This is a genomic window from Lewinella cohaerens DSM 23179, assembly GCF_000379805.1.
GTDB classification, from domain to species: domain Bacteria; phylum Bacteroidota; class Bacteroidia; order Chitinophagales; family Saprospiraceae; genus Lewinella; species Lewinella cohaerens.
Window position 1 is genome coordinate 173,015 of the sequence record NZ_KB903565.1, and the last position, 57,671, is coordinate 230,685.

Consider the following 57,671-nt stretch of genomic DNA (forward strand, 5'->3'; position numbering starts at 1 on the left):
ATTATCCTGGACGAAGGGTTGTACAATCGTCCGTTTTTGGAAAACTGGACCAATTGGCGGGCTTATCTGCAAGCACGTCATCCAGAGGCACCGCTGACCTTTGAGACTTACATCGAGAAGATGCGGGAAGAATACGCCGAGTACACGCCCGCTTTCGCGGAGCAGGAGAGTGGTGTGCCGGCCGAGAGGGTAGAAGAAGTAGCGCGGGCCATTGGTGCCGCCGGAGAGCAGTTTGCCTCTCATAATTGGCGGAGTGCTGCCAGTGGGAATTTGGGTGGCTGGTGCGTGTCGCGTGCGCTGCACTTTCTGACCGTACTGACCGGAAGCGTAGGGACTAAAGGAGGTACTTCGCCGAACAGCTGGAACAAGTTTTCGCCGCAGTTTGTCACGACGCCTCCGGGACAGAAGTTCTGGAATGAGTTGCATTTTCCCAATGAGTATCCGCTCTCTTTCTTTGAGATGAGCTTTTTACTGCCCCACTTCTTGAAGGAAGGCAGAGGAAAGATGGATGTGTATTTCACCAGGGTGTTCAACCCCGTGTGGACCTATCCCGACGGCTTCAGTTGGATGGAAGCCTTGATGGATAAGGATTTGGTGAACATGCACATCGCGTTGACGCCTACCTGGAACGAGACGGCTTTCTTTGCCGATTATGTATTGCCGATGGGGCACTCTGCTGAACGGCATGACCTGAATAGCTATGCGACTCACTCGGGTATGTGGATAGCCTTCAGGCAACCCGTACTGCGTGAAGCTGCACGGCGGGCCGGTAAAAACGTGGAATTCACCTACGAAGTGAATCCTGGCGAAGTATGGGAAGAAGACGAATTCTGGATTGAATTGAGCTGGCGGATCGACCCTGACGGAAGCTTGGGTGTGCGCGAGCACTTTTTGTCGCCTTACCGCAAAGGAGAGAAGATCACTATTGATGAATATTATCAGTACATTTTTGAACGTACCAAAGGGCTGTCTGAAACAGCGAAGAAGGAAGGCTTGACCGAGCTGGATTATATGCGTAAATACGGTGCCTTTGAGGTAGAGAAGCACAGCTACTCGAAGCATATCACTGAACTGACCCCAGAACAACTTGAAGGAAGTGTAACCGAAGAAGGGACGGACCTGATCAAGAAAAATGATAAAACGATAGGCGTATATGTGGATGGCAAAGCCGTAGTAGGCTTCCCGACACCTTCGCGAAAGAACGAGTTTTATTCACAGACCATGGTCGATTGGGGTTGGCCTGAATATGCTACGCCTACCTACATTAAGAGTCATATTCACCCGGACACCTTGGACAAAGAGAAGGGCGAGTACTGTCTGGTGCCGACCTTCCGTTTACCAACGTTGATTCACTCGCGGTCGGGTAATGCGAAGTGGTTGACAGAAATATCCAACCGCAATCCTATCTGGATGCACCCGGAGGATGCTAGCCGTTGGGGTTTTCGGACGGGTGATTTGGTGCGACTGAATACTGATATTGGCTATTTTGTGGATAAAGTATGGGTAACCCAAGGGATGAAGCCGGGTGTAATTGCCTGTTCGCATCACCTGGGGCGCTGGCGCCGTAGGCAGGATGCCGGTAACCGCTGGGCTACCAATACGGTAAACATCAACCACGATGGCAAAGGCGGCTGGAAAATGTCGACCCTTTCCGGTGTGAAGCCCTTTGATAGTAAAGATGCCGATAGCAAGCGTATTTTTTGGACAGACGGTGGGGTACACCAAAATATTACTCATGCTGTACACCCTGATCCGATCAGTGGCATGCACTGCTGGCACCAGCGGGTGCTTGTCGAACGCCCCCATGCTGATGACAACTACGGCGACATCTTTGTGGATACTGCCAAGGCGCACGAAAATTATAAGGAATGGTTGAAGATGACGCGTCCGGCACCGGGACCTGGAGGACTGCGCCGGCCGTTGTGGTTTAAGCGGCCGCTGCGACCACAGGAAGAGATGTACTACTTGGATGATCCAGGGGGAGAGTAGTTTTTTTATCACATAGACACATTAGGGAGTGCTTTTATCACATGGGCACATAGTTTCTATGTGGTAAAAAAAACTTAAGTGCCTTTGGTGGTTCAAAACTGAAGTAGTTAGCTGTTGAAATTTAATGACGCCTATGAGTGAGGATTGTAAGATCAAGCGCTGGGATCAGCTGAAGACCCAATTACATAACGTGAAGGCAAAAGAGGCTATTGAACTACTGGCGGCACACCCTGGTATGATGGTCATTGATTGCCGGCAACCGAAGGAGTATAGTATGGTGCGCTTACCGAAGGCAGTAAATGTTGATTATTTAGAAGCCTCTTTTTGGGAATATGTGCGAAAGCTGCCCAAAGATGAACCTTATTTGGTGTATTGCAATACTTGCCGCCGGAGTACCCGTGTCTGCACTTTGATGAAAAATGGTGGGTTTGAGAAGGTCTATAATTTGGATGGCGGATTGAAGGCTTGGATAGATGATTGTGGGGATGGGGCGTTGGTGAGGGGAGATTTGATCTAATAAGAAGTAGTAATGCATTAGGTGATAAGTAAGTAAAAAAATATAGTCTTGTTTTTATGAGGGAAAAAACCTATTATTGATAGAGTAACTCTAAATAAATAAAAATCAGATGAGTGTTATAAATAAGCCGTTGACAAACTTGCAGTTAGAGTTGATGAAGCTTTTTAGTTTAGATTTATCGGAAGAAGAGTTGAACGATGTGAGGCAGATATTATCAAATTATTTTGCAAAGAAAGCATCTAATGAAATGGATCGTCTATGGGACGAAAATAATTGGAGCGATGAGACAATGGATAATTGGTTGGAAGGAAATAACTAAAGAATGCGAGTTGTCTTAGATACGAATAGTTTATTGGTAAGTATTGGCAGTAAATCAAAATATCGACCAATTTTTGACGCGTTACTTAACGGAGTGATAACTCTTCTAATTACCAACGATATAATAAATGAATATGTGGAAATCATTGGGCAAAGAACCAATGCCATTGTTGCTGATAATGCCAGTGATTTATTAATGAGTTCACCCTCTGTAGAAAAAGTAAAGGTTTATTTTAAATGGTCAATTATATCACAGGATGCAGATGATAATAAGTTTGTAGACTGTGCTCTCAACGGTAGAGCTAGTTTTTTAGTAACAGATGATAAGCATTTTAATGTATTGAAAGACATTGGGTTTCCTCCTGTTCAAATTATTAGGACTAAGGATTTTCTGAAGGAAGTTGAAAAGCTACAAAAGTTGAAGGAGTGATATTTCTAAAAAAAAATCGCACATGTGATCCCCGTCACTGACTAGCTCCCCAAAAGGCCGTTGTTTTGTATTCGTAATCAGAAACTAGCAAATCTTAATAATTACGAATCATGCAAGTAGAACAAATATATACCGGTTGTCTGGCACAAGGAGCTTACTATATCGAGAGTCAAGGCGAAGCGGTTATCATTGACCCTTTACGGGAAACCCAACCTTACCTGGATAAGCTGGCGGAAGCTGGCGTTAAGTTGAAGTACATTTTTGAGACGCACTTTCACGCTGATTTTGTTTCAGGTCACCTGGACTTGGCGAAGAAAACGGGTGCTAAGATTGTTTATGGTCCTCAAGCGGCAACTACTTATGATATCTACAGTGCCAAAGACGGCGAAGAGCTGAAAGTAGGCGCATTGACCTTTAAGGTGTTGCATACCCCTGGACATACCTTGGAAAGTACCACTTATCTGCTTCGCAACGAAGCTGGAGAAGACTATGCTCTTTTCTCTGGAGACACGCTCTTTTTAGGAGATGTTGGTCGTCCTGATTTGGCCATCAAGCAAGGTGAAATCACTAAAGAAGATTTGGCGGAGATGCTTTTCGAGAGCCTGCGCACCAAAATTATGCCGTTAGATGACAAAGTGATTGTCTATCCTGGCCACGGTGCCGGTTCGGCTTGTGGAAAGAACCTGAGTACCGATACTTGGGGCTATTTGGGAGACCAAAAAGCGACGAACTACGCCTTGCGTGTAGATATGACCAAAGAAGAATTTGTAGAGGAGGTGACTTCAGGTTTGCTTCCTCCCCCGCAGTATTTCGCTAAGAATGCGATGATGAATAAAGCGGGGTATGATAGCTTCGACGATGTATTGAAAACAGGAGCTGTAGCCCTTACACCCGAAGCATTTGAAGCCTTGGCAGAAAGCGAAGAAGCTCTGATGTTGGATACTCGCCACCAAGATGAGTTTGCGAAAGCTCACGTACCTAATTCAATTTTTATTGGGATTGATGGCAGCTTTGCCCCTTGGGTGGGGGCCTTGATCACAGATATTAAGCAGCCCATTATTCTGATCACGCCAGAGGGGCGGGAAGAAGAAGTGGTGACCCGCCTAGCACGTGTTGGCTATGATAATACTCTTGGGTATCTGGCTGGAGGCCTCGAAGCTTGGACCAAAGCTGGCAAAGAAGTAGATGCTATCGAAAGCATTACCGCCGATGAATTAGCGGAGCAATTGGCAGAAGGCTTGAAGGGGGAACTACTCGATGTGCGCAAACCCACTGAATACCTGGCACAACATGCAGAAGAAGCAACAAATTTCCCACTGGATTACTTGAACAAGAATATGGAACGACTAGATCGTCAATCGACCTACTACCTACACTGTTTAGGAGGATATCGCTCGATGATTTTTGCTTCTATTCTTCAGGCTCGTGGATTCCGGAATTTGGTAGATGTGCAGAAAGGCTGGCGTGCTATTGAGGCGAGCCCAGTGCCTGTGACAAACTATGCTTGTCCGAGTACACTTACACAAGAAACGATTGATCAGGCGGTAGCAGCCGTTCTGTAAAGAAATATGGGTGATTTTATAGGTTTTCAGTACGGCATTGTTATAAAATACAATGCCGTACATTTTTAAAAAAGAACAATGAGTTATTTTTTTATCGCCATAATCGCCGTACTGGTGGTTATATTATTCCAGAAATTTATGCAACAGTTTAATAGCCGCGGCAAGTATGAAAATATTGATGCCAGCACATTTATTGGTTTGAGCAAGGAGCCGAATGCCGTTATTCTAGATGTCCGCCAGCCAGGTGAAATTGCAGAAGGCAAAATCAAAGGCGCCAAAGCCATCAACGTATTGGCAGGTAACTTTATGGAGGAAGTAAATAAACTTTCCAAGGATAAAGCTTACCTCGTTTATTGTCGTAGCGGTAACCGCAGTGGAATGGCCTGTGGTAAAATGGCAGAATTAGGTTTTACAAAACTTTATAACCTGCAGGGAGGCTATGGTGCTTGGCTTCGTGCAAAATAAGGGTTTAAAGCTTGGCTTTCGGCATTTTGTATAGCTGCCCTTTCCGGGTTAGTTAAAGCTGTAAAGGGATTATCTACGGTGATCGTCTCAAGGGTGAAAAGTAGCCTGTGTCCTTCTACGGTGTTTCGCCGAAAGTCCAGCTTGGAAACGGGAAGTTTATTGATTAATTATGTTGTTCTTTTGTAAGCTGGTTATTTTATGAATACCTGTTAGATAGGAAAAACAAATTGATAAATAACTGTACTTTTGTAGGATGTCTACTAAGGATTACAAACGATTATCTTCCTTATCTATCCTTACTTCTAGTTGGTTAGTAGTAGCCTTTCTGCAATTGGTGACGGTTTCTCTTTCTGCTCAGGCTTGGTCTACTTATCCCCGCCATTTTACCGTAGACGACGGCTTACCTACACTTGATGTTTACCATATTCAACAAGATAAAGATGGTTTTATCTGGATCGGTACGGATGTAGGCATGGCCAGGTACGATGGTTATGATTTTGAGGTGACGACAACAAGGGATGGCCTGCCCAATAATGATGTTATTCGCATTGTTGAGGATCAGCAAGGGAAGCTATGGGTTAGCTCTTTTGGCCCTTTATGTATTATCAATGATGGAGAAAAGGAAATTATTGACTTACCTGAACTTCAGGTTCGAAAGACGATTTTCGAGATAATCAATTCTGCTGAGGATGGCATGTGGATGAACTATGGGAGGGATATCTTTTATCTCGACGCCAGCTATCAGTTAAAGCCATTACCAGAATCAATCGCAAAGCCCAGGACTTATTCTCGCCAGGCGATGACCAAAGGCGAACAAGACACGGTTTTAATCTACTCTGGGGATTACATTTATCATACCTATAATGAATCGGTAGTTGATTCTATACTATTACCTTCCGTTTTTCGAGATGTGTTGGGTATCGTCTATGCCTACCATGATGGTGCTTATTTTTTTATTACAGATAATGGTCTTCAGGAATGGAATCCTCAAAAGGCCGAAATAAAGCTTATAGATGGAGATATAAAAAATGGGATTAAAATGAACGTGGAAGGAGATCAACTCTTTGCTATGCATTCTAATTACGGCCTTAGAATCTATGAGCAAGAAGATGATTCCTGGGAGCTAAAACATCAATTGTATGCTTCTGATTATTGTAATTCGTATATGTTAGATAGAGAGGGGAATTTGTGGATTACAACCTTGGGAAATGGAATGTATTTCTATCCTCGTCAAACGATCCCTTCTTACGCTACGGTATTGCCGGAGGAACATCAACGACTTAACAAGCTGTTGGGCAACAACAACAGCTTGTACCTGGGAACGTATAATGGCCGAATCTATACTTTTAACCCTGAGGATCATAGTGCTAGTATGTTGGTGGAATCCAAGGCGCCCTCGAACGATATATTTGACCGGATCATGTCGATGGTAAGCTTAAGTACCGGAGAGCTCCTGATAGGGAAAGATACCGGTTTGTATTTGCTAGAAGGAGATTCCTTGAAATATCTGGTGAAACTGGCGATCAAGTCTCTTTATGTAGATAAAGACGACGGCCTACTGATAAATACGCAAGGAAGTTGCATGCATGTTCCACGGACCTTGCTGGAAGAGTGGCGGGAGAGTTTGGAAGGAGAACATAAGAATGTGATGAAAAAAGCCAAGCTTATAGCTGAAGGTCGCGGCTATACATCATTTGTGAGCAAGGATGGAACAATATGGACAGACAATACAGCGCGCGGGTTGATTTCCTATCGTGATGGGATGACCACTTACTGGCAGGACCGGAGCCAGATATTTAAGGTACAGGTTAATGATATTGAAGAATTACCAGATGGCACCTTAGCTTTGGCTACCCAAGGAGAGGGGCTTGTTTTTCTAAAAAACGGAGATTTTTGGGTCGTCGATGAATTATTGCAGCTGCCCAGTACCATTGTGAGCAGTCTCTATCTGTCTGGAGATAGCCTGTGGGTTGCGACTAACAGAGGGGTGGCTTTAGCAAGTGGAATTGATATTTCGCGAAGGCAGGTAACGGTCAATGTTTACAATCGAAACGACGGCTTACTGACGGAAGACATTGCAGATGTGGTGGTTTGGCAAGACGAATTGATATTGGCTACCGAGAGGGGTTTGCTACGTTTGCCTTTAGAGCAAGGCCCAGAGGAGGAAGTATATCCTCGGGTTTTAATTCAATCCTTAAAAGTGGATGGAATGGATTTAATGGTAGGCGATAATATTGAGCTTTCTAACCATTCTAATAATCCAAGTTTTTCTTTTTTGGGGATATCTTACCGTAGTCAAGGTAAAATTCGTTATCGATATCGGTTGGAGGGTTACGACCAGGATTGGTTAAATACAGCTAATCGTGAGGTTAACTACCACAATCTCTCGCCTGGAGCTTATACATTCATGGTGCAGGCTATTGATTACAAAGGACAGTTTAGTGAAAATATTGCAAGCCTGCCATTTTATATACGCCCTCATTTTACCCAGCGACGAGGTTTTTGGTTTTTGTTAAGTATCCTGGTATTAGGCTTACTTGGTGCAGCGGGTTACAGTTATCTTTCTATTCGCCAAAAAAATATATTGACCTTATTGGTAAAAGAGAAAACTGCTGACCTTGACCAACAAGTAGCCGAGTTGGCCCGATCTAATGAAGAATTGGAACAATTTGCACGAGCAGCTTCGCATGATTTAAAATCGCCTTTACGCAATGTTGCCAGTTTTGTCCAGTTACTTGACCGAAGGGCAAATGACCGCTTGAGCAAAGATGAAAAAGAGTATATCCAGTTAGCTGTGAATGGCGTGAAAAGTATGGAACGAACCATTGAGGATTTGCTAAGAGTCACTAAGGTAGATCAGCATGATATTGAGAAGGTGTCTCTTAATTTTATTAGGGTAATTAAAGAAATAGAACAAGCCAACCAAAATTTACTGAAAGAACAACAGGCTGAAATTATTATTGATAACGAGTTTCCTGAAATTACTTTTAGCAAGGTTAATGCCTATCAGCTGTTTCAAAACCTAATCCTTAATAGTATCAACTATCGATCGGAAGAGGCTCCCCGAATTCATGTTGGTTGTGAAGAGGCGGGTTCCTTCTGGAGGTTTTATGTAAAAGACAATGGCATAGGCATTGAAGAGGAATTTCAGGAGCAAATTTTCTCTCTTTTTCAACGTTTGCACCATAATGATGAAATACCTGGAACGGGAATTGGGTTAGCACTTTGCAAGAAGATTGTAGAACGCAACGGCGGGAAAATAAGTGTTGATTCTATGCCAGGGCATGGTGCAACCTTTTATTTTACCATTCCGAAGGAGTAGGGAATGTACCGCTTTGTTAATGAGATGTTAGCAATCTGCCTTAAATGACTTTTTTATTTGGTGGGAATTGAAAAAAATCTACATTTATGCCGAAATTAATTAATTAGAGTGAAGCAAGTCGTAAATAAACAATTGGGTACTGGGATAAGACTATCGATGGTCTTCAGTCCAATCTTTGCTATTTGCTTGCTTTGGTCTAATGTTTGCTTTGCGGTTTCTACTTCGGATTATTACCCCTCCAGCCAAGAAGATGGGGTGGTTCTTAAAGACCAATCTTCAAAACTTGGTCAACTCTATTTTTACCAAGCGGAAGAAGTCGAGGAAAAAGAGTCTGAAGAAGACCTTTCCAAGGATTGTACAGGTTACAATTCCTGTATTTCCTGTCTAGCTATTTGTCCTAGCCATATTTTATCGCTTTACGATAGTGCTCTACTATCTTCGCCACCACTAAAGCGTTATCTCCTTTTTCATGCCTTGAAATTGGACTGCTAATTCTCCCTCTTTTTTAGCTGTAGCTACAGTTGTTAAGCTCTAATTTGGCCATTGCTAATTAGGGGCTTGCCTTTTCTCTTTTCCAAATTGGCTTTCTGATAGTTGCTGTTTCTTATGAACAGCTGCATAGCAGTATTGGTCAAAATTCAATCTCTTCTCTGATAATTTTGGGTGCAAAAATGTCAGAGGATCATTTAATCTAAGTATGCAAATCGACGATAAAGCGCCTTCTGTTCCAAAAGATGGATGGGAAGGCCTTAAACAGAATTTCGTGGCAGATCTTACTGCCGGGTTTGTGGTGTTTTTATTAGCCCTTCCTCTCAGTTTGGGCATTGCCAAGGCTTCAGAGTTCCCTCCTGTAATGGGCCTCGTGACGGCAATTATTGGTGGCCTTTTGGCAACGTTTTTCACAGGGTCTAAACTTACCATCAAAGGCCCGGCTGCGGGGTTGATTGTGATTCTTGCCGGAGCAGTCACCGAATTAGGTGGCGGTGTGGAGGGCTGGCACCTGGCACTGGGTGTAATGGTAGTCGCGGGGCTACTACAAGTCCTGTTTGGGGTGTTGAAATTGGGGAAGTTTGTAGATTTTTTCCCATTGTCAGCGATTCATGGTATGCTGGCGGCGATCGGGCTTATCATTATAGCGAAGCAAATACCTGTACTCCTCAATGTTGACCCAGCCCTTATGGCCGGCAAAGGCCCTTTGGCTCTGTTCGCCGCAATTCCGGAGTTTTTCGCGAATCTTGATCCTCAGGTTGCGATTATCGGAGGAGTGAGTTTAGCCATCATGCTGGGATGGTCACTTGTCAAGCACCCTTTGCTAAAGCAGGTGCCGGCACCATTATTAGTACTGTTGTTTGCAATTCCTGCGGGGATGTACCTTCAGTTGGGCACTACAGCACCGGCTTATACCCTGGTGAAAGTAGGTGTATTGACCGATCAGATAGGATNCAATGTGGATTTTTCGGGTGTTGCTAAATTGGGCATCTTCCTGAAATACGTGGTTATGATCACGCTGGTGGGAAGTTTGGAGAGCCTTCTGACCGTAAAAGCGGTTGACCTGCTAGATCCATACAAACGCAAATCAGACCCTAATAAGGATATGATTGCGGTAGGTATAGCCAACACACTGGCTGCTTTTGTTGGTGGGATGCCGATGATTTCCGAGGTAGCACGTAGTTCTGCCAACGTCAAGCAAGGCGCAAAAACGAGATGGGCGAATTTTTTCCACGGTGCCTTTCTGCTCCTGTTCGCTATGCTGGCTTATCCTCTTTTAGAGCAAATCCCTAATGCGGCACTGGCTGCCATGCTGATCGTGGTGGGGATTAACCTAGCTCACCCCAAAGAGTTTATCCATACCTATAAAATTGGCGCGGAACAATTGGCTATTTTTATCACGACAATCTTCTTTACCCTCTTCGAAGACCTTTTAGTAGGTGTTGCAGCGGGTATGTTACTGAATGTTATCATCCACCTGTTCCGAGGTGCGTCATGGAGGTCGTTGTTCAAATCTGATGCTGAAGTAATCACGGAAGACGATGGAACCGTAAGGCTTCGGTTAGGGGAAACAGCCCTCTTTACCAATTACCTTAGCCTGAAGAAAGAATTAATGGCCGTTCCTCCTGGTAGAACGGTCTATGTTGAAATAGAAGAAACAAAAATCATTGACCACTCGGTGATGGAAAACCTTCATCATTTTGAGAAGGATTACCATGCCACAGGTGGAACCGTCCAGTTTGTGGGGCTGGATGGCCTGAGCCCTGTTTCCGATCACCCACTGGCCGCAAGAAAAAGAGCAGGAGTTACTGGTCGCCGAGAACCTGTAGGTGCGGTAGGAGCAGGAGCAGGAATAGCAGTGCCTTTTGATGAAAAGCACCTGTTGCACCAGTTGAAGCACTACTTGCCTGCGCAGGCTGCGCTGAAAGATTTTGTACATCACAATTCTTTACACTCCTTTCAGGAAAAGGAATTCTTTGAGGGGATTTTCAGTGCCGCAAAGATTTTTGGTATCCAGGTCACCTTTAATATCGAAGAATACAGGGGGCTTTACCGGCAGGGGCGTATCCGGCCGGAAATGCTTGACCGTATCATTGTGAGCCACAAAGGAAGAGAGAATCTTATCCTTTATCGGCAGAAAATGCTTGAGGAAAAATACGGAAGTGCCTACGCACCAAGGATTGGGCGGCTACGGGTACAATGGAAAGAGCAGTATAAAGTCGACCTTGATAACTTGGTGCAGCCATTGCTCTTCCGGATCATTTGTAGCTACTTGGATCAAGGTATTGCATTGTGGCATTTTCCTTTTGAAGATCAAGGCTTACTAAATGCTATCCGTACGCTGGAGCAGAACAGCTTTAGTAGCTTCTTTAAGTCTAAGCGGGTAAAAACACTATTGGCTAAGAAGGACCTCGAACTTTCGGAATTACTGGATATTGTAGTAGGCGATTCTCGTTATTACGAACAATACCTTTACGATCAGCAATTTGGTCACAAAGGTTGGAGCGGTATTATTAACGCCATTGAGGATAACCCCCAAACGTTGTTGTATTCAAAATCTGTGAACCTGCAAGATTTCATTTTATTGGAATTATTACTGGAAATAGATGCCCTGGATCAAAGTTTGGGCAGTCGTTGGCAGCCGCTTTGCGCGGAACCTGTTATTGCTGCGGAAGATTATTTCCGGGAAGTTGTCACTGGCGAAGCAGAAGAAATTTTGCAGTTTTGGCAGGAGGCCTTTGAGTGGGATTACTATGATGAGGTGCTCAGTGCTGTATCACAATTGGCGGGTACGCCTCCCAAAGTTCAGCCTGCGAAAAAGAGCTTCCAGGCGATGTTTTGCATCGATGACCGGGAGGATTCTATCCGTCGGCACCTGGAAACGGTAGATCCTCGTTGCGAAACCATCGGTGCGCCTGGCTTTTACGGAGCGGCTATTTACTTTCAGCCTTACGGCGGAAAATTTTATGAAAAAAACTGCCCGGTAGCCATCACGCCCAAACACCTGATCAAGGAAATTGAAGTGAGTAAAGGGCACCGCAATGTGGCATTCCACAACAAGGAGTCTCACACGTTTTTCCGAGGTTTTATGTATGCCTTGTCTTTAGGGCTTATTACCGGTTTTCGGATGCTTGGTGATTTGTTCCGTCCCAAGATGCGCGCGGATATTGCCGATGCTTTTTCTCACATGGATACCAACGGTAAGCTACTGATAGAGAATACAGATCCTAGTCACCGAGAGAATGGCTTACAGATCGGCTACACGATTGAAGAAATGGCCGATGTGGTACAAGAGCTTCTCCGTGGCATTGGTCTGACGGAAGATTTTACAGATGTGGTCTATGTTATTGCTCATGGGAGTAGTAGTGCTAATAATCCCCATCACGGAGCACACGATTGCGGTGCCTGTAGTGGGCGGCCTGGTGCGATTAATGCGCGGGTATTTTCTTTCATGGCCAATCACCCCAAGGTGCGCTTGATTTTGGAAACGCGGGGTATTGATATCCCTGGTACTACCCAGTTTGTGGGAGCGATGCACGATACTGCTAGTGATGAAGTAGGGTATTACGATACCGAAATTCTGACACCGGAGAATGCCGCACAACATCAGTTGTTTTATGCACGCATGGAGGAAGCACTCGACCTGAATGCTCAAGAGCGGGCACGTCGTTTTGCGTCGATTGATATTAATCAGGATATCAAGCAAATCAGAAAAGCGATCAAAAATCGCTCGGTTTCTTATTTCGAACCACGGCCGGAGTTGGGGCACGGCACCAATGCTTTGTGTTACGTGGGTTCGCGCGATAGGATGAAAGGCTTGTTCCTAGACCGTCGTGCATTCCTTCAGACATACAATTATCAGACCGACCCAACCGGCGAGGTGCTTTTGCAAGTAATGAATCCTCTGCCTACCGTTTGTGGTGGCATCAACCTGGAGTACTACTTCTCCCGCATGGATATTGAAAAAATGGGTGCGGGGACCAAATTACCGCACAACGTGATGGGACTGATCGGCGTAGCCAACAGTAGCGATGGTGACCTACGACCTGGTTTGCCTTTGCAAATGATTGAAAACCACGACCCAGTACGCCTCTTGATGATGGTCGAGCACCGTCCGGAAATCGTGCTGAAAGTCATCAAATCTTCTGCGGCTATTTACGATTGGTTTGATAAAGGCTGGTTGCACTTGGTGGCGATCTCGCCTGACGATGGGCAATTGTATCACTTCAATAATGGTGAATTTACATTGTATAAATCATTGGGGGCAGTGAAACAAGCATCCGATATTCAGCAAGTGATGGTCAAAGCCAAGCAGATGGCCACCAATCACATTTTAGATGCGACCAAGGAGAATATCCCTGTTCACATTTACCCAACTCAAAACAAATAAAGAACAGTACGAAAATAAAACGCGATTTTGTTTTTCATAATAGTTGAATAAGCACTTCATTTTAAGCGTTTTAGCTATTTGAAAAACTTGAAAAAAAATCGCGTTTTATTTTCTGCGCAATAATAATTAGATGAACCTCATACTGCCAATTTTATTAATCGTTCCCTTGTTGGCCTTAGGTATTGGCTTTCTATTCAATNACAAGGATGAGCAACCCATTTTTATCGCTACGGCGTTGGGGGTTGGTGTCAATTTTATTTTCTTAATCCTACTGGCTTTATTGTGGGCCAACAATGGTTTTGAGCCCGTTTATTACCAAGGGCCGGTACTTTATCACCAAGCTGCAACGGAATTTTCCATCGGCCTTTTTCTGGATGCTTACTCGTTGGTGTATCTGCTTACGGCAACCTTCTTGACTGGGGTGATTGTCACTTTTAGTAAATATTATATTCATAGGGAAAAAGGGTATAAGCGCTTTTTCAATAATCTCAAATTCTTCTACTTTGGTCTTGTGCTTGTGCTATTGTCTGGCAACCTAGAGACGCTGTTTGTTGGTTGGGAAGTATTGGGCGTTACGTCTTTCTTCTTGATAGGGTTCTATCGTGAGCGTTACCTACCTGTAAAGAATGCCCTGAAAGTAGTTTCCTTGTACAGGGTAGCAGACGTTGCCTTGCTATTGGGCATCTGGGTTTGTCACCATTATTTTGGGCATAGTATTAACTTTTCGGAACTGGATGGCTTGCACAATCCACAGGCACATATTCTGGATGAAAGTTTCTACCAGTTTATGATTCCCGGTGTATTTCTGCTGGCGGCAATGGTGAAGTCGGCACAGTTTCCTTTTTCTTTTTGGGTGCCACGGGCCATGGAGGGCCCAACGACTTCGAGTGCTATTTTCTACGGCTCTTTGTCGGTGCATATTGGTGTCTTTTTGCTGATCCGCACGGCCCCGTTTTGGGAAGAGAATCTGCTGTTTCATTGGCTGATTGGTGGTGTTGGTTTGTTGACCTGTGTTATGGCAACGCTTACCGCACGAGTACAATCGTCGATTAAAACCCAGATTGCCTATTCTTCGATTGCTCAGATAGGCTTGATGTTTATGGAGGTAGCTTTAGGCTGGTATGGTGTGGCTTTGATCCACTTTGTGGGCAATGCGCTCTTGCGGAGTCACCAATTGTTGGTGTCGCCTTCTGTGCTGAGTTACCGTATACATGACCAGTTTTTTCACTTTACACCACCTGCTGCACAAGGCACTCAGGGTTTATGGAACAAAATAAAGCTGTCGATTTATGTGCTGAGTATCAAAGAGTTTAACCTGGATCGGTTCATGTATCGCTTTTTCTGGAATCCGCTAAAAGTGGCGGGTAATGCCTTTCGTTTTCTGGATGAGAAGCAGACGTATATGCTGGCTTTGCCACCATTTTTGATGGGGCTTTATGCTGTGTATCATCAAGACGCGCTGCCCGCCAGTTTGTTGCGATATCTGCCAGAAGCCTTTGCACTTTTTGGGCTGATTTTTATTTTGAAAGCTTTTGTGGAACGTAAATCGGCTCGTAGTAGCTGGGTACTCATTATCGTAAATCAGCTCTATCAGTCCTTGTCTTTTGGCTTCAATGAAGCTTTTGATTTTAATCAGGTTCACTTGTACCTGAGTGGTATTTTTATCTCAGGCATCATTGGTGTATTGGTGATTAATCAGCTGCGTAACAAGCACGAGGCGGTTTCTCTGCATCAGTTTCATGGACACAGCTATGAATACCCCAAGTTGGCCTTTGTTTTTGCCATAGCATGCCTAGGGTTGGCTGGGTTTCCAATAACGCCCACCTTCATCGGTGAGGATTTACTGCTTGGGCATATTCACGAAAACCAATTTCCTTTACTGATCTTGATCGTCCTTAATTTGATTCTGGATGGTTTGGTCATATTCCGGATTTATGCTCGCCTTTTCCTGGGCCAGCACAAGAAAGGATATCACGAAGTGGCGTATCGTTCTTCGTAAGTTTCTGATGAAGAAGTCCCCCTCTTCATTGAGGATTCGATTTTGTTTATTCCAATTGATTCTTTTACTGTTCGGTTCGGTAGGGTGCAAGTTGCACCCTACCAACTTTACCTATTAGCAGCATAAAATAAGTTGTTTTATGAATAAGTACTTTCTATTCCTGCTCATGAGCAGGCTGACAAAAATAAAGTATTCCTTTCGCTGTTCAATGAAGTCTTTATCAATGTAGGGCAAGCAGCCGGTAGCCACTATTTTGATCAAAACTGGATATACGGTGGCCTGGGATATCGATTGAATAAAAACAGTGCCGTAAATGTTGGTTATATGAATCAATACCTAGTAAAAACCGACAATGTGCACATTGAAAACAACCACACCTTGCAAGTAGGATTAAGCTATAATTTTGACCTTAGGGCTAAATAAGACTGGGTGAGTAATTCCGGATTTCGATTCAACTAGAATAGATGTTATTTGCTATAAACACGGACGCACTTTGAGTTGTACTCAAAGTGCTTTTTGTTGAGGTTGTATCTAGAATTCTATGTTTGCGGTGATTTTATTCTTTTGTTGGTGAGGTATACTAATGACAATAAAAGTATTACTATCTTTATGGAACAGTAATCGAATCATCTACACAACAGAAAAGAATGAAGATCAAGCAGATTTTTAATAATAATCAAAATTGGATAGCAGAAAAACTTAGTTTAGATAAGAGTTACTTCGAGAACTTGTCTAAGGGGCAAAGTCCGGAGATTCTTTACATTGGTTGTTCTGATAGTAGAGTGACTGCCGAAGACATGATGGGAGCAACGCCAGGAGATGTTTTCGTTCACCGGAACATTGCGAACATGGTGCCGAATACGGACCTGAGCGCGATGTCGGTGATCAATTACGCGGTAAGCCACCTGAAGGTCAAGCACGTAGTAGTTTGTGGACACTATTTTTGTGGCGGGGTAAAAGCTGCCATGCAGTCTGCTGACTTGGGTATTTTGAACCCCTGGCTGCGGAATATCCGTGACGTTTATCGTTTACACCAAGATGAATTGGATGCCATTACTGATGAAGAAGCAAAGTACAAAAGACTGGTAGAACTGAACGTACAGGAGCAGTGTGTAAATGTCTTGAAGACCTCCGATGTTCAAACTGCTTTCCGCGACCGAGATATTACCGTTCATGGCTGGGTTTTTGACATCCATAGTGGTAAACTGATCGATTTGGAAATCGACTTTGAGGGCATTCTTTCAGAGATCAGAGAAATTTACCGCTTAGACTAGTACCTCCTTCCTTTTAGTTTAAAGGTTCGTACAATATTGAATCCGAGATGGATATCACCGTCTAACCAGTTGCCAGTGGTTTCGCCAATGAATTGTTTGTCAATCATGGCAGTGCTATTGGTGAAATGGAATTGAAAAACGTGGCTACCGGTATTCAGGTCAAAACCAATAGATAAGGCATTTGTACGATCAGCCTGTTGGTAAACAGGCAACGTATAATAATATTCGGAAGTCAGTGCCCAGTTTTTGGAAAGCTGATATTTTCCCGCAGCACCCAGGGCGACCTTGTCATTCGACACGTCCTGGGTGTTTACAATATTAAAGTGTACATAGGTAGGAGCCAGTTGTAAGGAAAGGCGGTCGGAAAATTTTCGAGCTAACAACAATTGCGAAACATAACTAAACCTATGCTGCTGCAAAATAGGCCGTAGCGGATCACTGTCCCGTAAGGAATTATAAGCAACACTGGAATAAAAGGTAGCGGATAGGGGCATCGCCCCCTTGCCACCAGTTGATTGACGCAGTAAATTTACTTTTAGAAAACCATCAAATTCCTTTCCCAGCGAGCTGCGGCCTACACCTATGGTGAGCCAGTCGGTGATACCATAATCCAATCCAATCCGGATATTGGCTTCATCAAGTCCGAAAAATTCATAGGCCCCACCATTGACCCTTCCAAAACGGTGGTTGATGATCATTTCCATTTCACCGCCTCGCCGCATTTCTACCGATTGGCCATTGATCACTCGTGTACCTCGGAACGTTTCGTAGATATACTGTTTATCGGCTGATTGCCCGCATATCGTAGTCAGGAAAGCAATTTGGAGGATAAGAATCAAACTGCTAGTAAATAAAGATTTATTGATCATTTTTCTTGATTGATATACCAAGTACCTTGTACCTTAATTCTAGTTATCCAAAGCTCCGGCATCCAGCCAAAGTTTTACTTTCTCTATGTCGCAAAAAGAAACTTTGGGGCCGCTAGGGGGCATGATGCTATATCCCGCGGCATGATCCATGGTGCCCAGTAGTTGGCCGTTTTGAGCGTAAGGCAATACCCGGTTATAGCCTTCCAGATTGACATTCCCATCTTCGCGACCATTGCGGTGGCAGCGGTTACAGTTGTCAGTTATAATGGGGACTATGTCGGTGATAAATGTAGCTTCTGTAGCCGTACATTCTTCGTCGATGATGTACTGGTAGAGGTCTTCTTTATTGTCATAATAGCAACTGCTGTTGACCAACAAAAAGACAAATCCCAGGGCGTAAGTCGTATTGCGTAACATGGTAAGCTTAGTTATTCGGAGCACCATCATTGATCCAGTTTTGTATTTGTTCAATACGACAATCGCTAAATCGACTGCCGGTGGGAGGCATAATTGGATAGTATTGATCACCGCGGATAGTCGCCATCAGGCTACCGTTATTCACAGAGGTCAGGATATTGGAATATGAGGATAGATTGACACCACCTTCCAGGCGGCTGTTGTTGTGGCAGCCTACACAATAGTTGTCGATAAGCGGCCGGATATCTGCTGTAAAAGCGAACGCTTGTGGATCACAAGGCGTGCCACAATCTGTATTTTCAGCCCCCTGTTGTATCCAGGTTCTGATCATGGTTATTTGCGCACTACTCAGCCGAGCAGCTGGTGGCGGGGGCATGATGTCGTCTCCGTTTTCGGTAATGGATTCATAAAGTTCACTGTCGCCAGGATCGCCGGGTTTTACTTCGCGTAGAATTTTTTCGTAGGAATCTAGAATCACTCCTTCTTCATGGGAGATCACATCGTGGCACCCACTGTAAGCACAGGCAGAGACCATGAGAGGTAGTACTTGATGTTGAAAAGAAATGATGCCGTCTTCACATTCATTCGTAGTACCAGGGTCTTGGGTAGGCGGAATGACAGGAAGACCTCCGACAGGAATGACGGGGTCTGTGGTGCAAGCCACAAAAAGGAAGGTGGCCAAAATGCCACAGAAAAGCAGGAGTCGTTGCATAGTGGTATTATTGATGATGATTAATTTTCGTTTTACTGTGCCATTTGTTCAATGTAGGCCCGTAAATCCTCTACTTGCTGCTGGTTCATTCGCTCTTCTGGATAGTGGGGCATATAAGGGCGGTGCCCTGGGATAGCGTAAGTGCCATAGGCGATGATTTGATAAAGCGAAAAGTGAGAATCCTTGGGGATCATGCGCTGTAAATGTCGAAAACTCAATTCGGAATTATCCAAAACGTAATGCGAAACCCCTCCGGCCTGATGGCAGTGAAGGCAGCTTAGTTCATACAAGTCACGCCCTATGGCTGGTCGTCCTATTAGCCCTTCATAACCTTGCTCTTTATCGGGGGGAGCATCGAAAAAATGGGCGGGTGATTTGGTATTGTAAAAGCTACGGAGCCATTCGCGCAAAGCGGGGTGCTGAGCCTCATTTTGCTGTTTTTGGTTGAGTTGCGCTAGGTCTTCCGCTGTTAAGCCAAGATCATCAAGCGTGTACTCCAATGACCAATAATAGGCCAATACGGCTTCAATTTCCCAATCTTCCATCGGTCTTCCCTGCGAACACTCTACCGCACACAGTTGAATGGCTTCCCGAAGGTCATTATGTGCTCGTTCGATTTTCTCGTCACCGTATTTTTTGACGTAATCATCATTGTACCAACTCTTCCGGTTGACGATACCCTTGAAGGTAGAACCCTGAAGAAATGGGAGACCTTTTGCCTTTACGTAAGGCAATCTCGCTTCGGGATCACTTACGCGCAGGTCAGGGTCCTCCTGCTCAATATTATGACAAGAGGTACAAGCATAATACTTGCTGATAAAATTGGTGCGCTGGCCATCAGGCCCTATTGTACGCCCTTCCAGCACTAATTCTTTGCCAATGCGGACTTGATCATCCGTCGGCACCAGGTAATGAGGAGGTAGAGGTTCGCCAAGTGCCGCTTGCACTTTTTGCAAGCTGTCGTTCCCTGTCCATTCCTTGAGGTTGGGCCGGGCAATGAACAAAATGCTCCCTAGTAAGGATAATATTAAACTCGCTTTCAGCATAAAGAATATACTTCAGATGATGAATTGCCACTCAGTACGGCAGTCAGCTCCAAAGGGTTGCCTCCCGCGAAAATAAGTCGCCTTTTACTCTATCCCAATCAGATTAAAAGCGCCCTCGATAAGGATAGAATCCTGTGCTTGAAAGGCCTGGGGATTTAGTATTTGCACCCAACCATCTCGTTGTATACCTGTTTTTACCATCCGCTGCTCGAAGGAGACTTGCTGAGATGTTCTTTCTTTTAAAACCAATAAATAGGTCGTTTCGCCAGCACTAACCAATGCCGTTTCCGGGATCGACATGCCCTTTAAGTCATTGGTCATGATTTCGGCACTCACGTACATGCCTGGGAGCAAGAGGCCCTCATCTTGGTTCAGTTCTCCGTGTACTCTCACCAGGCGGGTTTCGGGGTCTAGTGTTTTCTGAATGATGTGAACTTTTGCTTCGTAGGTTTTAGTCCCGGTGTCAGGAATACGAAATAGGATTTTTTGTCCAATTTTGATCGAAAGAATATCTTTTTCAAAAACGTCCAACTCTACATGAAGGCTGCTGGTATTGATGATCTTTAGCGCTACGTCTTGGGGTTGCAAATACATCCCTGGCATAGCATTCACCTCGCTGATGTAACCACTGATAGGCGCATAAATGGTCATGTTGTTGGCCAGGGCAGTGGGCGTCAAATCCTTGGTGCTGATACCCAATAATTGGAGGCGGGCCTTGAGTCCTTCGGTACGCGCCAGGGTCGCCTCGTAATCAGCCGTTGCTTTCAGGCTGTTTTTTTGCGAAGCAATGTTCTCATCGGCCAAAGTTTCCTGACGTTGGTAATCTGCTTCTAGGTAAGCCAGCTGTGCTACAGTTTCCAGATAATTCTGCTGAAGAACCAGTAACTCCGGGTTTTCTAAAGTAAACAAGCGCTGTCCTTTGCGGACCATTTGCCCCGGCATCAACTGGATGTTTTTCACGTAGCCTCCTGCATAGGCACTCACGGCAGCTTGCTGGCCGGGAGGTACATCTATCATTCCGGAAGCGGTGACAATATTGGGCAAGTCCTGTGCTTGTAGCGTGCCTAGTTGCATCTTCGCCTGCGCATATTGCTGTGGTGTAACGGTAACCAAGCCATCACTTACTTCTTCGGAAGAGGCCGCAATTTCAATACCTTCGTCAGCTTGTTGATTACAAGTGTTCAGCAAGAGGAAGGAAAAAAGCAGGAGGAAAAAATTTATATTTTTCATAAACATTGATTTGTAGATTAGTAAAACTTAGGCAACCTGTCCATTGGTCTCACAAGTTGAATTTTGTGGGTTTCATATGCTTGGGTTTCACATCTCCACGCCTGGCTGGTAGTGTTCGCTAGCGCTCACGGTGGTGCTCGTTCCTCGCGGCAGTGCCGACTGCGTCGGCGGTAGCCGTCCCGAGGCTTCGGGACGAGCGTGAGCGAGCACCACCCTACCAAGCGCAATGCACAAATCACCAAGCTTCAATCCACAAAATTCAACTTGTCGTACCACTAGTTCAAAAGATAATTGAGTTCCAGAATGGTCAAATAGTACTGTAGCCGTTGGTCGAGGTAGTCATTTTCTATCCGTTTGGCCTGATCCAGTGCTTGGAGATAATGCAAAAAGTCAATCTCTCCGGTTTGAAAGGCACGGGTGGAGGTATGGATAATTTCCTGAGCCAGTTGTTGGCCATTCGTTCGGTAGTATTCAAGGGCCCGTTCATGTTTGGTCGCCTGGGCCTGTAGCCGTGCCGATGTCGTTTGTAGCTGTATTTGGTAATCCAATTTCTGCTGGGCGATTATGCTGCGTTGTAATCCTGCCGCAGTGATTTGTGCCTTTGTGCCTTTGCGCCATAGCGGAATACCCACACCCACCTGAAAGCCGTGGTAGACAGTTGCTGCCGGTGCACCGTTGGTGCCGGCAAAATAGGCGAGCTGCAAATCGGGCAACAGTCCCTTTTGGGCAACCCTCATTGCCATCTCGGCATTGATTTCCTCCTGCTGGAGATAGGCGATGGCGGGGTGGTTGCTCAGCGAAGTATCCTGGGAGCTAAGTACTGGAAACTCCTTAGTGTCTACCTGATACAAATCTCTGGTTTGAAGCCATTGGTTGAGTGCTTGGTAGCTTTCCGCCAAGGCATCGTCACATTGTTGCAATTGCAAGGTGATTTCCTGTTGCTTGCTGGTGGTGGAGAGTTGCTCCAGGTAATTGGTTTCTCCCAGTTCGTAGCGTCTGCTGGCAGCGTTGGCTAGCTCGCGATAAAGACTGTCGAGATAGCGGAAGTTTTCTCGTCGTTTTGCCCAGTAGACGATAGTGAGGTAAGCTTTGGAAACCTCCTTGGTCAGGTGCCTTTCTTCCAGCCGCAAGACTTGTTCCTGCAAGACGGTTTTTCCCTGCTGAAGTTCTTGCTTGGCGCGATAAACGCCCGGTAACTGAAAGGTTTGTTCTACCCCAATGATACTCAAGGGTTGATTGTTGGCTGCTATATTGTTTTGATCATAGCCGTAGTAGATATGCGTTCGGTCAATATTATATGCAGCAGGCAATAAGCTTCGCTGTTGGCTTACCGTCAAGCGTTGACTTTCTAGCCCGGCATTGTTGGCCAATGCTTGTTCCAGGACTTGTTCTAGGGATAAAACCGAGGTTTGCGTCTGCCCAGGCAAGGACAATGCCAATAAAGGCAATAGTGCCAACAAGGCTTTTGATTTGCGTTTCCGTCCTCTTCCCTTACGGTCAAAATAGGCGTACAGTACCGGGAGAACCAACAAGGTTAGTAGCGTCGCAGAGATCAGCCCGCCTACAACGACGGTAGCCAGTGGCCGCTGCACTTCGGCACCGGCAGAAGTAGACAATGCCATTGGCAAAAAGCCCAATGCCGCTGCCGCTGCGGTCAGTAAAACGGGGCGCAGCCGTTGTTGGGTACCCACCAGAATACGGCGATGCAAGTTGGTCATGCCCTGTGCTTTTAGTTCTTTAAAATGCTCAATCAAGACAATGCCGTTCAGAACGGCGATCCCGAATAGCGCAATGAATCCCACCCCGGCCGAAATACTGAAAGGCATTCCCCGCAGGTAGAGCAGCAGGATACCCCCAATCGCCGATAAGGGGATGGCACTGTACACCATCAATGCTTCCTTGGCTGATTGGAAAGCGAAGTAGAGCATGATGAAAATTAAGGCCAGTGCAATGGGCACCGCTACCATCAGTCGGTTGCGAGCATTGCGCAGGTTCTCAAATTGACCACCATAGGTAATGGAATACCCTACGGGCAGGTCGATGTTTTTCTCAATAATCCCCTGCACATCCTGAACAACGGATTCCAAGTCGCGATTACGAACATTCACACCAACGACAATTCGGCGTTTGGTTTCGTCGCGAGAGATTTTGGCAGGGCCTTTGGTGTAGCTTATTGCTGCCAGCTCCCGCAGGGGTATTTGTTGGCCGTTGGGCAAGGGCACAAAACTGTTTTGCAGGTTTTCAAGGTCCTTGCGGAAAGGAGCATCATAGCGGACAACGAGGTCAAATTGCTTCTCGCCTTCAAAGACACTACCGGCGGAGAGGCCTGCAAAATTCATGGTCAAAAGATTGTTGACATCGGCGATGTTAAGGCCGTATTTGGCAATTTTATCTCGCTGATAGCGGACACTCATTTGCGGTAAGCCGGCCACTTTTTCTACCGAAATATCTGCGGCACCCTCTACGCCGTCGATGGCTTTTTTGATGTCTTGAGCTAGGTCGTTGAGGACGTCCAGGTCTTCGCCAAATACCTTGATGGCAAGGTCGGCCCGCACACCGGTAATTAGCTCGTTAAAGCGCATCTCAATGGGCTGGGTAAACTCATACTCAATACCAGGAATCACAGAAAGGGCTTCTTTAAAAGCATCCGCCAGTCCATCTTTGGTGTCGGCAGTCGTCCATTCGTGGAAAGGTTTCAAGGTAATGATCACATCACTTTCCTCCATAGACATGGGATCGGTTGGTACCTCGGCTGCGCCAATTCTGGTTACCACTTGATTGACCTCAGGAAATTCTTTGAGGATGGACTCTATCGCTGTAGTGGTCTCAATGGTTTTACTAAGGGAAGTACCCGTTTTTAAAACAGGTTGAATAACAAAGTCGCCTTCGTCGAGCGTAGGAACAAACTCGCCACCCATCCGGGAAAAAAGTAGCCCACTTCCTAGTAAAAGCAGCGCTGCTACTGCAAGTACTGCTCCTTTGTTGCGCAAAGCAAAAGCCATCGTTGGGGTGTAAATTCGTTGTAGAAAAGATAAGATCATCACAGAAATATTGCGCTTACCTTGCTTGGCAGGTTTCAGGAAGAGCGCCGACATGACGGGTACATAAGTAAAGCACAAGAGCATCGCCCCAATTAGCGCAAAGCAAAAAGTGAGAGCCATCGGGCTAAACATTTTTCCTTCTACATTGGTCAGCGAAAGGATAGGAATGAAAACGATAATGATGATGATTTGCCCAAAAACCGCCGAACGCATCATCTTGGTTGTACTCTTGAAGGTGATTTCGTCCATCATGTTTTGCTTTTCGGATGCGTCGACGCTATTCAGACGGTCTGCTTGGGTGGTGATTTTGTAGGCCACGTATTCCACGATAATCACTGCTCCGTCGATAATGATACCGAAGTCAATTGCTCCTAAACTCATCAGGTTGGCGTCGACTCCAAAGAGGTACATCAGCGAGAGGGCAAACAATAAACAGAGTGGAATGACAGATGCGACCACCAGCCCGGAACGGAAGTTGCCGAGTAACAAAACGACGACGAAAATAACGATCAAACAACCCAAAATCAGGTTTTCAGCTACCGTGCTGGTCGTCTTTCCAATCAATACGCTACGGTCAAGAAAGGCGTTGATGTAGACCCCTTCCGGGAGTGATTTCTGGATTTGTGCAACCCGATCTTGTACGCTTTCGATCACGGCTTTAGAGTTGCCGTCTTTGAGCATCATCACTTGTCCGAGCACTTTTTCGCCCTGGCCGTTGGCGGTGATAGCGCCGAAGCGGGTAGCAGCACCAAACTGTACTTTCGCGATGTCTTTGACAAAAATGGGCGTCCCGTTGCGGTTGTCTACCACAATTTGTTCAATGTCTTCCAAGGAGTTGATCAAGCCTTCGCCGCGAACAAAATAGCTTTCATTGGTTTTCTCAATGTACCCCCCTCCTGCAATATTATTGTTTTGTTCAAGGGCCTGGTACACCTCGGTGACGCTGAGTTCAATACTGCGTAAGCGTTGAGGGTCTATGGCTACCTCGTATTGTTTCAGCTGCCCACCCCAGGTGTTTACTTCCACCACGCCCGGAATGCCGGAGAGTTGGCGTTTCACAATCCAGTCCTGAATCGTACGCAGCTCCATAATCGAGTAGCGACCCTCATATCCAGGACGGACATCAAGAATGTATTGGTAAATTTCACCCAGCCCGGTAGTGACTGGCCCCATGAAAGGTTTGCCAAAACCAGCGGGGATTTTCTCTTCGGCCGCTTTGATCTTTTCTTCGATGAGTTGGCGAGGTAGATAGGTGCCCATCCGGTCTTCAAAAACAATGGTAACTACTGAAAGACCAAATTTTGAAACCGACCGAATCTCCTTTACGCCAGGTAAGTTGGCCATCTCTAATTCCACAGGATAAGTGATAAATTGTTCCACATCCTGGGTAGAAAGGTTCCGCGAAGTGGTGATTACCTGCACCTGATTGTTGGTGATATCAGGTACGGCACCGATAGAAATTTGGGACAAGGCATAGAGCCCAAACCCAACAATCCCCATAGTAAAAAGCAATACAATCAGCTTGTGACGAATGCTGTAATTAATGATCTGCTCTAACATTACACGCTTGTTTTTGACTGTGTAAAAATAGGAGCAGGTCCCTGAGGGTTTTCTTAGCTCTTGCTTAAGATTTGCTTAAGATTAGGGAAAGTCTAAATAAAATCGCGTCCCTTCTCCCGGCGTACTCTCCACCATAATTTTAATCCCCAACGCATCACAAGCTTTCTTGACGATGGAAAGTCCCAGGCCATTGCCTTTGATATTTTTGTGTTCGAGGGCTTTTGAACGAAAAAAGGGGTGGAATATCTGTTCCAGGTGTTCAGGAGAGATACCGATCCCTTCATCACTGATGGCAAGCCTTACCTGATGACTTTCTGACCAAGCACGAATGCTTACTTTCTTCCCTTTCGGGGAATATTTGATGGCGTTTGTCAGGATGTTTTCAATAATCAAATCCAGGTAGTAAGGAGCGGCGTTGACCTCTAGGTTGGGATCAATCTCTACCTTAACGGACTGCGCTTTTTCGTCAATAATAGACTGGTATCGCTTCAGGGTATTGTCCACCAGTGGGAGGAGGCTTACTTTTTCTCGCGTAATTGCACTCGTTTCGCTGTCAAAGCGGGCCAGGAGTAAAAGCTGATCGGCCAAAACGGAAAGGCGATCGATTTCCTGGATACTAATTTTTATTTTCTCCTGGTATTCTTCTGGTGTTCGTATCCTGCGAAGGGTTACTTCCAAGGTGCCTTTGAGTACTGCTAAAGGCGTACGTAGTTGATGGGAGGCATCGGCCGTAAATTGCTGCTCCCTCTGCAGGGCATTCTGAATACGCTCCAATAACTCATTGATAGAGGAGGTAAGCGTGAAGAGTTCATCCTTGGTAGCTGGTAGCGCAATACGTTCGTCGAGGCTGTTTCGGGTGATCCGGTTAGTTGTAGTCGTAATCAGTTGCACAGGCTTGATACTTTGTCCTGCAAGAAAACGAGTGATAAAAAACAGACAGCCCAACACTATCGGAAAAAGCCATAATAGCAACCGCTTGAGGCTGGCAAGTACCAATTTGGGTCCCTCTAGCGACATCGCCGCCAAAATGTATCCTTTGAGTTGTGTTTCCTGCTTGATGGGGAGCTGGATTTGCCTGATTTGCTGTTGGTTGAGCCCTGTATCAAAGTGGATGTCGAAAGCTCGTGATGGATCAAAAGCGAGTGCATCGCCCATGAGATTGGGCGACTTGTCCATGATTTTTCCGGCACTATTAACCAACTGAATGAAAACGGGGTTGACCTGTACTTCGCGGTGTTCCCGTTCGGCCCATTCATTTTTATTTTTAAAAAAGATACTGTCGTTGTGGATAAGTATCTCTTCACTATGTTTATGTGCCTCGAAAGATAAGTTGCTGTCCAGTTCGCTGTAAACAGCCGTTTGTACTACAAAATAAATGAGAAAAAAGACGACCGTTACCACGCTGGCCGTAGCCAGCAGGTAGTAAAGCGCAATTCTATTTTTAAACGATAGCTTCATTTATTCCTTTGCTATATAACCCACCCCACGCACGGTTTGAATCAAGTCTTCGTCTTTGTCAAGGTCTAGCTTTTTGCGGATAGCATTGATGTAGACGTCAATGACCCCAGTGTTATAATCAAAGTGAATATCCCACACGCTTTCAATGATCCTGGACCGGCGACAAACTTTCCCCTTGTTGCGAATCAGGTACTCCAAGAGCGCAAATTCCTTTTGGGTAAGGGCCACCTCCTTTCCTGCTTTCCATACTTGGTGGGCAGCAACATCCAACACGATATCTCCCAGCGTAAAACGCTCGTGTTCACCGCTGTTGGGGCGTAGCTGTACCTTGATGCGCTCTAATAACTCCTCGAAATGGAAAGGCTTTTTTATATAATCATTGGCACCAGCTTGCAAGCCTTGCAGGGTATCTTGCAAGGTGTCTCTGGCGGTCAGGAAAATAACGGGAGTAGCAATATGATGTTTTCGGATTTGCTGACAAATCTCAAGTCCGGTCTTACCAGGCATCATCCAGTCGAGCAGCATAATGTCGTAGGTGTTGGTCATGGCCCAGTCTAAACCAGTGACTCCATTGTCAGCTACGTCTACGGCATAAGCTTCCTCTTCGAGTCCTTGCTTGATAAAATTGGCAATACCTGCCTCGTCTTCAACAACTAAAACTCTCATGGTGCAAATTTACAAAGGAGGAAGAGGACTTGTCTTAAGAATGGCTTAAGATTCTAGCCTTTTGCATTTGTGTTAAACGGTACTGCAAATCTTGCTGATGGCGTCGTTGGGTAGGGATGTCTCCTCGGAAACCGGACTCTATTCTTTTGATCGCTGTAGGCGGTAAAGCATAGAACACGCCGCCGTCGACTCGTTGAATAACTCCTTTAACTGGATCGTAGATGCGAGCATCGCCGGTGACGTTATCAATGGCCTCTGGAAAACCATAAACGTGAAGACTAAGAAAAGGCTGCTGGGTCGGGTTGCCCATTTGGTGAATGAGGTCGTGGCCTACAGGAACGATATCTCCAGGTTGTACCTGCCAGCGAGCAGTGGTCCGCAATTGCTGCTGGCGAACCCTAAAGGTTGCATGTTCAGCCTGACCAAAAATTTGTACTGCTCCCCATTGGGTATGGCCGTGATCGTGAATGGCGGAAAAATCTCCGGGCAACCAGGACATGACCATTACTTCAAAATTGGGCCCATGCGCCACGAGTTTACGACCATAGCTGTCAGCAGGCGAATGCTGGAAGTCTGACCAAGCCTGTAGGTCCTGCGCTTTAACGTTGGCTGCTTTGACAATTTGAGCCATACGACGTGGATCTACTTGTTGATCAACTTTTAGTGTATCTACAATGTATTTAAGAGAAGCCGGCAAATGAAGGGCGTTTGACATCTGGTATTTTGATTTTTTACAAAGTTCTTTCTTCAGAAGGACAACTACTGTGACTCATATCACTGATCCCTTTATTAGCAGCCCTTACTTTTGCCGAGCAAAATGAGAATCTATGTCCGCATTTATTAATGATTGGAAAATGGTGATACTAGCCTGCTTGTTCCTTGGGCTAGCACCTTTCTATCCTGAACCCCACTTGTTTGGCAAGCTTCGTTGGCTGGCCGGTGGTGCTAAAGGGATGGCAATGATGGACTGGTTTGATTTATTTTGGCATGGCTGGCCCTGGGTTTTACTCCTGCGTCTGGCTATTAAGTCTTTAAAACTAACAGCAAAATGAGTAATAAAAAATCTTTCAAAGAGCTGATCAATAGCGAGCAGCCAGTATTGGTCGATTTCTTTGCAGAATGGTGTGGACCTTGTAAAGCCATGGCCCCAATCCTCAAGGAAGTAGCCTCAGAGGCTGGCGAAAAAGCTAAAATTGTAAAGGTAGATATTGATAAAAACCAAGCTCTGGCCAACCAGCTAGGGATTCGGGGAGTACCTACTTTTATACTATTTCAGAATGGTGAAATGAAATGGCGTCAGTCCGGCATGCAATCCGCTACGGCCTTACTTCATGTGATTAACCAGGCAACTGTAGCCTAGTGAGATAAGGTGATGGCACAAATAAAAGTGCTAATTTGTATTTTTATGTAATTATTGGAGCTTGTCCATGAATTTTGGAACAAGCTCTTTGTTAAGACTAACTACTTTCCAATGATCGCATTTGTAATTTTTGCGTCCTCGATAGTGGACCTTATTCGGCAGCCTTGGCACTGGTCCATTTCAGGAGTAGCTATCGCGGCTATCCTGTTTTTGATGACCTGGATGGGGCGCAGTTTTGGTGTGTCTACAGCGTTCCGCAACTTCTGTACGATGGCAGGGGCAGGAAAACGCCATTCTTTTTTTGATATTGATCTAAAAGACGAAAACTGGCGCCTGGCATTTGTGCTGGGGGCTGTCCTTGGTGGTTTTATTGCGGTTTACTTTTTGGGAAGCCCAGAAGCAGTGGCTATTTCTGAAAGTACGCTTACTCACCTTAAAGAAGATTTTGGGATGGCTTATCCGCAAGGAGATGGCTTTTTACCGACGGACTTTTTCAATTTTACCAGTCCTAAAGGAATTATCCTATCCATTATCGGTGGCTTTCTAGTAGGTTTTGGTGCGCGTTATGGCCGGGGGTGTACCTCTGGGCACGCAATTACCGGACTTTCGCACCTTCAGCTTCCTTCATTGATTACCGTTATTGGCTTCTTCATCGGAGGCTTGTTAATGACTTGGGTAATTATGCCTTTGATCTTCTAAAGAAAAATAAAGATGAAACAATTCATATCCTTTTTTACGGTAGGAACGGTCTTTGGTATCATTATGACCAAATCGGAAGCCGTTTCTTGGTTTCGTATTCACGAAATGTTCCGCTTCGAAAGTTTTCATATGTATGGTATTATTGGTACTGCCGTAGTGCTGGGTGCCATTATCATTGCTTTGATGAAGCGTTTTAAGGTGAAAACCTGGCGAGACACTTTTGTGGGCTATATGCCCATGCAGTTGCATATTCCCCGGCATTTGCTGGCAGGTAGCATCTTTGGTTTAGGTTGGGCGCTTATGGGTGCTTGCCCAGGGCCAATGTTTGTACTGCTAGGTCAAGGTTTTGGCATCATGGCCCTGGTGATTCTTGGCGGCACCTTGGGTACTTACACTTATGGCGTTGTAAAAGACAAACTACCTCACTAAAAGATTTGCTCCGCTATTATGTATCATTTGCGTTTACTACTTATTCCTTTATTGTTTGCCGCAGTTTTAGGGAATACCCAGACCTCTGCAACCACCTTGCCAGCGCTTTGGGAACAAGTAAAAATAGAACCTTTGGCCGCTTTGCAAGTGTGGACCAGCTACACGATAGGAGAGGAAGTCTATCGACCTGATGAAGGTAAGTATGAAAAGGTAGACGACCGGCTCAATTTTCAACTTCGACGTTCCCGGTTTGGCTTAAAAGGAAAAGTTGGTGATCGCATCAAGTTTAATTTTACCTTGGCTGCTGATCTAGTAGGGCGCGACCTATTGGCAGCCACCGAGGGGGGCGCAAATAACGGTGGGTCTCCCCAGATACGTTTATGGAATGCTTTTGTACAATGGCGCTTAAGCCCACAAAGCGAGAAAGCCCATCTTGTAGCGGGTTATCAGGTACCCCAAATCGGTAGGGAGAGTATTACCTCTGCCTTGAGAAGTACTTCTATAGAAAAGGCTTGGGTGCAAAACTACCTGCGTAGACATTTGGTAGGTATTGGGCCGGGCCGCGCGCTAGGGGTCAATGTTGGAGGCTTGTTTTTAAAAGAAAAACTATCATGGGGTTATGATGTCGGGGTATTTAACCCAGCAATGAAAGCTTACGGTGGTAACTCGGTAGGTGATGTTTATTCACCGTTATTGACGGGTCGGCTGGTGGCTTACCTGGGAGACCCTGAATCAAAATCATATACACCAGGGCATAAGATCAATTATTTTGGCCAACGTCGAGGGCTGAGCTTGGCACTTGAGGGTGCGTGGCAAGCAAAGACAGATGTGTTTCAGGATAATCATGCCTACGGCTTTGATTTTTTAGGCAACTATGATGGTTGGAGTCTTGATGGCGAGTACTTGGTGCTAGGCCGTCGTGGTTATGAAGATATTTCGACCTCCGCACAAACGGCTTACCTGCGTCTAAGTTATACCTTTAAAATCGGCGAGTATTGGCTGGAACCCAGCGGTATGGTGACCCAGCTGTCAGGGCCACTCTCTACCGTTGATCAATCAACCGCTACTATCTTGTCGGCCTTTGCTGGCGAGGAAACCGTAGCAGATATTGGAGGTAATTTTTACTTTACATCTAATCTGAAGTTGAGCATGCACTATACTTTCAGTAAAGGAGATGCAGGCATGGCTGGAGCTGGAGCTGATGTGAACAATTATTTTTTCCAAAGCGGGGTAGGCCCTATCTTGCGAGGAGATTGGCTAGGCTTAGGTTTGGTCGCAATTATGTAGTTTAGCAAAAATTAAATAAAACCATGACCTTCGAAACCGGAGATATCAGTACAATTTTACATCAAAATTTTCCACAAATTGCGGAACGCGAATTGCAGGCCGAGGTTGCCGAAAATGGCCAGTTGATGCATTTTCGAGCAGGTGAAGTCATTATGGATTACGGCAGCTATATCAAAATGGTGCCACTGATTATCAAAGGAAGTATCCGAGTTACCAAAGAAGACGATCTGGATGGCAAGGAGATACTGCTTTATTTTCTGAGTGCAGGTGATACCTGTTCCATGTCTTTCAGCTGCTGCATGATGAATAAAAAAAGCATGATCCGGACCGAGGCCGTGGAAGATACCACGATGATTGGCATCCCCATCCGGTACGTAGATCAGTGGATGAGCAAATACCAAAGCTGGAAGAATTTTGTCATGCTGAGCTACGATAATCGCCTCATTGAACTGGTGAAAGTCATCGACAGTATTGCTTTCAATAACATGGATCAACGCTTGCAAGAATACCTGAATGCCCGCCAGGAAGCTACTGGTAATGCCTTGATTGAGGCCACTCACCAAGAGATTGCCAATGACCTCAATGCTTCCCGCGAAGCTATCTCCCGCCTGCTGAAAAAAATGGAAAACCTGGGGAAAGTAGAACTCGGGAGGAACCAGGTGAGGTTGTTGTAGCTGTCTTCGCTATTGCGTTCCTCTGATTAGTTAGGCATGTTTTAGGTTTTGGGAGCTTTAGTCCGCTTTTTTTTGTAAAATCAACTCCTTTTTACGATAGCTGATCCCAGTTAAGTGGCTGTTTATGAGGTAATACTTGCATTTCGATTGTGAGCTGACCTCCTGATTAGCAGGAGATCACACGACTCCTCTACAAACTTTCCCTGTGCAAAGTCAACTAAGGAACAGCACACTTTATTTTCTGCGCAATACTAAGTGATACACATCACCGATTTTTCCACAGCGTTTACCCACCTTTGCATTTGTAAAAAGTATAATTTCGATCCTTATGTCACTAAGTGCCTTTATTCCTTCTGTTTCCTGGCTAAAAAACTATTCTAAAGACCAATTGAAAGGGGACCTTTCTGCTGGCCTTACTGTAGGGGTTATGCTGATCCCACAGGGGATGGCCTACGCAATGATTGCAGGTTTGCCACCTATCTATGGCCTTTATGCCAGTACCTTGCCTCTCATTATTTATGCTTTACTGGGAACCTCTCGCCAGCTGGCTGTAGGGCCGGTAGCAATGGTGTCCTTACTGACGGCCGCCGGCATTGGGGTATTGGCAGAAGGAGGTACGGAAACTTACATCATGCTGGCGATCACGCTAGCCTTTTTGGTAGGGGTTATTCAGTTTCTACTGGGGGTATTCCGATTGGGCTTTTTGGTCAATTTTCTTTCCCATCCGGTGATTAGCGGGTTTACCTCGGCGGCAGCCTTAATTATTGGGCTTAGCCAACTTAAGCATTTGCTAGGCGTCAACCTCGACCGAAGCCACCATGTACACGAAATACTAATCCAGGCTGTTGAACAGATAGGAGCAATTAATTGGACCACCTTTGGTATCGGTATCGCGGGTATCGCCCTTATTATGGGCGTAAAAAAAATCAATAAGTCTATTCCTGGTCCTTTGTTGGCAGTGCTTTTTGGTATTCTGGCAGTATGGGGAATGGGGCTCGTTGATCATGGTGTGAAAATAGTAGGAACAGTTCCAGAAGGCTTACCTTCTTTTGGCTTACCTGATTTTAGCCTAGCTACTATTCAGTCATTACTCCCCATTGCACTAGCTATTTCTCTGGTAAGTTTTATGGAAAGTATTGCTGTGGCGAAGGCCATCCAAGCCAAGCATAAAAATTATAAAGTAGTACCTAATCAGGAACTCATCGCCCTGGGGCTGGCCAATGTGGGTGGTTCCTTCTTTCAGGCTTACCCGGTGACGGGCGGGTTTTCTCGTACTGCCGTTAATGATCAGGCGGGTGCAAAAACAGGTATGGCATCGATTATTAGTGCCATACTTATTATTACCACCTTGTTATTCCTGACACCACTTTTCTACTATTTGCCGAAAGCTATCCTGGCATCGGTGATCATGGTCGCTGTTTTTGGACTGATTGATGTCAAAGAAGCCGTACACCTTTGGCGAGCAGATCGCTCTGATTTTTGGATGTTGGTTATCACTTTTATTGCGACCTTAAGCCTGGGTATAGAGCAGGGAATCGGTGTGGGTGTTATCCTGTCATTAGCGATGATTATTTTTGAAACCACTCGCCCTCATATTGCCCAGCTGGGCAAGGTGCCGTCTACTCATTTTTATCGTAACCGAGAGCGTTTTGAGCAGGTAGAAATTCGCAAGGATTTACTGATCGTACGCTTTGATGCGCAACTCTATTTCGCTAACCTCAATGTTTTCCGCGAGCGGATCGATGAATGGATGGCTACCAAAGGTCCCGACTTGGATGCACTCATTATCAATGCCGAAAGCATCAATACCCTGGATAGTAGTGCGCTGCACCTTTTGGAAGACCTTTTGGAAGACCTGAAAGCCAGGAATTGTAAGCTATTATTCACCGGCGTAAAAGGCCCCGTCAGAGACGCACTCGTAAAGGGGCATTTGGTGGAAAAAATCGGTGCAGACAACTTCTTTATGAGTGTACAAGAGGCCGTAGATGCCCACGATGAACGCAAGACAACAGAAGGCGCAGGTAACGAATACCAAGAGTTTACTTTGCAGACCAATGTGTAATCGGCTTCAATGTCTAGTTTAAGGCTACTCCTCTTTAAACCAGCCTGCATATTTGAGGTAAGCATTAGAAATTCGATCAATCGTATCGCCAAATTGCTCCTGACTTAAGGCCTTAACCTTCTTGGCAGGCACTCCGGCGTAAATGTGGCCACTTTCGCAGCGGGTATTTTCCAATACCACAGCACCAGCGGCAATAAGGACGTGCTCTTCTACCACCGCATTGTCCATGACGATGGCTCCCATTCCGATCAGTACATTGTCATGGATGGTGCAACCGTGTACCAAGGCGCGGTGGCCAATACTTACATTGTTGCCAATAGTAGTCGCCGCCCGTTCAAAAGTGCCATGAATGACGGCTCCATCCTGGATGTTGACCTTGTTGCCAATGCGGATACTGTTCACATCGCCACGAACCACTGCCTGAAACCAGATACTACAGTCATCCCCCATAGTCAGGTCACCAATAAGGGTAGCATTCTCAGCCAAGAAGCAATTCTTCCCCCACTGAGGGGTAAAACCACGCACGCTTTTTATCAAAGCCATAAGTTTATTGTTTTGCTGCCCCCAAGATAGTAGAAAGATGCAAAGCTGGACTTTAGTTTAAGTCCAGCTTTGCTAAATTCGATAGGCTGTTAGTACTAAAAAAGCACTTACATGTCCTTATAATCCCTTAAATGGTTCAACGTTGAGCATATAGAAGGTAAACCTCAAATAGCTACCACCCATCCCCATCAACAATATCGCCAATGGTGCCGAGGATACTTCCCTCTCCTTTGCTTCCGCCTTTGCTGTAGGAACGAGAAGCCGCCATAATGCGGTCACTTAGTCGACTAAAGGGTAGGCTTTGCACCCACACAGTACCTGGACCTTGCAGGTGGGCATAAAAGAGGCCCTCTCCAGCGAAAAGGACATTGCGGATACCTTTGATCATCTCAATGTCGTAGTGTACATCGCGAGTGAATGCCACCAGACAACCCGTATCTACACGCAGTGATTGGCCTGCTTCTAGTCGGCGCTCAACCACATGGCCGCCAGCGTGAACAAAAGCCATTCCGTCGCCTTCCAGCTTTTGCATGATGAAACCTTCTCCACCAAAGAACCCGCGGCCCAGCTTTTTACTGAACTCAATACCCACGCTCACGCCCTTGGCCGCACAGAGGAAAGCATCTTTCTGGCAAATGATTTTTCCACCTCTTTCACTAAGATCCAATGGAATGATTTTGCCAGGATAAGGAGAGGCAAAGCTTACCGTTCGTTTCCCCATACCTTGGTGGGTAAATGCAGTCATGAAAAGGCTCTCGCCAGTGATAATCCGCTTGCCAGCACTCAGTACTTTGCCCCATAGGCCGCTGTTTTCTTCTTGGTGGCTGCCATCTCCGAAAAGGGTCGACAATTCAATATCATCATCCATCATCATGAAGCTGCCGCTTTCGGCTATGACCGTTTCATAAGGGTCTAACTCTACTTCTACAAATTGCATTTCTTCACCTAAAATGCGGTAGTCAATCTCGTGAGCGTTCATCTGGTGTTACAACTTTTGGTTCGTTACCAATATTACGGATTTTCGTCTCAATAGCCCAAGCATTGTTCTACGAAAAAGGGAGAGATTTCGACGAAGGTTTATCCTTTTTATGGGTCATGCCGTTATTGGCGTTGCCTTGCAAACGCCAATTCGGCACCGGGCTATCCAGTCACTACCGTTCCTTTCTATCCCTTGCCCTGCTCCTCCGTCCGCCGAGCTTCAGGCTATAGCCTTGCGCGCCGAACAGTGCTAGAGATTTGGGTCTGCTCAATCAAACAACACCAACTGACGACACCACCTGTCCGAGGTGCCCGAAGGACGGAGGAGGGCAGCCCTGACCAAAAGAGCTGATAGAGCCGTTTAGTACTAAAGTAACCCCTTATACGGCTCAAAAAAGCTAATGTGTCCTCCAGTGTCTTATGTGGTTCAAAACTAAATCAACCCCTTATTGGGTTCAAACCCTTACAGTACCCCCAACCCATCAAACCCCTTCCCAATCACCGATTTCGCATCCGCCGCCAGCCACTTATCCAAAACCGTAGCATATACTTGCCGGAAATCAACCTTGTACTTGAGGTCACCTTCCAGGAGGTCTTCCAGGTTGGGGCCTTCGTTGTAGAAACCGGGCTGGCGTAAATTTCCTCCCATCAGGAAGAGGTTGCTAGCCGCGCCGTGATCCGTACCTCGCGACCCGTTTTGCGCAACGCGCCGCCCAAATTCAGAGAAGGTCATCACAAGCGTATCCTGCCACAGATTATGCTGCTGCAATTCCTCAGCAAGAGCTTTCATGCCCTCTGCGTAAACGGAGAGCAAGCGTCCTTGTGGACCAGCTTGATTGGCGTGGGTGTCAAAACCACCCAAGCTAACGTAATAGATCTTAGTGTCAGACCCTGCCAAAATTAAATCTGCTACCTGGCGCAAATCGCGGCCAAAGGGCGTAGCCGGGAAGTTGGCGCGGGTACGTTTGCCTTCTGTTTTCTCCAGTAAGTACGCCGTGGAAGATTGTGTCTCAAGGAGTGTCTTGTACAAGTAAGCCACCTGTTCGTGCTCGTGATCATGCGCATCTTGCTGGGCGAGGTAGCGGAGCAAAGGGTTGCGATTTGTGCGCGCCATCTGTTGGATATCATTGAGTGCAAAACCTCTCTTGTCCACTCCTTTTAACGCCAGACTGAGGCCTTGACCAAATTCCAACGCATGGTGAGGAACATCGCAACCAGTGCATCGGCTATCGAGGTAGCGACCCAGCCAGCCGGTAGTAAGGTATTCGTTGCTATTGGCCGCTGTTTGCCAAATATCCATACTTCGGAAATGCGACCGATCGGGGTTGGGATAACCCACATTGTTGATGATACTGAGGTGACCTTGATCGTAGAGTGGCCGTAAATCTTCCAGAGAAGGGTTAAAGCCCAGTTCATCTGTCAGGTTCAGCACGTCCTGGCGAGCAATTGCAAGGTCAGGACGCAGCTCATAATATTTGTCGTTCCGATAAGGAATAACGGTGTTTAAGCCATCATTACCACCGGAAAGCTGTACCACGATGAGGATTTTGCCATTGGTGACCAGCGAAGGGCGTTGCAAAAAGGCAGGTGCAAAAAGAGCAGCCGAGGCTAGGCCTGTATTTTTGAGGAAGGTTCTCCTTTTCATTTTTTTAGCTTAATTGAAATTCGGGAGAGGAAAGAATAACGAGAAGCATCCGGCGTAGCCGTTCTTCACCGCTGGTGTCATCAATCAGCCCCGCCAGATCTTTGATGTTGATCCGAGCAGGGGTAGCGAGAAGGTAATCGCTAAGGCATTGGAAATCATTAGCAAGGTCATTGCCGTCAATGAGCGCCAGCAGTGGCTGTAGGTTTACTTCGGCATCCAGTTTCCGTGTTTGAGGATCAGAAAGAATCTCCAACTCGGGCAAATCCCGAAACTGAAGATCCAGCTCTCGTTTGGTCAATAACCCAGCCCCCAAGTTGAGGCGTAACATGAGGGTAGCATTGTCAATCCAACTACGGCCACCTGGCCAGCCTGCTACATTAGGAGGGTCGAAGAGCGACTGACCGAGCGCCCGCAGTAATCGCAATTGCGCTTCCGGGTTATTGAAGCTAATATCCAGACTACGCCGCAACACGCTAACGAGCACTACCGGCGACTTGATCTGCTGACTTTGGTATTCCTTGGCATAAAACCAGTCGGCAGTAAACATGCTGCGCAATAATGCGCCCGTATTGTAATCGCTGGCCAAATATTGCTCACTAAGGCTTTGAATAAGGTCCTCATCAGCAGGAGCGCTTACATAATAAGCCCAGAATTTGCGGACCAGAAAGGTCGCCGTAGCAGGTTGTTCCAAGATGATGTCGATAATATCGGCACCATCAAAGCGGCCGGTTTGGCCCATAAATGTTTTGGTGCCATAGTCGTGCTGCCCTGATCGGAATCGGAATTCCCCTTTGTAGGTACTTCCCCAACCCGTAAAAGCACGGGCGGCTTCTTTGATATCTTGCTCGGTGTAATTTCCGGGACCAATGGTGAAAAGTTCTAACAACTCCCGAGCGAAATTTTCGTTGGGGCTGTTTTTTTTGTTTTGCTGGTTGTTGAGGTAGCGAATCATAGCGGGGTCACGGGCTATCGCCAGGCAAAGATCACGGAAAGAGCCAAGTGCGTGTTCACGTAAGGTGTGGAGTTGACGGATAGCCAGGTGCCCAAAAACGGATCGACAAGCAAAGTGGTCGTGCCAAAATAGGGTGAGTCGTTCCAGGAGCGCACTCTCGTCGGGTGTGGCCATGCGGTCCAGCCATTCCAGGGTGTACTGTTGGGTAAGTAGTCGACCCGCTTTGCGGCGGTCTTCCGTCACCGTTTCGGCCAGGTCTTCAAAATCAATAACAGTGAGTGGGGTAGCGGCATCTGCCTCTTGGAAGAGATGGTCAACGGCCTGGGGTATGCTCAGCGACTTTTTTGTTTGCCACTCTAGCGGACTGAGCCCAAAGCCAGCACGTTGATAAAGGTGTTTAATACGTAGGGACATGAAGGATAATTTTGCGATTAGACGCGCTAGTGGGGCAATCGTTTATTTCAAGGTAACTGTTTAACGCAAGGTTGGCCTTTATCCATTGCTTCGGCTGAATGATATTCTTGCCACTAGTATCACACAAAATGTGTCCCTTTGGAGGGACCGATTCAAAGAATCGAGGGAGGGCGGCACTCACCGCAAGGGCGGCCTACCAACCGCGAAGACCTCCCACTTTGCTTGCGGTGCTATTGTGCGGCCCTCCTCCGTCCTTCGGACACCTCCTCCAAAGGAGGACACGTTGCGCTCCCCTTTAATTTGGCATTAACTTGGGCGGGTTTAGAACTAATACAACGCTGCGTTCGGCGTTGACTTTGCCTGCGTCGGAGGAGTGTACGCAAAATGCCGTTTTGCGTATTTATAAACCCAAAACCCCACTCCCTTCCTCCCTCGTTGCCATAAATAAAGCGGCTGTTTCTCCAATGGTGGTTTCCGCATCCCGGTAGGTCATTCCTAGCGTTTCTTCGGAGTGACGGCTGTCGTAGACGTAGTTTTGGTAGCTTGCCCGAACGGTTTCTGAGGTAAGCAAAGGAGTACTTCGGGTGAAAATGGTCCGGATTTTTTCTGCTATAGCCAGCAATTGTGCGCCCCATTTAGGTAAAGGCTTTTTAGGAGCCGGCACCCCGAGTGCAGTGGTCATCTGTGTCAACAATTCCCTATAACTAAGATTGGCACCATTGAGGAGAAAACGATCATTTTTTTCATCGCGTTTAAGGGTCAGTAAAATCGCTTCGGCCACATCCCTTACGTCTACAACGCCAGTGCTCCCTGTAGGGTAATAGGTGGGGCTTTGCTGAGCGTAAGCAAACATTTTTGCGGTACCTTCCGACCAGTGGCCTGCGCCAAGGATAATACTGGGGTAAACGGCGGCGACCGACATACCTTCTTCCTGCCCGCGCCAGACCTCTAGTTCTGCAAGGAATTTACTGCGGGAATAATTGGTCACTAGCCTTCCGTCCTCCCATTTGCTGCTTTCAGAAATAAGGTGCCCGTGATTGTTCCGTCCTAATGCGGCAACGGAACTCACATGAATCAGTCGCCTCACTTTTTGAAAAAGGGCAGCATCAACCAAATACTGGGTGCCTTTACGGTTTATAGTGAGTAACTTTTCTTTATCGCGTGGAGCAAAAGAAACCAGCGCTGCACAATGGATTATGGTGTCAATTCCCTCTAGCGCAGCCTCCAAGCTGAAGTAGTCTTCGAGTTCAGCTTCGTGCCAGGTTATTTTGTCAGCAGCAGCCCCCAAAAGGGTAAGCTGGCTGCCAGGTCGCCGCAAAGCATGAAGTTGAGTATAGCCTTGCTGGATGAGCAAACGGGCAGTATATGATCCTACAAAGCCGGTAGCACCGGTAATCAATATGGGGGTATGATAATCCAAGGTATTGTTCTACTGATGAGTAGGCCAAAGGTCGCTAAAATTTTATTCACCACCAGCCCCCGGTCGGTCATGATCTCTTGGTGCTGATTGAGGCATGAACCCTAATACGGCACGTAACCTTAGTTGCAAAAGGGAAAAGATACCCACCAGACTGACTACTCCATCGCCGTCTTGGTCGACCATCTCCTCCAAGCCTTCCCCTAGTTCAGGGTAATCCGAGAGGAGTTCTGCCATGGCATCGGCTTTTGAGAGGGAAGCCTCAACATCTTTAGGTTCGTTTGGTTTCATGAAAACAAGCGCTAAGCTATTGTGGGGTTGATTCCAGGATACCCGTAGGTTTCCCGTCAATGCTGGTTGTGTTTTTCTCTGCCCAATAGTTTTTGGTGCCTTCTGGCCCTTTGTCTTCGAAAGAGGTAAGGAGGCGACTGCGCTGTTCCACGAAATCGTAAAGCGGCACGGCATAGCCACAAGAGGTTTGGACACTCTCAATCTGGACATCGAAAATCTGGCGGGCGCCGGCAAGATCGGGGAAGTGAGCATAAAGTTCTTCCCACTCCGGATCGGCTGCATGGATCGTTTGGGCAGTGCCATATATCCGTAAAATGAGTGGATTGCCAGCAAAGGAGCAAAACATCAATGTCATGCGATTGACGCCAAGTAAATGTGCGGCTGTCTCATTGCCGCTACCGGTGAGGTTAAGCCATAGCAAACGATTAGGAGAAAGAACGCGGAGGCTGTCTAGTCCTTTGGGCGAAAGATTGACGCGGCCATCAATATCAGCGGTAGCAACAAAAAACAACTGCTGCTCTTTAATGAAATCTTGGAGACTGCTATTGAGCTTAGGAAGGATTTTAGACATGATAATTGTTTTTTAGTAAACGGCTTCTGCTATTCGGCGGATGATAGACGAATCGCCCATGGTATAATAATGGAGGCAGGGCACTCCCGCTGCTTTTAGCTCTTTGCTCTGTGCGGTACACCATTCTATGCCTACTTCTTGCCGGGCTTCAGGGGTATCTGCCAAGGTCATTGCTTTTACCAGGTCGTCGGGCATATCAATGTGGAATAAACGAGGGATGCTGTTGAGTTGGTATTTTTTTGTTAGCGGTTTAAGGCCGGGAACGATGGGAACATTGATCCCTATTGCTCGGCAAGCATCGACGTATTCGAAGTATTTTTTATTGTCGAAAAACATTTGAGTAACGATGTAATTAGCTCCTGCGTCGATTTTAGCTTTGGTATACGCTAAGTCGAGCTCCAAATTGGGCGACTCGAAGTGTTTCTCCGGGTAACCAGCAATGCCAATACAGAAGTTGGTAGCAGCACCGTTGTCGATATTTGCGTCGAGATATTTGCCGGTATTCATATCTGTAACCTGCTTGATGAGGTCCAGGGCAAATTCATGACCACCTTCTTCGGGGATGAACTTTCCTTCGAATTTACGCGCATCACCACGTAAGGCGAGCACATTGTCGACATTAAGAAAGTTGAGGTCGATGAGTGCATTCTCTGTGTCTTCGGTCGTAAAACCACCGCAAATAAGGTGAGGGACGGCATCTACACCATAGCGGTGCATGATGGATGCACAGATGCCAACGGTGCCCGGGCGTTTACGGATGGCTGTTTTTTCGTAGTAACCGCTCTTTCTTTTTTTGTAAATATATTCCTCCCGGTGGTAAGTAACATCAATGAAAGGAGGCTTAAACTCCATCAGGGGATCAAGTGCGGCAAAGATGTCTTGCATACGTCCTCCCTTAAGAGGAGGCAGCACCTCGAAGGAGATCAGCGTTTGATCTTTAGCTTGCTCGAAGTATTCCGTGACTTTCATATCATTTTTTGGGTGTGTGGGCAAAACTACGGATAAAATTGGGGCGATGTAATACCATCAATATGGAACGTAGTCAGCTTTTTGTCAGGAATTACGAAGAGCAAGGAAGCATTTCTTCAAAGAAGTACTTTTTTGTGACAAAGACCTTGATGCTACGTCTAAACATTAACATAGCTATTGCGAACATTAAGTAGGCTTGTGATAGTTTAAGAAAAAGTTAATGTGCTTGTAAATGCGGCAGATATCGAAGTTTTAATGAAAATCCTACGATATTTGCCATGACAAACACAATACTTTCCCCGTCTTTGACGTAAATGAACCGATTACTTTAAATCAATAATAAAAAGTCGATTTCGACTTACTTTTTTATACAAACCAATTAACAGAATGAAAAACTTTGTGCTAAAGCTAACTGGATTAGGACTTGTAATGGTCGCTTTATTTTTCACTGCTTGTGGAGAAGACCCTATCGTAGTAGATCCACTAGGCCCTGAAATCAGCTTTGTTGCTGATCCTGGCTTCTTGAATGCTGATAGTGAGGTAATACTGGGTGAAACTTTCTCTGTGAAAATCCGCATGAGCAAAGGAGATGCGCAGTTGGGTAACCTACTTATTGAAGAAGGAACCAGCAAACTTGCTACTAGTCGCATCACCATCGACGGTGGTGCAGTTACTACTCAAAACGCTCTTGTGCTTTTCGGGACAGACAAGGATGGAGTGACTTACAGTATTGATATCACACCAAGTGGTACGGAAGCCGTTGGCGATTTCACAACCTACACCTTTACTGTTACTGATGACAGTGGTGAAACGGACGCTGTTGACATCGTAATCGAAACGACAGAAGAGCCAGGTACCCCTCTTTCTGAAACACTTACGGGAGTATTGTTGAACCAGGCTGGCCCTGCTGGCACCGGTGGTTTGAAACTTGCTGATGGTACGGGTACAGGTTCTGCAGATGCTATCGCAGAAATTCGTGACTTAGGTATCGACTGTACTGTTGTTCTTCCTGCTGAAAACTGGCGTGCTCAATTTGGTACCGTTAATGGTGCTAATATGGTGAAGGTTGATGTATCTCAGCTCGAAAACTTCAGTTTCGATGATGTTACGAAGAAAGAAGTTATTACTGATATCTATACAGACAATAGCATTGCACTTACAGATGGTGTAAGCCAAAGTCCTACTTGTGTTGAAACAGCAGTTACTGACGTTTCAGGAGATGTAGCAGTTGGTGACTTGTTCGTTGTTTTTGCTAACAATAACTACTACCTGATCCGTGTTGATGAAATTAACTACGTAGGAAGTAGTAATGGGGATAACTTTGTATTCTCTATCAAGTACTAAGATTGGTTTTTAATCTTTAGATAAAAGGAAGCAGTATTATGCTGATTCCGGGCAGGGCCGAAAATTTCCAATGGGAGGTTTTCGGCCTTTGTTTTTAGATTTTGAAACAGAATTTATGGAGGGGTGCGACACTCTCTGGGGTCGGATAGTCTTGGATGCTTTTGATGTTACAAATATTTGACCTCTGCCGAGGTCATTTTCGGGCCGTTTGGGTATCTACCCTGTGCTGCTGCGAAACTTGTAGAGGAATTATCCAATTTCTCTTATCTTCGAAATTCTCCTAAGGAACGGCACGAAAATAAAAACCGATTTGGCTACGCCGCTACTTCGTGGTCGCTTCGCGTCTACTACGTGGTTGTTTTTTACAATAGTTGAATAAGCGCTTCATTTCAAGCGTTTTAACTATTTGGAAAACTTAGGGAAAATCTCAGTTTGTTTTCTGCGCAATACTAACGCCTCTGTACATGCCCGAAATTACCGAAATTTTCTACCCCCATCAACGCGCTGATTGGCGCAATTGGTTGCAGGAACATCACCAGACCAAGACGGAAATATGGCTGCGGATGTTCCGTAAGGACACGGGTAAACCCTCGCTGCCCTATGATGACCTCGTAGAGGAATGCCTCTGCTTTGGCTGGATTGATGGTGTAGTAAAAAAACTGGATGAAGAAAGCCGAGTACAGCGAATTACGCCTCGTCGAGTGAAGAAAAGTTTCTTATCGGAGCTGAATCGCCAGCGGTTTTGGAAACTACAGCATTTGGGTTTGATGACGCCGGCGGGCATGGCCCCTGCTATCGTTGATCAGATAGGGAGCCCTGATGATCCTTTTGAAATACCGGAGTGGGTGGCTGCTCAGCTGCAAGAAGAGGAAGAGGTGTGGGAGAATTTCCAAAACTTCCCTCATTTCTATCAGCGACTCAAAGTAGGGTGGGTGATGGAGGCTGGCCCTTCCCGCAAGGAGGTCTCTCAGCAGCGCTTGGACTACTTGATTAAGATGACCGCGAGGGGAAAGCAGTACGGAACGCAACCACTGGCGGGGATAATGGACGATATTTCACCGATTGTCCGTAAGGATAGTTAACTTTGAAGCTGCAAGATTTAGCCAAATAATACCAAAATAAATGAATAAAGTTGTTGCGAATGCACAAGCAGCTATCAGCGGAATATCCAATGGGATGACGATCATGCTGGGGGGCTTTGGCTTGTGTGGAATACCAGAAAATTGCATTGCTGCGCTGGTGGAAGCAGGGGTTTCTGACCTGACTTGTATATCTAACAATGCTGGTGTGGATGATTTTGGATTGGGCCTACTATTGCAGAAGAAGCAAATCCGAAAGATGATTTCTTCTTATGTAGGAGAGAATGATGAGTTTGAGCGCCAGATGCTCAGTGGAGAACTAGAGGTGGACCTTATCCCTCAAGGTTCGCTGGCCGCTCGCTGCCAAGCTGGCGGTGCTGGAGTACCTGCCTTTTTTACGCCGGCGGGTTATGGCACGGAAGTGGCCATAGGCAAAGAAGTCCGCTACTTTAATGGTAAACCTCACATTTTGGAAGATGCCCTGACGGCAGAGTTTGCGATAGTGAAAGCCTGGAAAGGAGACCGCTTTGGTAACCTGATCTACAAAGGCACGGCACGAAACTTTAATCCAGTGATGGCGATGGCTGGTAAGGTCACGATTGCGGAGGTCGAAGAGCTGGTAGAGCCCGGAGAGCTTGATCCCAACTTTGTGCATACCCCAGGGGTATTTGTACAGCGTATTTTTCAAGGAGAGAAATACGAGAAACGAATTGAGCAACGGACGGTGCGGAGCCGGGGAAATTAAAAAAGAAATCGATGTTAGATAAAACAGGAATTGCGAAACGGATTGCACAAGAATTACAGGACGGCTGGTATGTGAATCTGGGGATTGGTATACCGACCTTGATTGCGAACTACGTGCCAGAAGGCCTGAATGTCGTTTTTCAATCAGAGAACGGGATTATGGGTATGGGCCCTTTTCCTTATGAAGGAGAGGAAGATGCGGATATGATCAACGCGGGTAAGCAAACGATAACGGCTATGCCCGGAGCAGCTATTTTTGATTCTGCTACCAGTTTTGCAATGATTCGCGGGCAGCACATTCAGCTGACGGTGCTGGGGGCGATGGAGGTTGCCGATAATGGTGACATTGCCAACTGGAAAATACCCGGCAAGATGGTAAAAGGCATGGGTGGTGCGATGGATTTGGTGGCATCGGCCGAGAACATTATCGTAGCGATGATGCATACCAATCGGAAAGGAGCATCGAAGCTATTGCGCCAATGTACGCTACCCCTGACCGGTGTGCAATGTGTGAAGAAAATAGTGACCAATTTGGCTGTGTTGGATGTGACACCAAATGGCTTTAAGCTGATTGAACGTGCGCCGGGGGTGTCGGTAGAAGAGATACAAGCGGCAACCGAAGGGCGGTTGATTGTAGAAGGTGAGGTGCCGGAGATGGTGCTTTAGGGTGATTCTCACCCGTACTAGGTACTGGGTACAAGGTATTTGATAGCCCAAGGCTCATCTTAGTCTCCGGACTAAGATGTTATGTTTGGCTGGTCTCCTGACCAGCTAGCGGAACACGAGATGCTGGTCGGGAGACCAGCGGGATATATGATGTTAGTTTGGGAACTAACATGCGCGACGTTACTGCGAGGTTTGGAAGCGTCTAATTTCACACTTACCATCCACCTCGCATGCGCTAAGGATGGTAACAGGCCCCGCAGGGGAGACCCGGTGCAGCCGGTGCCGAACAAAGTGAGCTGTGGACAGCCTGACCCCGCAGGGGGAGCGCCCAAAAAATAGAAAGAGAAGATGAAAAGACTACTGGTTTTGTTGACATTGCTGGGGGTAGGTCTACTGGGTTGTGAGAATGACCTGGCAGAGGTAGAGGCCCTGAAAGCACGCTTGGACGTAAAAGTGGAGCGGGTAGAAGAAGTGGAGATATTGTATAGTGATTCGGCGCAGGTAAAGGTACGGATTACGGGCCCGGTGATGTTGAATAACCTGGATCGTACGGAGCCTTATCAGGAGTTTGTGGAAGGCGTGTTGGTAGAGTTTTTTGGGCCAGAAGAGACGATAACCAGTACGATGGTGGCCAAATATGCCATACGCTACGACCGTCGTGGAGAAGTGATCGTGCGCGATAGTGTAGTGTGGGAAAGTGTGGAAAACCAGAAACTGGAGACGGAAGAGCTGATTTGGCGAGAGAAAGACGAAGAGGTATTTACCAAGAAATTTGCGAAAATAACTACTGCACGAGAAATTATTTATGGGCACGGTTTTCGGGCTGATCAGAATTTTTCGAATGCCAAAATCCAGCAGGTGGAAGGTGTTATACTTCGCCAACCCTAGATTTGAGATTTTTGTCTTGCTCTTTTTTCATCCGACGGCGTTAAAAAGCCTCGCCTTAGCTTAGGCTATGGCTACGTTTTTTGCCTTGCCGGCTAAAAAAAATAGCGTTGTCAAATTTTCACAAACCTAGGATCGCCGAAGTATATTGCAGTAGACGAAGGACAATAAACAAGATAAATATTTTATGAAGTTTCCATTACCCTTGCCCGTAAGTGAGCTGGCAGAGCAGATAGGTGCTGAATTATTGGGAGATTCCGACCTGTTGGCGACAGGTATAAATGAAGTACACCACGTAGAAGAAGGGGATATCACCTTTGTGGATGTAGAGAAATACTACGCTAAAGCACTGGGATCGGCAGCGACGATCATCTTGATCAATAAAGCTGCGGAGGTGCCTGCCGGGAAGGTTTTGCTGGTTGTAGATGACCCGTTTACGACTTATAATGACCTGGTTTGGCGCTACCGCCCGTTGCAGCCACTACAGCGAAGTATTGCAAGCAGTGCCTTGATAGGGGAAGGTACGACGATAGAACCAGGTGCGGTAATAGGAGAGCAGGCGGTGGTAGGGAAAAACTGCTACATTCATGCGAATGCCTATATCGGCGACCATTCGGTGCTGGGCGATGAGGTAGTGGTGCAGACTGGTGCGGTGATTGGTAGTGATGCTTTTTATTTCAAGAAGACCGCTGCAGGTTTTCATAAATGGCGCTCTGGCGGACGGGTTGTATTGGAAGACAGGGTTGATATTGGTGCCAACTGTACGATCAATAAGGGCGTGTCGAGTGATACCATCATCGGCGCTGGCAGCAAGCTTGATTGTCAGGTGCAAATTGGGCATGATACCAAGGTAGGAAAGAAGTGCTTGTTTGCTGCGCAAGTAGGAATAGCGGGTAATTGTACTATTGGCAATGAAGTAGTGATCTATGGGCAGGCAGGAATAGCCCAGAATGTAACCATTGGTGACAAGGCGATAGTTTCGGCGAAAGCTGGTGTGAGTAAAGACTTGGAAGGCGGGAAGCTTTACTTTGGGGTACCTGCACAGGAAGCGCGTGATGCTTACCGAGAACTGGCCGCGCTGAGGCAGTTGCCGGACTTTTTGAGGAAGAATAAATGATGTGGCAAAGGATTAGGACTTGCTAGCTACAACCCTTTCCGGATAAGTATAGACATTCAGCCGATCCTGACGGAGGAAGCCAATGAGGGTGATACCGTTTTCCTCCGCCAATTGTATGGCCAGAGAGGAGGGAGCACCGATGGCCGCAAGTAGTGGCGTGCCTGCGCTAGCGGCTTTCTGAACGAGTTCGAAGCTGATGCGCCCGCTGAGCAAGACGAGTTTGTCGCGCCAGGGGAATTGTGCTTGTTGCAAGCTACTGCCGATAAGTTTGTCGAGGGCATTGTGTCGCCCAACGTCTTCCTGCAAGGCCAGTAACTTGCCAGCTGTGTTGAACAAAGCCGCAGCGTGTATGCCTCCTGTGTGGCCAAAGACCTCTTGCTGCTGTGCCAACAAATCGGGCAGTTGTGTGAGGATGGCGGGGGATACGGTAGGTTTACCTGGAATTGGAAAATGAAAGAAAGTGCGCTGGAGTTGTTCTAAATCGGTTTTTCCACACAGGCCACAGCTGGAATTGGTATAACCAAAGCGGTGATAGTTGTCGGGGCGAAAATCTACCTCAGGCTGTAGTGTCACGAGTGCCTCGGTAGGGCTGATGAGTTTGACCGTTGCGATGTCGCTGGCCCGATGAATGATACCTTCCGTAAACAGATAGCCATAAATGAGTGCTTCGTCGGCACCAGGCGTGCGCATGGTAATTGCCAGATCAACGGTTTCGTCCTGCTGAGGATCGTAGATGCCAATGCTTAAGGGCCACTCGGGCGTGATGGCATCACTGTGGAGGCTACGCCATTGGCCGTCTTCCCACCTGAGGGTGGCGTGGTGTTTATCCTCTGGGGCGGGTGATTTTTTAGATTTCAGACCTGTAATTTTACTTTAGAAATAGGGAAGGTGTGAGGTGCTTTAGGTGCGGGGTGCGGGGTGCGGGGTGCGAACGTTTACCCCCCTTACACCCTTACACGTTTACCCCCTACAAATCATATTCCTGCCCCAATTCTGGAATCTGAACATCCTGGAAACCCACATCGTTCAGCAATCCTGCCAGGCTTTCCTGTCTATCTATGGTGCCGTGAACAAGGAATACTTTTTTGGTATGCTGTTCTTGGCCGCGGAGGAATTCGCGAATCTCGTTGCGGTCGGCGTGAGCGCTGAAGGAATCCATCTGCTCTACATGAGCGCGTACTTTCTTGTATTGGCCGAAGAGTTTGAGGCCCGTAGCCCCATTGCGAATTTTTCCACCTGGTGTTTGTGGGGAAGCATAACCTACCAGCAGGAGGGTGTTGCGCGGGTCTTCGATGGTGTTAAAAAGGTGGTGCTTTGAGCGACCTGCATTCATCATGCCGGAGGCGCTAATGATAATACAAGGCTCTTCCATACTATTGAGGGCTTTGGAAGCTTCGACCTTTTTGATGTATTGCAGGTTGTTGAAACCAAAAGGGTTGTCGTCAATGAGGAGGTACCTCTCTAAGTCTTCGTCGTAGCACTCGGGATGAGCGCCAAAGATGGTAGTGGCGTTCACTGCCAGTGGGCTATCTACAAAAACGGGAATTCTGGGTAACCGTCCTTGTGTCTCTAGTTGGTCTAGAATGTAGACAATTTCTTGGGTGCGGCCTATGCTGAAGGCCGGGATGAGCAGTTTGCCTTTGCGCCCGATGCAAGCTTCTTGAATGATGCGTAGAAATCTTTCTACCTCTTTGGGCTTTTCATCGTGGATACGATCACCGTAGGTAGACTCGCAGATCATGTAGTCAACAGCAGGCATCTTTTGTGGATCGCGAAGAATAGGGCGGTCTGGGCGGCCAATGTCTCCGGTGAAGCCAAAGTGGATGGTTCGATTGCTTTCGTGGATACGTAAGGTCACATTGGCACTGCCAAGAATGTGGCCGGCATCGCGGTATTGTACCTGGACATTGTCACGAATATTGATCCACTTATCGTAAGGACATCCGGTGAAGAGCTTCATGGTTTCGTGTACATCTTTGGAGGTGTACAGCGGCTCTTTTTTATCTTTAGGATTGCGCTTGTTATAGTATTGTGCATCTCGTTCTTGAATCATGGCACTGTCCAATAGCATAATGGAACAGAGGCTACGCGTGGCATGGGTGGCGAAAATGCTACCTCGGAACCCATCTTTTACCAGCTTAGGTACCCGGCCAGTGTGGTCGATATGGGCATGAGAAAGAACAAGGCAATCAACTTTGGCGGGGTCAAAAAGGAAAGATTCATTAAAATCCTTCATCTCTTTGTCGTTGCCCTGGTAGAGGCCACAATCCAGTAAGATGGTATAACCGTCTTCGAGGGTGAGTAGATGAGCGCTTCCTGTAACTTCCTGAGCGGCACCGCAAAATTTGACTTTCATGGACTTGTATATTGCGCAGAAAACAAATGGCATTTTTTGGGGTTTTCAAATAGTCAACACACTTTTGCCATAGGCATCCCTTCGGGGAAGAGAATCGTTTAGTCAACTATTTTTGAAAAAAGATGCCATTTGTTTTCGTGCTGTTTCTTAAGATTTCTTTTGACAAAGACCAATATACAAGATTATTTTGGAGATATTTTGCAGGATAGTATTACTATTAAAGCAACAGTCCCTATCTTTGCCCGCAATTTGTGCCGAACCTATGTTTTGCTATCCAGCACCTTCCTTAATTTTTTCGGATAGCAAACGCCGCAAAATTGCAAAACCATGCCAAAAGATCAGTCAATTCGTTCCGTTCTCATCATTGGGAGTGGTCCTATTATTATTGGTCAAGCTTGCGAGTTTGATTATTCTGGTACCCAAGCTTCGCGTTCGCTGCGGGAAGAGGGTATCGAAGTAACCTTGATCAACAGCAACCCCGCAACGATCATGACTGATCCGGTGACGGCGGATCATATCCATTTGTTACCCCTTACGGTAGAAAGCCTTGAGCATATTTTGCGGGAACGCCAGATAGACGCTGTGTTGCCTACAATGGGTGGACAAACAGCTCTTAACCTGGCTATCGAAGCGGGAAAAGTAGGGCTGTGGGAAAAATACAACGTTAAATTAATTGGTGTTGACCTGGAAGCCATTGAGTTGGCCGAAAACCGCGAAGCCTTCCGACAGCACATGATTGATATTGGTTTAGGGGTTGCCCCCTCCTTTATCGCCAATTCTTTTCTGGAAGGTAAAGAAGCTGCCCAGAAAATTGGCTACCCCTTGGTAATTCGCCCTTCTTATACATTGGGTGGTACTGGTGGTGGTTTTGTACACACAGCAGATGAATTTGATGCCAAGTTGCGTCACGGCTTGAACATGAGCCCTACGCATGAAGTACTGGTAGAGAAAGCCGTTCTGGGGTGGAAAGAGTTTGAGTTGGAGCTTTTGCGCGATGCTGCTGATAATGTGGTGATCATTTGTACGGTAGAAAACCTGGACCCAATGGGTATTCATACTGGTGATTCTATCACGGTAGCACCGGCGATGACGCTTTCAGATACAGCTTACCAGGAAATGCGTGATCAGGCTATTCAGGCGATGCGCTCCCTGGGTAATTTTGCAGGAGGATGTAATATCCAATTTTCGCAAAATCCTGAAACGGAGGAGCTGATTGTGATCGAAATCAATCCACGGGTTAGTCGTTCTTCTGCATTGGCGAGTAAAGCTACCGGGTATCCTATTGCAAAAATTGCAGCCAAGCTGGCCCTTGGTTATACACTGGATGAACTGAAAAATCAGATTACCAAAACCACCTCCGCTTATTTTGAGCCTACGCTCGATTATGTCATCGTGAAGATGCCACGCTGGAACTTCGCCAAGTTCCCTGGCGCAGATCATGAGTTGGGCCTACAAATGAAGTCAGTAGGAGAGGTGATGGGCATTGGCCGAAACTTCCTGGAAGCTTTACAGAAAGCTTGCCAAAGCCTTGAACAAGGGCGTGCAGGCCTGGGAGCTGATAAAAAAGAATGGATCAGGACGGAAGATATCCTTACGCGTTTAGAAAAAGTAAGTGACGACAGAATTTTCCGCCTTAAAGATGCCATGCGCCTTGGGGTACCTAGCAAAACTATCCATAAACTCACTAAGATCGACCCTTGGTTTCTTCAGCAGATTAAGCGGTTGGTAGAGATGGAAGAACGCCTCATGCGTTTCAATGTAGCTGAAGATATTCCTGAGAGCTTCATGCGTGAACTGAAGGAGGTAGGCTACTCCGATGCTCAGATCGCTTGGGTACTAAGGGTGGGAGAAGAACAGGTGACACGACACCGCAAAACGCTTGACGTACGTCGTACCTACAAAATGGTAGACACCTGTGCTGCCGAGTTTGAAGCTCAAACACCCTACTTCTACAGTACTTTCGATGGAGAAAACGAGAGTATCCCCAGCGATAAAAAGAAAATCATTGTACTGGGTTCCGGCCCCAATCGGATCGGGCAGGGTATCGAGTTTGACTATTGCTGTGTGCATGGTCTGATGGCGATCAAAGAAGCAGGTTACGAAGCCATTATGGTGAATTGTAACCCAGAGACCGTGTCTACTGATTTTGATGTTGCCGATAAACTTTACTTCGAGCCCGTTTACTGGGAGCACCTGGAGGAAATCATTGAACTGGAAGAACCAGAAGGCGTCATTGTTCAGTTGGGTGGGCAAACTGCCCTGAAACTGGCAGAGACCTTGCACAAAAAAGGTATCAAGATCATTGGTACAGACTATACCAGCATGGACCTGGCTGAAGATCGCGGAGCTTTCTCTGACCTATTGAAAGAACTAGAGATTCCTTATCCCGATTACGGCGTAGCTGATGATGCCGACCAGGCATTGGAGGTGGCCAATGAAGTAGGCTATCCGGTACTGGTACGCCCGAGCTATGTACTCGGCGGCCAGGATATGCGTATTGTGATCAACGACGAGGAGTTGGAGCGTCATGTACTGCATATCTTTAAGCATATGCCCGATAACCGGGTACTGGTAGATCACTTCCTGGACCGAGCGAAAGAAGCCGAAGTGGATGCAATTTGCGACGGTGATGAGGTTCACGTCATGGGTATCATGGAGCACATCGAGCCAGCGGGTGTCCACTCAGGGGACTCGGCAGCGGTATTGCCAACTTACAGCCTTTCGGTAGAGGTAGTGAATAAAATGGTAGAAATCACAGAGCAGCTAGCCAAGGCGCTCAATACTCGTGGTTTAATCAATATTCAGTTTGCGATCAAGGATGAGAAGGTCTACGTCATCGAGGCCAACCCTCGGGCTTCACGTACGACTCCCTTTATTGCCAAAGCATACCAGGTGCCTTACCTGAAAATTGCTACAGAGGTGATGATGGGTGTGAAGAAACTCAAGGATTATCACATTCATGCACGCCCTAGCGGGTTTGCCATTAAGGTGCCTGTCTTTAGTTTTGATAAATTCCCTAATGTGGATAAGCAGTTAGGCCCAGAGATGAAATCCACTGGAGAGGCTATCCACTTTATTAAAGACTTGACCGATCCTTTCTTTAGAGAATTGGATCGTCAGCGGTACATGTATCTGACGCGGTAAGCGAGTAAGGTAATGATACTTTTAAGAAACAGGGTGTCAGTTGCTCCATAAAAAGAGTAATTGATACCCTGTTTTAGTTTGGGTTACACTCCAACTATTGAGTTCGTAGGGAGTTTGCACTGTTTGTCATGTTAATTGACATACAGAATTTATTGTTACATTTAAGTTACTGCTAGGTTGAATCAGTAAAGAGAATTTCCTGTGTAAGTTAGATGCTGAAATCAATCGATTTTTTGTTCGCCGGTAATATTGGTAGAAAACAAGTTAAATTATCCCTATTGTGAAAACTCATTCTTTCCAAAGTAACTCGATAGACCAATTAAAAGCTTCTTTGACCTCCTGTCAGGAGAATGAATTCCAACCTAACCTAGCTGTAGTCTTTTGTTCTAAGCAGCAAAATATTGAGGCAGTGAGAGCTGTTTTTGTTGGAGCGAATATTGACCTTGTTGGTTGTAGTACCGCTGGAGAAATTGTAGATGCAGTGCTTTACGAGGGGGCTATTTCTGTGCTGTTATTTAAAGTTAATACGGCTTATTATCAGTTGTTGCATGAAGATTACCTAGAGGGAGAAGTCTATGAGGCTTCTGCAAAGCTTGCTAAGAGAGCAATACAGGAATATAAAAATCCAGCACTGATTATTATGTCCGGTGGTTTGGCCGTTGATGCTGAACAAATCATTAAGGGCATCCGAACAGGAGCGGGGCGAGATTTACCAACATACGGAGGGCTAGCTGGCGATGATTTGGAAATGAGAAGTACGACGGTGTTCACTAATCATCGTTTGACCGATCAAGGGCTGGTGGCACTGGTGTTAGATACCGATAAACTTATAGTTAAAGGTTTAGCTAGAAGTGGTTGGGCTCCTGTTGGAGGAGTGAATACGATAACCAAGGCTGTAGGAAATGTAATTTACACTATTAATGGGGAACGTGCCTACGATGTCTTTATTCGTTATTTTGGTATATCTAAAGACCGTCTGATAAGTGATCCATTGATTTCTATTCAAACCAATTACCCACTTCAAATTCTTAGAGGGGAAGGGACGTCAATATTGCGTTCTCCAATTCTTGTAAATGAAAAAGAAGGGTCCTTGACGTTGGCAGGAGGCGTAATAGAAGGGGAACAATTTCAGTTTTCTAATTCACCTGGATTTGAAATTATTGACCAGACCATTGAAGAGTTTGGAGAGTTACAGAAAAATACCCCTGAAGCAGAGGGCTTGATTTTATTTTCCTGTAAAGGCCGGCATGGTGCTTTTGGACCTATGCTAGAAGATGAAATAAAAGGTATTTATGACTTATGGGGGCAACCAATGATTGGCTTTTTATCCTATGGAGAGTTTGGTGATGATGGGGCAGGACGATACGAGTTTCATAATGAAACCTGTGCTTTAGTTATCCTAAAAGAAAAATAGTAATGATGATACAAGAGTTATTACTAAGTGTTGATTCGTTAAAGGCAGTTAGTGAAGAGGAGCGGAATATTTTAGAAATAGGACTCAGAAAACTTCAGAAAGAATTTCAGCGTCAGGAGTTTAAAATGAAGCGTATTGAAAAAGATAAATTGATAGTTGTTAATATTCTTAATGCAACCATCGCAGATTTAGAAAGGAAACAACTCATTATAAAAGAGGCAAATGAGCAACTCTCTCAGCAAAAATCCTTAATTGAAAAAAAATCCTTGCTTTTAGCCGATAATATTCAAAAATTAGAACACTCTTATAAGGAGCTAGAAGAGTTTTCTTACGTCGCCTCCCATGACTTGAAAAGCCCATTGCGTACCATTGCCAGCTTTTCGCAACTGATTAAAAAGCGATATGCAGAGCTACTCGATGAAAGAGGAAATGAGTTTGTAGACTTTATTGTAGATGGCGTCATACAGATGAATGGCGTTATTGATGCGCTGCTAGAGTACGCAAAAGTGAGCAATCAAATCGACACTTTTGTTAATGCGGATTTGAACAGGGTAGTAACGATAGTAAAAGCTAACCTTAAAACAGAGATAGCCGATCATCAGGTTACGATCATCAGTGATGACTTACCAACCATCTGCGGGAATGAGATTGGCCTAGTACAGCTTTTTCAAAACTTAATTTCCAATGGGATAAAATTCAGGTCTGCACAAGACCCTGTGATCAAAATTTCCTGTAAACAAGAGGGCACACATTGGTTGTTTAGGTTGGCAGACAATGGTATTGGCATAGAAGAGCAGTTTCAGGAAAAAATATTTTCACCTTTCCAACGCCTGGATAAACAGAAAACCAATGGCATGGGTATTGGTCTTTCAATCTGCCGGAAGGTGGTTAAAATGCACCAGGGCGATATCCATTTTGAACCTGTTAGTACAGGAGGAACGTGTTTCGTCTTTACCTTGAAAGACCAAACGGAAACAAAGGAGCTTAAGGCACTCGATGAGCCGAATTAGCCTAAAGGGAAATGTCGAAAGTTCAGCTTACTCTTTGGGGGGTAAAGCACGTCGTTTACGATAAGCAACAGCACCTCGGTACACCAAGCCGGCAAAAAGGGCCACTCCTAGTAATAAATAAATGTAATTGAGCCTCCCCACCTTACCATAAACGGCGATAAAAGAGATACTTACCAAAAACAGGGTGGGTACTTCGTTGAACATCCTAAACTGCCAAGCGGAAAGCGGCCGCTCTCCGGCGTCCATTCTAATGATAAGTTTTTTGCAATAAAGATGATAAGCAGTAAGTAGTACCAATAGCAGCAATTTGAGATGCAGCCAGCCCGGCGTTCCCGTTGAAAAGTAAGCATAAGAGGTCACACCTGCCAAATCCAGTCCCAGCATCAAAAGCCCAGCCGTCCAAGTGATCATCATGGCCGGATTACAAATGATTTTATACACACGCCAAGCCATTGCCTGAAACTGTTCGGTCAGGGTGCCACGAGCGGGTTCTTCGCGCTCGTCAGCTTCCACCAGGTATACAAAAATGCGCACCAAATAGAAAAGGCCAGCAAACCAGGAAACGAAACCGACTACGTGCAGGGCTTTGAAAAAGAAATTGGCGTCCATATATTTCTCCGATTTTTTATGTACAAACATAAAGGTAAGCACCATTTTTAGCAAAGGCGTCATCTGTTCTAGGTATACATAAACTACCAGGTAAGCATTTGACATTATTCACACAATCTTACCTGTCATGAAAAGAACCATTGCCAGACGAGCCGCTCCGGAAGTAAATGCCGGAAGCATGGCTGACATCGCTTTCCTCCTCCTCATTTTCTTTTTAGTTACCACTACCATTATGTCAGATAAAGGCATTTTGGTAAAATTACCGCCGTGGGACATGACGTACGAACCTGTGCCCATCAAGGAGCGCAACCTGATGCGGATCTCGATCAATGCTAATAACCAGCTTATGCTACGCGACGAAGAGATTGCGCTTGAGGATGTTCGTGAACGGGTAAAAACCTTCATCATGAACCCACAAGCCAACACAAAGCTGGCCGAAGCCTCCAACAAAGCTGTGCTCTCCCTCATCAATGATCGTGCGACCAGTTTTGATAGCTACTTACTGGTTTACAACGAACTCAAAGGAGCCTACCAAGAGCTGTGGGAGGAAGCTGCCCAACGTTATTACCAGCAGCATTATGAAAGCTTGCCCATCGAGCATCAAAAGGATATTCGCAGTGCCATACCCCTGGTCATCTCAGAGGCAGAGCCGACGGAGTTTTAATACAAGAAGTAACATTAGTATGGGCCATGCCATCCCTGCGGTCGGCACCGGGCTGTTCACTTTTATGTGCTCATGGCAGAGCCATTGCGCGCATACCGTTGCCATCCCTTGTCTTTGGTCCGTCCCGGCCCCGCGCTTCGGCCTTACGGCCTGCGCACTAAACAAAAAAGCGCCCCGAAACAGTCTCTGTTTCAGGGCGCTTCGTAATAGATACGTTACGTTATCTTTATCGTCTTGCCTATCAGTGCAGTACCACTACCTGCTGAATCATCGGATCAAGACCTTCTGTTTCCAGCTTGATAAGGTAAGTGCCATTAGGCAAAGCCTGCATGTCAATATCGTAACCTTCTTGTGGCCAGTAGGCTAGATCTTTTTGGAACATCACCTGACCGTAAAGGCTGTAGATACTGATGGAAGTAGGCTGTTCTGCCAAAACTGGAGCTTTTACTCGAAGATTCCGATCTACGGGGTTAGGGTATGTATTGAATTGAATCTCTTCTTCACTGCCCATAAGGCTCGGGAAGTTCGCATCCTCCAGCTTTTCACATACAACACTAGTCGTACAGACCCTCTGGCAAGCATTGGCATCTGTAA

Annotated in this window: 49 protein-coding genes (2 of these 49 running past the window's edge); 28 read left to right on the forward strand and 21 right to left on the reverse strand. The window is 46.2% G+C overall.

From position 1 onward, the window contains the following. From A3EU_RS0122080 to A3EU_RS0122135, 11 genes are all read left to right on the forward strand, one after another. A protein-coding gene (locus A3EU_RS0122080; protein WP_020538383.1) for a molybdopterin-dependent oxidoreductase crosses the window boundary here: on the forward strand, positions 1-1,989 show its 3' portion. It extends 879 nt beyond the left edge of the window; the window shows 1,989 of its 2,868 coding nt (coding positions 880-2,868); its start codon lies beyond the left edge, outside the window; it ends in the stop codon at positions 1,987-1,989. A 133-nt stretch (positions 1,990-2,122) separates the two neighbouring features. Then, positions 2,123-2,506: a rhodanese-like domain-containing protein gene (locus tag A3EU_RS31405; protein ID WP_044086366.1), complete on the forward strand. Its 384-nt coding sequence runs from the start codon at positions 2,123-2,125 to the stop codon at positions 2,504-2,506. A 109-nt stretch (positions 2,507-2,615) separates the two neighbouring features. Then, a complete protein-coding gene (locus A3EU_RS0122090; RefSeq protein WP_020538385.1) occupies positions 2,616-2,825 on the forward strand; it encodes a hypothetical protein in 210 nt (69 codons plus the stop codon). Positions 2,826-2,828: 3 nt separating this feature from the next. Next, positions 2,829-3,254, forward strand: coding sequence for a PIN domain-containing protein (locus tag A3EU_RS31410; RefSeq protein WP_020538386.1), 426 nt, complete (start codon positions 2,829-2,831; stop codon positions 3,252-3,254). A gap of 110 nt (positions 3,255-3,364) precedes the next feature. After that, a complete protein-coding gene (locus A3EU_RS0122100) occupies positions 3,365-4,816 on the forward strand; it encodes an MBL fold metallo-hydrolase (protein ID WP_020538387.1) in 1,452 nt (483 codons plus the stop codon). A 78-nt stretch (positions 4,817-4,894) separates the two neighbouring features. Beyond that, positions 4,895-5,281 carry a rhodanese-like domain-containing protein gene (locus tag A3EU_RS0122105; RefSeq protein WP_020538388.1) on the forward strand — a complete coding sequence of 129 codons (387 nt, stop codon included), beginning with the start codon at positions 4,895-4,897 and terminating at the stop codon, positions 5,279-5,281. A gap of 253 nt (positions 5,282-5,534) precedes the next feature. Beyond that, positions 5,535-8,603: an ATP-binding protein gene (locus tag A3EU_RS33195; protein ID WP_020538389.1), complete on the forward strand. Its 3,069-nt coding sequence runs from the start codon at positions 5,535-5,537 to the stop codon at positions 8,601-8,603. A 697-nt stretch (positions 8,604-9,300) separates the two neighbouring features. Then, positions 9,301-13,482 (forward strand): putative inorganic carbon transporter subunit DabA, encoded by a 4,182-nt coding sequence (locus A3EU_RS34865; protein ID WP_020538391.1) that lies wholly within the window; start codon positions 9,301-9,303, stop codon positions 13,480-13,482. Between the two features lie 130 nt (positions 13,483-13,612). Continuing rightward, complete coding sequence (locus tag A3EU_RS0122125) at positions 13,613-15,481, forward strand: proton-conducting transporter transmembrane domain-containing protein (protein ID WP_020538392.1); 1,869 nt, start codon at positions 13,613-13,615, stop codon at positions 15,479-15,481. Between the two features lie 156 nt (positions 15,482-15,637). Next, complete coding sequence (locus tag A3EU_RS35590) at positions 15,638-15,904, forward strand: DUF2490 domain-containing protein (protein ID WP_083937529.1); 267 nt, start codon at positions 15,638-15,640, stop codon at positions 15,902-15,904. Positions 15,905-16,128: 224 nt separating this feature from the next. Then, positions 16,129-16,755 (forward strand): carbonic anhydrase, encoded by a 627-nt coding sequence (locus A3EU_RS0122135; protein ID WP_020538394.1) that lies wholly within the window; start codon positions 16,129-16,131, stop codon positions 16,753-16,755. On the opposite strand, the gene A3EU_RS0122140 is transcribed toward A3EU_RS0122135, so the two are convergent. From A3EU_RS0122140 to A3EU_RS0122180, 9 genes are all read right to left on the reverse strand, one after another. After that, complete coding sequence (locus A3EU_RS0122140) at positions 16,752-17,624, reverse strand: DUF5777 family beta-barrel protein (RefSeq protein ID WP_020538395.1); 873 nt, start codon at positions 17,622-17,624, stop codon at positions 16,752-16,754. The two genes, A3EU_RS0122135 and A3EU_RS0122140, sit on opposite strands and share 4 nt — an antisense overlap. 39 nt (positions 17,625-17,663) lie before the next feature. Next, complete coding sequence (locus tag A3EU_RS0122145; protein ID WP_044086325.1) at positions 17,664-18,041, reverse strand: hypothetical protein; 378 nt, start codon at positions 18,039-18,041, stop codon at positions 17,664-17,666. A 7-nt stretch (positions 18,042-18,048) separates the two neighbouring features. Then, complete coding sequence (locus A3EU_RS0122150; RefSeq protein ID WP_020538397.1) at positions 18,049-18,753, reverse strand: c-type cytochrome domain-containing protein; 705 nt, start codon at positions 18,751-18,753, stop codon at positions 18,049-18,051. Positions 18,754-18,785: 32 nt separating this feature from the next. Next, positions 18,786-19,799 carry a c-type cytochrome gene (locus A3EU_RS0122155; RefSeq protein WP_020538398.1) on the reverse strand — a complete coding sequence of 338 codons (1,014 nt, stop codon included), beginning with the start codon at positions 19,797-19,799 and terminating at the stop codon, positions 18,786-18,788. A gap of 84 nt (positions 19,800-19,883) precedes the next feature. Continuing rightward, on the reverse strand, positions 19,884-21,029 hold the full coding sequence (locus A3EU_RS0122160; protein ID WP_020538399.1) for an efflux RND transporter periplasmic adaptor subunit: 1,146 nt from the start codon (positions 21,027-21,029) through the stop codon (positions 19,884-19,886). A gap of 275 nt (positions 21,030-21,304) precedes the next feature. After that, entirely contained in the window at positions 21,305-25,630 is a 4,326-nt protein-coding gene (locus A3EU_RS0122165) for a CusA/CzcA family heavy metal efflux RND transporter (RefSeq protein WP_020538400.1), read from the reverse strand. A gap of 81 nt (positions 25,631-25,711) precedes the next feature. Further along, the gene (locus A3EU_RS0122170) at positions 25,712-27,088 is read right to left on the reverse strand and encodes a sensor histidine kinase (RefSeq protein WP_020538401.1); all 1,377 of its coding nucleotides are present in this window, start codon (positions 27,086-27,088) and stop codon (positions 25,712-25,714) included. Beyond that, positions 27,089-27,754: a response regulator transcription factor gene (locus tag A3EU_RS0122175; RefSeq protein WP_020538402.1), complete on the reverse strand. Its 666-nt coding sequence runs from the start codon at positions 27,752-27,754 to the stop codon at positions 27,089-27,091. It abuts the gene before it with no gap. A gap of 34 nt (positions 27,755-27,788) precedes the next feature. Continuing rightward, positions 27,789-28,469 carry a cysteine dioxygenase gene (locus tag A3EU_RS0122180; protein WP_020538403.1) on the reverse strand — a complete coding sequence of 227 codons (681 nt, stop codon included), beginning with the start codon at positions 28,467-28,469 and terminating at the stop codon, positions 27,789-27,791. Between the two features lie 112 nt (positions 28,470-28,581). On the opposite strand from A3EU_RS0122180, the gene A3EU_RS0122185 reads away from it, so the two are divergent. The 7 genes from A3EU_RS0122185 to A3EU_RS0122215 all read left to right on the forward strand — a co-directional run bounded on the left by A3EU_RS0122185 (position 28,582) and on the right by A3EU_RS0122215 (position 34,265). Next, the gene (locus A3EU_RS0122185; RefSeq protein WP_020538404.1) at positions 28,582-28,806 is read left to right on the forward strand and encodes a hypothetical protein; all 225 of its coding nucleotides are present in this window, start codon (positions 28,582-28,584) and stop codon (positions 28,804-28,806) included. Further along, positions 28,803-29,114, forward strand: coding sequence for a thioredoxin (trxA, locus tag A3EU_RS0122190; RefSeq protein WP_020538405.1), 312 nt, complete (start codon positions 28,803-28,805; stop codon positions 29,112-29,114). The genes A3EU_RS0122185 and trxA overlap by 4 nt, the downstream gene beginning before the upstream one ends. Before the next feature lie 111 nt (positions 29,115-29,225). Continuing rightward, positions 29,226-29,813, forward strand: a complete 588-nt coding sequence (locus A3EU_RS0122195; protein WP_044086328.1) for a YeeE/YedE family protein — start codon at positions 29,226-29,228, stop codon at positions 29,811-29,813. 12 nt (positions 29,814-29,825) lie between these two features. Next, positions 29,826-30,242, forward strand: a complete 417-nt coding sequence (locus A3EU_RS0122200; protein ID WP_020538407.1) for a YeeE/YedE family protein — start codon at positions 29,826-29,828, stop codon at positions 30,240-30,242. Positions 30,243-30,260: 18 nt separating this feature from the next. Further along, complete coding sequence (locus A3EU_RS33200) at positions 30,261-31,529, forward strand: porin (protein WP_020538408.1); 1,269 nt, start codon at positions 30,261-30,263, stop codon at positions 31,527-31,529. Positions 31,530-31,552: 23 nt separating this feature from the next. After that, complete coding sequence (locus tag A3EU_RS0122210) at positions 31,553-32,203, forward strand: Crp/Fnr family transcriptional regulator (RefSeq protein WP_020538409.1); 651 nt, start codon at positions 31,553-31,555, stop codon at positions 32,201-32,203. Between the two features lie 328 nt (positions 32,204-32,531). Beyond that, positions 32,532-34,265, forward strand: a complete 1,734-nt coding sequence (locus A3EU_RS0122215) for a SulP family inorganic anion transporter (protein WP_020538410.1) — start codon at positions 32,532-32,534, stop codon at positions 34,263-34,265. A gap of 24 nt (positions 34,266-34,289) precedes the next feature. On the opposite strand, the gene A3EU_RS0122220 is transcribed toward A3EU_RS0122215, so the two are convergent. The 8 genes from A3EU_RS0122220 to A3EU_RS0122255 form a co-directional block, all read right to left on the reverse strand. Beyond that, entirely contained in the window at positions 34,290-34,808 is a 519-nt protein-coding gene (locus tag A3EU_RS0122220; RefSeq protein ID WP_020538411.1) for a gamma carbonic anhydrase family protein, read from the reverse strand. A 172-nt stretch (positions 34,809-34,980) separates the two neighbouring features. Beyond that, on the reverse strand, positions 34,981-35,787 hold the full coding sequence (locus tag A3EU_RS0122225) for a TIGR00266 family protein (RefSeq protein ID WP_020538412.1): 807 nt from the start codon (positions 35,785-35,787) through the stop codon (positions 34,981-34,983). 462 nt (positions 35,788-36,249) lie between these two features. Beyond that, positions 36,250-37,431: a DUF1501 domain-containing protein gene (locus A3EU_RS0122230; protein ID WP_020538413.1), complete on the reverse strand. Its 1,182-nt coding sequence runs from the start codon at positions 37,429-37,431 to the stop codon at positions 36,250-36,252. 4 nt (positions 37,432-37,435) lie between these two features. After that, positions 37,436-38,797, reverse strand: coding sequence for a DUF1800 domain-containing protein (locus A3EU_RS0122235; protein ID WP_020538414.1), 1,362 nt, complete (start codon positions 38,795-38,797; stop codon positions 37,436-37,438). Between the two features lie 400 nt (positions 38,798-39,197). Then, on the reverse strand, positions 39,198-40,217 hold the full coding sequence (locus tag A3EU_RS31425) for an NAD-dependent epimerase/dehydratase family protein (protein ID WP_020538415.1): 1,020 nt from the start codon (positions 40,215-40,217) through the stop codon (positions 39,198-39,200). A 42-nt stretch (positions 40,218-40,259) separates the two neighbouring features. Beyond that, a complete protein-coding gene (locus A3EU_RS0122245; protein WP_020538416.1) occupies positions 40,260-40,505 on the reverse strand; it encodes a hypothetical protein in 246 nt (81 codons plus the stop codon). A gap of 16 nt (positions 40,506-40,521) precedes the next feature. Beyond that, positions 40,522-41,076 (reverse strand): pyridoxamine 5'-phosphate oxidase family protein, encoded by a 555-nt coding sequence (locus A3EU_RS0122250; RefSeq protein ID WP_020538417.1) that lies wholly within the window; start codon positions 41,074-41,076, stop codon positions 40,522-40,524. A gap of 12 nt (positions 41,077-41,088) precedes the next feature. Continuing rightward, the gene (locus A3EU_RS0122255; RefSeq protein ID WP_020538418.1) at positions 41,089-42,045 is read right to left on the reverse strand and encodes a methylenetetrahydrofolate reductase; all 957 of its coding nucleotides are present in this window, start codon (positions 42,043-42,045) and stop codon (positions 41,089-41,091) included. A 387-nt stretch (positions 42,046-42,432) separates the two neighbouring features. Here A3EU_RS0122255 and A3EU_RS0122265 point away from each other — a divergent pair, with 387 nt between their 5' ends. The 6 genes from A3EU_RS0122265 to A3EU_RS0122300 all read left to right on the forward strand — a co-directional run bounded on the left by A3EU_RS0122265 (position 42,433) and on the right by A3EU_RS0122300 (position 47,880). Then, a complete protein-coding gene (locus A3EU_RS0122265; RefSeq protein WP_020538420.1) occupies positions 42,433-43,389 on the forward strand; it encodes a hypothetical protein in 957 nt (318 codons plus the stop codon). Positions 43,390-43,853: 464 nt separating this feature from the next. Then, positions 43,854-44,471 (forward strand): YdeI/OmpD-associated family protein, encoded by a 618-nt coding sequence (locus A3EU_RS0122275; RefSeq protein ID WP_020538422.1) that lies wholly within the window; start codon positions 43,854-43,856, stop codon positions 44,469-44,471. 40 nt (positions 44,472-44,511) lie between these two features. Further along, on the forward strand, positions 44,512-45,213 hold the full coding sequence (locus A3EU_RS0122280) for a CoA transferase subunit A (protein ID WP_020538423.1): 702 nt from the start codon (positions 44,512-44,514) through the stop codon (positions 45,211-45,213). 11 nt (positions 45,214-45,224) lie between these two features. Then, the gene (locus A3EU_RS0122285) at positions 45,225-45,878 is read left to right on the forward strand and encodes a CoA transferase subunit B (protein ID WP_020538424.1); all 654 of its coding nucleotides are present in this window, start codon (positions 45,225-45,227) and stop codon (positions 45,876-45,878) included. 348 nt (positions 45,879-46,226) lie between these two features. Further along, positions 46,227-46,766 carry an LPS export ABC transporter periplasmic protein LptC gene (lptC, locus tag A3EU_RS0122295; protein WP_020538426.1) on the forward strand — a complete coding sequence of 180 codons (540 nt, stop codon included), beginning with the start codon at positions 46,227-46,229 and terminating at the stop codon, positions 46,764-46,766. A 184-nt stretch (positions 46,767-46,950) separates the two neighbouring features. Continuing rightward, positions 46,951-47,880 carry a UDP-3-O-(3-hydroxymyristoyl)glucosamine N-acyltransferase gene (locus tag A3EU_RS0122300; protein ID WP_020538427.1) on the forward strand — a complete coding sequence of 310 codons (930 nt, stop codon included), beginning with the start codon at positions 46,951-46,953 and terminating at the stop codon, positions 47,878-47,880. 12 nt (positions 47,881-47,892) lie between these two features. Here A3EU_RS0122300 and fdhD read toward each other — a convergent pair whose 3' ends face one another. Continuing rightward, on the reverse strand, positions 47,893-48,747 hold the full coding sequence (gene fdhD / locus A3EU_RS31430) for a formate dehydrogenase accessory sulfurtransferase FdhD (protein ID WP_342670968.1): 855 nt from the start codon (positions 48,745-48,747) through the stop codon (positions 47,893-47,895). Between the two features lie 100 nt (positions 48,748-48,847). Then, a complete protein-coding gene (locus A3EU_RS0122310; protein ID WP_020538429.1) occupies positions 48,848-50,236 on the reverse strand; it encodes an MBL fold metallo-hydrolase RNA specificity domain-containing protein in 1,389 nt (462 codons plus the stop codon). Between the two features lie 327 nt (positions 50,237-50,563). Here A3EU_RS0122310 and carB point away from each other — a divergent pair, with 327 nt between their 5' ends. The 3 genes from carB to A3EU_RS31435 all read left to right on the forward strand — a co-directional run bounded on the left by carB (position 50,564) and on the right by A3EU_RS31435 (position 55,804). Next, positions 50,564-53,380: a carbamoyl-phosphate synthase large subunit gene (gene carB / locus A3EU_RS0122315; RefSeq protein ID WP_020538430.1), complete on the forward strand. Its 2,817-nt coding sequence runs from the start codon at positions 50,564-50,566 to the stop codon at positions 53,378-53,380. A gap of 280 nt (positions 53,381-53,660) precedes the next feature. Then, entirely contained in the window at positions 53,661-54,794 is a 1,134-nt protein-coding gene (locus A3EU_RS0122320; RefSeq protein ID WP_020538431.1) for an FIST signal transduction protein, read from the forward strand. 2 nt (positions 54,795-54,796) lie between these two features. Continuing rightward, a complete protein-coding gene (locus tag A3EU_RS31435; protein WP_052331326.1) occupies positions 54,797-55,804 on the forward strand; it encodes a sensor histidine kinase in 1,008 nt (335 codons plus the stop codon). 27 nt (positions 55,805-55,831) lie between these two features. Here A3EU_RS31435 and A3EU_RS0122330 read toward each other — a convergent pair whose 3' ends face one another. Beyond that, positions 55,832-56,518, reverse strand: coding sequence for a CopD family protein (locus A3EU_RS0122330; RefSeq protein ID WP_020538433.1), 687 nt, complete (start codon positions 56,516-56,518; stop codon positions 55,832-55,834). Between the two features lie 22 nt (positions 56,519-56,540). Between A3EU_RS0122330 and A3EU_RS0122335 the strand changes: the two genes are divergently transcribed. After that, a complete protein-coding gene (locus tag A3EU_RS0122335) occupies positions 56,541-57,077 on the forward strand; it encodes an ExbD/TolR family protein (RefSeq protein ID WP_020538434.1) in 537 nt (178 codons plus the stop codon). Between the two features lie 241 nt (positions 57,078-57,318). Here A3EU_RS0122335 and A3EU_RS0122340 read toward each other — a convergent pair whose 3' ends face one another. Then, positions 57,319-57,671: the 3' end of a T9SS type A sorting domain-containing protein gene (locus A3EU_RS0122340; RefSeq protein WP_026211535.1), read on the reverse strand. The gene runs 5,149 nt beyond the window's last position; the window shows 353 of its 5,502 coding nt (coding positions 5,150-5,502); its start codon lies beyond the right edge, outside the window — the gene reads right to left on this strand; it ends in the stop codon at positions 57,319-57,321.

Excerpts from the sequence above, each read along its gene's own strand:
- A3EU_RS31405 (WP_044086366.1), top strand. The coding sequence starts at position 2,123 with ATGAGTGAGGATTGTAAGATCAAGCGCTGGGATCAGCTGAAGACCCAA.
- A3EU_RS0122090 (WP_020538385.1), top strand. The coding sequence starts at position 2,616 with ATGAGTGTTATAAATAAGCCGTTGACAAACTTGCAGTTAGAGTTGATG.
- A3EU_RS31410 (WP_020538386.1), top strand. The coding sequence starts at position 2,829 with ATGCGAGTTGTCTTAGATACGAATAGTTTATTGGTAAGTATTGGCAGT.
- A3EU_RS0122100 (WP_020538387.1), top strand. The coding sequence starts at position 3,365 with ATGCAAGTAGAACAAATATATACCGGTTGTCTGGCACAAGGAGCTTAC.
- A3EU_RS0122105 (WP_020538388.1), top strand. The coding sequence starts at position 4,895 with ATGAGTTATTTTTTTATCGCCATAATCGCCGTACTGGTGGTTATATTA.
- A3EU_RS33195 (WP_020538389.1), top strand. The coding sequence starts at position 5,535 with ATGTCTACTAAGGATTACAAACGATTATCTTCCTTATCTATCCTTACT.
- A3EU_RS0122135 (WP_020538394.1), top strand. The coding sequence starts at position 16,129 with ATGAAGATCAAGCAGATTTTTAATAATAATCAAAATTGGATAGCAGAA.
- A3EU_RS0122140 (WP_020538395.1), bottom strand. The coding sequence starts at position 17,624 with ATGATCAATAAATCTTTATTTACTAGCAGTTTGATTCTTATCCTCCAA.
- A3EU_RS0122145 (WP_044086325.1), bottom strand. The coding sequence starts at position 18,041 with ATGTTACGCAATACGACTTACGCCCTGGGATTTGTCTTTTTGTTGGTC.
- A3EU_RS0122150 (WP_020538397.1), bottom strand. The coding sequence starts at position 18,753 with ATGCAACGACTCCTGCTTTTCTGTGGCATTTTGGCCACCTTCCTTTTT.
- A3EU_RS0122155 (WP_020538398.1), bottom strand. The coding sequence starts at position 19,799 with ATGCTGAAAGCGAGTTTAATATTATCCTTACTAGGGAGCATTTTGTTC.
- A3EU_RS0122160 (WP_020538399.1), bottom strand. The coding sequence starts at position 21,029 with ATGAAAAATATAAATTTTTTCCTCCTGCTTTTTTCCTTCCTCTTGCTG.
- A3EU_RS0122165 (WP_020538400.1), bottom strand. The coding sequence starts at position 25,630 with ATGTTAGAGCAGATCATTAATTACAGCATTCGTCACAAGCTGATTGTA.
- A3EU_RS0122170 (WP_020538401.1), bottom strand. The coding sequence starts at position 27,088 with ATGAAGCTATCGTTTAAAAATAGAATTGCGCTTTACTACCTGCTGGCT.
- A3EU_RS0122175 (WP_020538402.1), bottom strand. The coding sequence starts at position 27,754 with ATGAGAGTTTTAGTTGTTGAAGACGAGGCAGGTATTGCCAATTTTATC.
- A3EU_RS0122180 (WP_020538403.1), bottom strand. The coding sequence starts at position 28,469 with ATGTCAAACGCCCTTCATTTGCCGGCTTCTCTTAAATACATTGTAGAT.
- A3EU_RS0122185 (WP_020538404.1), top strand. The coding sequence starts at position 28,582 with ATGTCCGCATTTATTAATGATTGGAAAATGGTGATACTAGCCTGCTTG.
- trxA (WP_020538405.1), top strand. The coding sequence starts at position 28,803 with ATGAGTAATAAAAAATCTTTCAAAGAGCTGATCAATAGCGAGCAGCCA.
- A3EU_RS0122195 (WP_044086328.1), top strand. The coding sequence starts at position 29,226 with ATGATCGCATTTGTAATTTTTGCGTCCTCGATAGTGGACCTTATTCGG.
- A3EU_RS0122200 (WP_020538407.1), top strand. The coding sequence starts at position 29,826 with ATGAAACAATTCATATCCTTTTTTACGGTAGGAACGGTCTTTGGTATC.
- A3EU_RS33200 (WP_020538408.1), top strand. The coding sequence starts at position 30,261 with ATGTATCATTTGCGTTTACTACTTATTCCTTTATTGTTTGCCGCAGTT.
- A3EU_RS0122210 (WP_020538409.1), top strand. The coding sequence starts at position 31,553 with ATGACCTTCGAAACCGGAGATATCAGTACAATTTTACATCAAAATTTT.
- A3EU_RS0122215 (WP_020538410.1), top strand. The coding sequence starts at position 32,532 with ATGTCACTAAGTGCCTTTATTCCTTCTGTTTCCTGGCTAAAAAACTAT.
- A3EU_RS0122220 (WP_020538411.1), bottom strand. The coding sequence starts at position 34,808 with ATGGCTTTGATAAAAAGCGTGCGTGGTTTTACCCCTCAGTGGGGGAAG.
- A3EU_RS0122225 (WP_020538412.1), bottom strand. The coding sequence starts at position 35,787 with ATGAACGCTCACGAGATTGACTACCGCATTTTAGGTGAAGAAATGCAA.
- A3EU_RS0122230 (WP_020538413.1), bottom strand. The coding sequence starts at position 37,431 with ATGAAAAGGAGAACCTTCCTCAAAAATACAGGCCTAGCCTCGGCTGCT.
- A3EU_RS0122235 (WP_020538414.1), bottom strand. The coding sequence starts at position 38,797 with ATGTCCCTACGTATTAAACACCTTTATCAACGTGCTGGCTTTGGGCTC.
- A3EU_RS0122245 (WP_020538416.1), bottom strand. The coding sequence starts at position 40,505 with ATGAAACCAAACGAACCTAAAGATGTTGAGGCTTCCCTCTCAAAAGCC.
- A3EU_RS0122250 (WP_020538417.1), bottom strand. The coding sequence starts at position 41,076 with ATGTCTAAAATCCTTCCTAAGCTCAATAGCAGTCTCCAAGATTTCATT.
- A3EU_RS0122255 (WP_020538418.1), bottom strand. The coding sequence starts at position 42,045 with ATGAAAGTCACGGAATACTTCGAGCAAGCTAAAGATCAAACGCTGATC.
- A3EU_RS0122265 (WP_020538420.1), top strand. The coding sequence starts at position 42,433 with ATGAAAAACTTTGTGCTAAAGCTAACTGGATTAGGACTTGTAATGGTC.
- A3EU_RS0122275 (WP_020538422.1), top strand. The coding sequence starts at position 43,854 with ATGCCCGAAATTACCGAAATTTTCTACCCCCATCAACGCGCTGATTGG.
- A3EU_RS0122280 (WP_020538423.1), top strand. The coding sequence starts at position 44,512 with ATGAATAAAGTTGTTGCGAATGCACAAGCAGCTATCAGCGGAATATCC.
- A3EU_RS0122285 (WP_020538424.1), top strand. The coding sequence starts at position 45,225 with ATGTTAGATAAAACAGGAATTGCGAAACGGATTGCACAAGAATTACAG.
- lptC (WP_020538426.1), top strand. The coding sequence starts at position 46,227 with ATGAAAAGACTACTGGTTTTGTTGACATTGCTGGGGGTAGGTCTACTG.
- A3EU_RS0122300 (WP_020538427.1), top strand. The coding sequence starts at position 46,951 with ATGAAGTTTCCATTACCCTTGCCCGTAAGTGAGCTGGCAGAGCAGATA.
- A3EU_RS0122310 (WP_020538429.1), bottom strand. The coding sequence starts at position 50,236 with ATGAAAGTCAAATTTTGCGGTGCCGCTCAGGAAGTTACAGGAAGCGCT.
- carB (WP_020538430.1), top strand. The coding sequence starts at position 50,564 with ATGCCAAAAGATCAGTCAATTCGTTCCGTTCTCATCATTGGGAGTGGT.
- A3EU_RS31435 (WP_052331326.1), top strand. The coding sequence starts at position 54,797 with ATGATGATACAAGAGTTATTACTAAGTGTTGATTCGTTAAAGGCAGTT.
- A3EU_RS0122330 (WP_020538433.1), bottom strand. The coding sequence starts at position 56,518 with ATGTCAAATGCTTACCTGGTAGTTTATGTATACCTAGAACAGATGACG.
- A3EU_RS0122335 (WP_020538434.1), top strand. The coding sequence starts at position 56,541 with ATGAAAAGAACCATTGCCAGACGAGCCGCTCCGGAAGTAAATGCCGGA.